At 67.5% G+C, this 42,017-nt stretch carries 35 protein-coding genes; 27 read left to right on the top strand and 8 right to left on the bottom strand.

The features are described 5' to 3' along the window. Positions 1-195 precede the first annotated feature (195 nt). The 5 genes from ROR02_RS07730 to ROR02_RS07710 form a co-directional block, all read right to left on the bottom strand. On the bottom strand, positions 196-4,272 hold the full coding sequence (locus ROR02_RS07730; protein WP_147163448.1) for a DEAD/DEAH box helicase: 4,077 nt from the start codon (positions 4,270-4,272) through the stop codon (positions 196-198). Positions 4,273-4,392: 120 nt separating this feature from the next. Next, on the bottom strand, positions 4,393-5,544 hold the full coding sequence (locus ROR02_RS07725; RefSeq protein WP_170245017.1) for a sodium ion-translocating decarboxylase subunit beta: 1,152 nt from the start codon (positions 5,542-5,544) through the stop codon (positions 4,393-4,395). A 13-nt stretch (positions 5,545-5,557) separates the two neighbouring features. Next, positions 5,558-5,953, bottom strand: coding sequence for a biotin/lipoyl-containing protein (locus ROR02_RS07720; RefSeq protein WP_147163447.1), 396 nt, complete (start codon positions 5,951-5,953; stop codon positions 5,558-5,560). An 18-nt stretch (positions 5,954-5,971) separates the two neighbouring features. Beyond that, positions 5,972-6,355 carry an OadG family transporter subunit gene (locus ROR02_RS07715; protein ID WP_218032779.1) on the bottom strand — a complete coding sequence of 128 codons (384 nt, stop codon included), beginning with the start codon at positions 6,353-6,355 and terminating at the stop codon, positions 5,972-5,974. An 87-nt stretch (positions 6,356-6,442) separates the two neighbouring features. Next, the gene (locus ROR02_RS07710; RefSeq protein WP_147163446.1) at positions 6,443-7,996 is read right to left on the bottom strand and encodes an acyl-CoA carboxylase subunit beta; all 1,554 of its coding nucleotides are present in this window, start codon (positions 7,994-7,996) and stop codon (positions 6,443-6,445) included. Positions 7,997-8,343: 347 nt separating this feature from the next. On the opposite strand from ROR02_RS07710, the gene ROR02_RS07705 reads away from it, so the two are divergent. Next, positions 8,344-9,714 carry an MATE family efflux transporter gene (locus tag ROR02_RS07705; protein WP_147163445.1) on the top strand — a complete coding sequence of 457 codons (1,371 nt, stop codon included), beginning with the start codon at positions 8,344-8,346 and terminating at the stop codon, positions 9,712-9,714. Between the two features lie 96 nt (positions 9,715-9,810). Here the strand turns inward: ROR02_RS07705 and ROR02_RS17390 are convergent, their stop codons facing one another. Beyond that, positions 9,811-10,980 (bottom strand): CHAP domain-containing protein, encoded by a 1,170-nt coding sequence (locus ROR02_RS17390; RefSeq protein ID WP_281291014.1) that lies wholly within the window; start codon positions 10,978-10,980, stop codon positions 9,811-9,813. Between the two features lie 353 nt (positions 10,981-11,333). Here ROR02_RS17390 and ROR02_RS07695 point away from each other — a divergent pair, with 353 nt between their 5' ends. From ROR02_RS07695 to ROR02_RS07670, 6 genes are all read left to right on the top strand, one after another. Beyond that, positions 11,334-11,921 (top strand): hypothetical protein, encoded by a 588-nt coding sequence (locus tag ROR02_RS07695; protein ID WP_147163444.1) that lies wholly within the window; start codon positions 11,334-11,336, stop codon positions 11,919-11,921. Between the two features lie 638 nt (positions 11,922-12,559). Then, positions 12,560-15,295, top strand: coding sequence for a glycosyltransferase family 2 protein (locus tag ROR02_RS07690; RefSeq protein WP_147163443.1), 2,736 nt, complete (start codon positions 12,560-12,562; stop codon positions 15,293-15,295). A gap of 179 nt (positions 15,296-15,474) precedes the next feature. Then, positions 15,475-16,650: an ATP phosphoribosyltransferase regulatory subunit gene (locus tag ROR02_RS07685; RefSeq protein ID WP_147163442.1), complete on the top strand. Its 1,176-nt coding sequence runs from the start codon at positions 15,475-15,477 to the stop codon at positions 16,648-16,650. 33 nt (positions 16,651-16,683) lie between these two features. Further along, positions 16,684-17,973, top strand: a complete 1,290-nt coding sequence (locus tag ROR02_RS07680) for an adenylosuccinate synthase (RefSeq protein ID WP_147163441.1) — start codon at positions 16,684-16,686, stop codon at positions 17,971-17,973. 286 nt (positions 17,974-18,259) lie between these two features. Next, entirely contained in the window at positions 18,260-20,287 is a 2,028-nt protein-coding gene (locus tag ROR02_RS07675; RefSeq protein WP_147163440.1) for a protein kinase family protein, read from the top strand. Between the two features lie 39 nt (positions 20,288-20,326). Further along, positions 20,327-20,884, top strand: a complete 558-nt coding sequence (locus tag ROR02_RS07670; protein WP_147163439.1) for a hypothetical protein — start codon at positions 20,327-20,329, stop codon at positions 20,882-20,884. Positions 20,885-20,935: 51 nt separating this feature from the next. Here the strand turns inward: ROR02_RS07670 and ROR02_RS07665 are convergent, their stop codons facing one another. Continuing rightward, a complete protein-coding gene (locus ROR02_RS07665) occupies positions 20,936-21,919 on the bottom strand; it encodes a 2-hydroxyacid dehydrogenase (RefSeq protein WP_147163438.1) in 984 nt (327 codons plus the stop codon). A 375-nt stretch (positions 21,920-22,294) separates the two neighbouring features. Between ROR02_RS07665 and ROR02_RS07660 the strand changes: the two genes are divergently transcribed. Continuing rightward, the gene (locus ROR02_RS07660; RefSeq protein WP_147163437.1) at positions 22,295-22,822 is read left to right on the top strand and encodes a hypothetical protein; all 528 of its coding nucleotides are present in this window, start codon (positions 22,295-22,297) and stop codon (positions 22,820-22,822) included. A gap of 176 nt (positions 22,823-22,998) precedes the next feature. Here ROR02_RS07660 and ROR02_RS07655 read toward each other — a convergent pair whose 3' ends face one another. Next, complete coding sequence (locus ROR02_RS07655) at positions 22,999-23,835, bottom strand: universal stress protein (protein ID WP_147163436.1); 837 nt, start codon at positions 23,833-23,835, stop codon at positions 22,999-23,001. Between the two features lie 485 nt (positions 23,836-24,320). On the opposite strand from ROR02_RS07655, the gene hemA reads away from it, so the two are divergent. From hemA to lnt, 19 genes are all read left to right on the top strand, one after another. Beyond that, entirely contained in the window at positions 24,321-25,538 is a 1,218-nt protein-coding gene (hemA, locus tag ROR02_RS07650; RefSeq protein WP_147163435.1) for a 5-aminolevulinate synthase, read from the top strand. A 420-nt stretch (positions 25,539-25,958) separates the two neighbouring features. Next, positions 25,959-26,507 (top strand): hypothetical protein, encoded by a 549-nt coding sequence (locus ROR02_RS07645; RefSeq protein ID WP_147163434.1) that lies wholly within the window; start codon positions 25,959-25,961, stop codon positions 26,505-26,507. Between the two features lie 362 nt (positions 26,508-26,869). Further along, a complete protein-coding gene (locus ROR02_RS07640; RefSeq protein ID WP_147163433.1) occupies positions 26,870-27,205 on the top strand; it encodes a HesB/IscA family protein in 336 nt (111 codons plus the stop codon). A 38-nt stretch (positions 27,206-27,243) separates the two neighbouring features. After that, positions 27,244-27,600, top strand: a complete 357-nt coding sequence (locus tag ROR02_RS07635; RefSeq protein ID WP_147163432.1) for a NifU family protein — start codon at positions 27,244-27,246, stop codon at positions 27,598-27,600. 46 nt (positions 27,601-27,646) lie between these two features. Beyond that, positions 27,647-28,825, top strand: coding sequence for a homocitrate synthase (gene nifV / locus ROR02_RS07630; protein ID WP_147163431.1), 1,179 nt, complete (start codon positions 27,647-27,649; stop codon positions 28,823-28,825). A gap of 38 nt (positions 28,826-28,863) precedes the next feature. Further along, a complete protein-coding gene (locus ROR02_RS07625) occupies positions 28,864-29,187 on the top strand; it encodes a nitrogenase-stabilizing/protective protein NifW (protein ID WP_147163430.1) in 324 nt (107 codons plus the stop codon). A gap of 332 nt (positions 29,188-29,519) precedes the next feature. Then, positions 29,520-30,371, top strand: a complete 852-nt coding sequence (locus ROR02_RS07620) for an electron transfer flavoprotein subunit beta/FixA family protein (RefSeq protein WP_147163429.1) — start codon at positions 29,520-29,522, stop codon at positions 30,369-30,371. 17 nt (positions 30,372-30,388) lie between these two features. Next, a complete protein-coding gene (locus ROR02_RS07615) occupies positions 30,389-31,489 on the top strand; it encodes an electron transfer flavoprotein subunit alpha/FixB family protein (protein WP_147163428.1) in 1,101 nt (366 codons plus the stop codon). Positions 31,490-31,525: 36 nt separating this feature from the next. Then, entirely contained in the window at positions 31,526-32,827 is a 1,302-nt protein-coding gene (locus tag ROR02_RS07610; RefSeq protein WP_147163427.1) for an FAD-dependent monooxygenase, read from the top strand. Next, on the top strand, positions 32,824-33,108 hold the full coding sequence (locus tag ROR02_RS07605) for a ferredoxin family protein (RefSeq protein WP_170245016.1): 285 nt from the start codon (positions 32,824-32,826) through the stop codon (positions 33,106-33,108). The genes ROR02_RS07610 and ROR02_RS07605 overlap by 4 nt, the downstream gene beginning before the upstream one ends. A gap of 552 nt (positions 33,109-33,660) precedes the next feature. Continuing rightward, positions 33,661-34,083, top strand: a complete 423-nt coding sequence (locus ROR02_RS07600) for a MucR family transcriptional regulator (RefSeq protein ID WP_147163425.1) — start codon at positions 33,661-33,663, stop codon at positions 34,081-34,083. Positions 34,084-34,234: 151 nt separating this feature from the next. Continuing rightward, positions 34,235-34,654: a Fur family transcriptional regulator gene (locus ROR02_RS07595; protein ID WP_147163424.1), complete on the top strand. Its 420-nt coding sequence runs from the start codon at positions 34,235-34,237 to the stop codon at positions 34,652-34,654. A gap of 65 nt (positions 34,655-34,719) precedes the next feature. Further along, positions 34,720-35,517 carry a GNAT family N-acetyltransferase gene (locus ROR02_RS07590; protein WP_147163423.1) on the top strand — a complete coding sequence of 266 codons (798 nt, stop codon included), beginning with the start codon at positions 34,720-34,722 and terminating at the stop codon, positions 35,515-35,517. 10 nt (positions 35,518-35,527) lie between these two features. Then, entirely contained in the window at positions 35,528-36,352 is an 825-nt protein-coding gene (locus ROR02_RS07585) for a lysophospholipid acyltransferase family protein (RefSeq protein WP_147163422.1), read from the top strand. Between the two features lie 62 nt (positions 36,353-36,414). Further along, positions 36,415-37,788, top strand: a complete 1,374-nt coding sequence (miaB, locus tag ROR02_RS07580; protein ID WP_147163421.1) for a tRNA (N6-isopentenyl adenosine(37)-C2)-methylthiotransferase MiaB — start codon at positions 36,415-36,417, stop codon at positions 37,786-37,788. After that, positions 37,785-38,750 (top strand): PhoH family protein, encoded by a 966-nt coding sequence (locus tag ROR02_RS07575; RefSeq protein WP_147163420.1) that lies wholly within the window; start codon positions 37,785-37,787, stop codon positions 38,748-38,750. Before miaB ends, ROR02_RS07575 begins: the two co-directional genes overlap by 4 nt. Next, on the top strand, positions 38,740-39,321 hold the full coding sequence (ybeY, locus tag ROR02_RS07570) for an rRNA maturation RNase YbeY (RefSeq protein WP_147163419.1): 582 nt from the start codon (positions 38,740-38,742) through the stop codon (positions 39,319-39,321). Before ROR02_RS07575 ends, ybeY begins: the two co-directional genes overlap by 11 nt. Continuing rightward, on the top strand, positions 39,318-40,241 hold the full coding sequence (locus ROR02_RS07565) for a hemolysin family protein (protein ID WP_147163418.1): 924 nt from the start codon (positions 39,318-39,320) through the stop codon (positions 40,239-40,241). Before ybeY ends, ROR02_RS07565 begins: the two co-directional genes overlap by 4 nt. An 82-nt stretch (positions 40,242-40,323) precedes the next feature. Then, the gene (gene lnt / locus ROR02_RS07560; protein WP_147163417.1) at positions 40,324-41,973 is read left to right on the top strand and encodes an apolipoprotein N-acyltransferase; all 1,650 of its coding nucleotides are present in this window, start codon (positions 40,324-40,326) and stop codon (positions 41,971-41,973) included. The last annotated feature ends 44 nt before the right edge of the window (positions 41,974-42,017 follow it).

Genomic DNA, 42,017 nt, shown 5'->3' with positions numbered 1-42,017 from the left:
TCATCAGTTCCAACCGTTGGTATTAGCCCTCATGAATGGAGGGGCCCGGGGAGGCTAGAGTTTGTCAGGGAAAAGTGGACACCGCTTTTCCCGAAAAGACAAACTCAAACAAAGGGATGCAGAGTCTGTCCATTTCCATCTGAAACTGACAGGCTCTGCCTCCCCGGTCTTTACCTTTTTCCAGGCCGATTGATGTTAAAGCCCGGCCTGGATCAACCCCAAAAGTTCCTCTTCCGACAAGGTGCCGGCGTGGTCGGCGTCTTCCAGCAAGGCGTCCGCGAGGTCGCGCTTGCGCTGGTGCAAGGCGAGGATGCCTTCCTCGATGCTGTTCTTGATCACCAGCCGGTAAATGGTGACGGGGCGCTGCTGCCCCAGGCGGTGGGCGCGGTCCGAGGCCTGATCCTCGACCGCCGGGTTCCACCACGGGTCCAGGTGGATCACGTAATCGGCTGCCGTCAGGTTCAGGCCCACGCCACCGGCCTTGAGGCTGATCAGGAACACGTCACCCTCTCCGGCCTGGAAGGCGGCCACCCGCCTGTCGCGCTCGCGCGAAGGGGTGGAGCCGTCCAGGCTGAGATAGGGAATGGCGGCGGCGTCGAGGGCGCTCTTGATCCGGTTCAGGTGGCCGACGAACTGGCTGAAGACCAGGGCGCGGTGCCGGCCCTCGCGCAGCTCGGCGATCAGGTCCAGGAAGGCCTCGCGCTTGGCCGAGGGCACGTCGGCCTCGGGCGCGACCAGGGCCGGATCGCAACAGGCCTGCCGCAAGCGGGTGATCTCGGCCAGGATGTGCACGCGGGTGCGCGCCTCCCCGGCCTGGTCCAGGCGTTCCAGGGCGGTGCGGCGCAGGGCCTCGTAGAAGGCGCGTTCGTCGGGCCCCGGTTCCACGACCAGCGTTTGCTCGGTGCGCGGCGGCAGTTCGGCCAGAACCGATGCCTTGGTCCGGCGCAGCAAGAAGGGCCGCACCAGGGCCCGCAAGGCCGCGCGTGCCGTGGGATCCGCCTGCGCCTGGGGCCCGGCGAAACGCTGGGTGAAGGCGCTCCGCCCGCCCAGCAGGCCCGGATTCAAGAACCGGAACAGGCTCCAGAGTTCATCCAGGCTGTTTTCGATCGGGGTGCCGGTCAGGGCAACCCGAAAGTCGGCCGTCAGCGCGAGGGCCGTTCGGGCGCGCTGGGTGTCCGGGTTCTTGATCGCCTGCGCTTCGTCGAGCACCAGCATCGCCCAGCGGATGGGGCGCAACCGCTCCTCCTCGCGCGGGAGCAGGCCATAGGAAACGATCAGCACCCGACCCGGTTCCAGGGCGTCCAGCACTTCGCCCCGGTCTTCGGCCTCGGCCAGGCGGGTGACGGCCAGCCCGGGCGCGAAACGGGCGATCTCGGCCGCCCAGTTGCCACACACCGAAACGGGGGCAACCACCAGCACGGGGCCGTGACGGGCCTTGTCCACCATCACCGCCAGGGTCTGGATGGTCTTGCCCAGGCCCATGTCGTCGGCCAGCAGGGCGCCGGCCCCCCAGCGCGCGAGCCGGGCCATCCAGGCGAAGCCGTCGCGCTGGTAGTCGCGCAGCTCGGCGGTGAAGCCGGCGGGCAGGGCGGGGGTCCAGTCGCGTGCGTTGTCCAGGCGCTCGACAAAGGCACGCCAGCCGGCATCCCCCTGCACCTGGCCGGCATCGTCGAGCAGATCGCGCACGATGGCTCCGGCCAGCGTGGGCAACCGCTCCAGATCGCCCAGCCGGTTCAGGTGGGCCAGGCGGGTGCGCAGGCTGTGTTCCAGGGCCAGGAACCGGCCTTCGCCCAGGGGGACGAACCCCCGGGGTGCGCTGCCCAGCCGGTCGAGCACGTCCTTGAGATCAAGAACCAGGCCTTCATCGACCTGCACGCTTCCCTCGACGGCGAACCAGTTGGTGCCGGAATGGATGCTCACCTGCACGGCGCGGCCCGAGACGGGGGGGAGCAGGCGGAGGGTTTCGCCCCGCGGCCATTCGAGGGCCGGCGGCTCGGGCAGGGCCTGGAGTGCGTGCAGGAGTTCCAGGGCGGAGCCCAGGTCATCAAGGATCCAGGCGGGGCCTTCCCCGTCCAGCATGGGGCAGGCGTCGCGCAAGGCCGCCGCCGCCCGGCTTTCGGCCTCCGGATCGCGGCGCACCCGCTGGCGGTTTTCCCCGCCGCCCACGACCAGGATCCGCGTGCCCACGCCGGGCGGCAAAAAGGGCCCCTCGGCGCCGGCCGGGCGCACCCCTTGCGTGATCCGCAGGCCCTCGTCCAGGGGCTCCAGGCGCAAGACGGACGCGGGCGAGCCGGGCGTGATCGGGGTGTCGTCCAGGTCCTCGGCCTCGATGCGCAAGGGGAAGGAAGGGGCTTCGAGCTGGGCGATCCTGATCAGGTGCTCGCGCCCCTCGGGGGGAACCTGCAAGCCGGTGGGGCCCAGCAGCGCGCCCAGGGCCACGCCCTGGGCGGTCAGTTCCACCACGTGCCAACGGGTTGGGCTTTCCCGATCCAGGAAGACGGCGGGGCTGTTCGCGCCGTGGGACACGGTCAGGCTGTACCCGGATTTGCAGGCCGCCAGGATCAACTCGACCCGGCCCGCCACCAACTCGACGGGATGGGTGGGGGCGTGGGCATCGAAAACCCGGGGATGGCCGATCAGGGCCGGCAAGGTGTCGTGGGGGGGAAACTCCCAGACCGGGGCGTAACTCCAGGCGTCGATCCGCTGGGAAAGAGTATCAAGGGCCTTGCGGTCGTGGCTGTCGAGATAATCAAGGCGTGGGTCCTCGCGCTGAAAGCGCTGGAGCGCCACCGGCCGCCCGGCGCTCCAGCCCCTGGCCTGGAGGACCTGTTCCACGGGCGCGATGTTGTGGTGCTCCATGTCGATCATCCACGCCAGTCGCCGGGCGCCCGGAGCGGCCGTGCTGGTCGGGGGCGCGGCGGCGGGGGCCAGCACGGCCTCCAGGTTGGCCAGGACCCGCTCCCAGGGGGCCTTGGTGGCGATCACGTCCATGAAGCGAAAGGGAAGGGCGGGGAGTGTTTTTTCCAGGAACGCCGTGTAGGGCCTGGACGCGGTGGCGTTCGGGGCCAGGGCCTCGGCCAGGATTCGCGCGGCCAGGGGGAAGCGTGTTCCCATCTCGGTGAAGCGGGCCTGAAACCCGTCTTCCCCGTGTTTCAGGTCGGCGGGATTGACGTGGGCGAGGGCCAGAGCGGTCAGGGCCACCGGCAGGGGACGCGCCTCCTTTCGCGGCGGCGGGAGGGCATGGAGCCGGTTCCGCGCCTCGGCGAGGTGATTCAAGGCGAGGTCGTGCAAGGCCCGCAGGGCCAGGGCATCGGGAGAGGGGTCCTTGTCCGGCAAGACCACCGCGAGGGCGTTCAAGGAGTCAGGGGTGGCGGCGGCCAGCAGCGCGCAGGCGTGGAGCACCCCGGCCAGTCCCGGCAAGCCTCCCTTGCGCTTGCGGGTGATCTTGCGGTGTTCCTTCAAGGCCGCGCCGAACAGGGCAACCGCCCGCGCGGGCTCTTCTCCCGCCAGCAAGGCCCGGGCGCCTTGGGGCGCGAGAACCAGGGACGGCGGGACGCCCGCGGGAACGGCCGCGAGCAGCGCGTCCAGCGCCGGCAGGTCGGCGTTGAGCAGCGCGAGGTCGGCCTGAAACGGCCAGCAGGCGGGGGCCAGGGCGGGATGGTCCCGCATCAGGGCGGCGAGACGATCGCGTTCACCCGGGTTTTGTCCCCACGCGGCCACCCGGGCGGCGCGGGCCGCGACCAGCCGGGGCCAAAAGAAGGAATCAAGGGTGGCAAGCCACGGTCCATCGACCTCCAGGTCGCCGAAGGCCTTCTCCAGATCCCAGGTTTCCGTGAGATGGCTGGCTTTGTAAAAGCTCGCCTGCCGCTCCAGGGTGTTTTCGTAGAAAGCCCGGTCATTCAGGTACACGGCCAGGCGCAGCGGCGGATTTGGTCGATCGGGCTGGAAGGGAAGGAGGGGACAGGCCTTTTCAACCAGGCTCTTGAACCGGCCGGGGCCGAGGCTGGCCAGCAGGTCACGGGTCATGACGTGGGCGAGCGTCGGGGAACAAAACCCCTTTTTCCCCAGGAGGCGCTTTTCGATCAGCGTGTTGCCCAGAGCCTGGAAGGCTTCGGCCGAAATCCCGGGCAAGGGCACGGCCCCCGCCTTGAGCACCCTTTCCATCGCCGTCCGCGGCAGCGGCCCCCCCAGCGCGGCCCGGATCCCCAGGAACAGGCGCTGGTCCGCGGGCAGGGCGGAGGGGGTAATGGAAGGGGAGGGGGAAGACAGCATGTCAGTCCTGGCATCATCAAAGGGAGGAAGACGCCAGGATTCCGTGCCAGGACGGACGGGACAATCAAAAATCAAGGGGGGGCGCCGGACGCGCCGACGTCCCCCCGGGTTCCCCGGTTTTCAGGATCCGAACCACGACAGGAAGTAGCCCGCGACCACGGCGGTGCCGATGACGCCGGCGACATTGGGGCCCATGGCGTGCATCAGAAGGTAGTTGTTGGGATCAGCGCGCTGGCCTTCCAGGTGGCTGACGCGCGCGGCCATGGGCACGGCCGACACCCCGGCCGAGCCGATCAGCGGGTTGATTTTTTCCTTCGAGACCAGGTTCATGAACTTGGCCATGAGCACGCCGGCGGCGGTGGAAAAGCCGAAGGCGATCACGCCCAACGCCAGGATTTTCAAGGTTTCCGGGGTCAGGAAACGCTCGCCGGTCATGGTGATGCCCACCGAGGTGCCCAGGAAAATGGTCACGATGTTGATGATCTCGTTTTGCGAGGCCTTGGTCAGGCGTTCGGTGACCAGGGATTCGCGCAGGAAATTGCCCAGCATCAGCATGCCGATCAGGGCCGAGGCGGCCGGCACCAGCAAGATCACCACGACCGTGACCATGAACGCGAAGATCAGCTTTTCCAGGCGCGAGACGGTCCGCAGCGACTTCATGCGGATGCGCCGTTCGGACTCGGTGGTGAGGGCGCGCATGATCGGCGGCTGGATCAGGGGCACCAGCGCCATGTAGCTGTAGGCGGCAACGGCGATCGGGCCCAGCAGATCGGGGGCCAGCTTGTTGGTGAGGAAAATCGAGGTCGGGCCGTCGGCCCCGCCGATGATGCCGATCGAGGCGGCCTCATGCGGAGAAAAGCCCAGGAAAATCGCGCCCATGAAGGTGGCGAACACGCCAAACTGGGCGGCCGCGCCCAGCACCAGGGTGCGGGGATTGGCGATGAGGGGGCCAAAGTCGGTGAGCGCGCCGACCCCCAGGAAGATCAGGGGCGGGAAGATCTCCAGTTCGACGCCCTTGGAGATGTAATAGTACAAACCGCCGCCGTGCCCATCGATGGGCTCGTTGAGCAGTCCCTCGGTGGGCAGGTTGGCAAGCAGGGCCCCGAACGCGATCGGGATCAGCAGCAACGGCTCGAACTGGCGGAAAACGGCCAGATACAGCAAAACCACCACCACAACCCACATCACCAGCATTTGCCAGGTGACGTCCGGGATGGCGGTCAGGCCCCAGATCTGGTCAAGCTTTTGCGCGATGGCGGCGGACATGTCCATGGGGCGGCCTTCCTCAGGCGAGGGTGAGAAGAATCTGTCCCTCGGTGACGGTGGCGCCCGGGGTCACGGAGATGGCGCCGACCGTTCCGCCACGCGGGGCGTTGATCGGCGTGTTCATCTTCATGGACTCCAGCACCATCAAGGTGTCGCCCTCGGTCACGGTCTGGCCCACGCTCACGGTGACGGTCACCACGGTGCCGGCCAGGGGACTGGGAATGTCGCCGTTTCCGGCGTGCACGGCGGGCGGGCTCGCGGCGGGCAGGGCCGAGGGCGTTGGATGGGAGGGCAGGGCGGTGGGCGTGGGAGCCGGCAGGCCCGGACCGGCAACGCCCGCCGAGCCAGGGGCGAGATCCTCGACGGTCACGTCATAGGCGGTGCCGTCCACGGTGATCCGCAGATGTCTGATCATGGGTTCCTCGGAAGGCTGTCAGAGAGTCCGGCCCCGGGTCGGGGGCAGCGACGTCGGCCCCCAGCCGGGGCGCAGACGGTGGGCGGAAAACTGCGTGAGCCGGCCGTGCATGCCCCAGACCGCGCCCGGATCCACCGGGGCACTGACCTGGAGAATGCGCCCGCGTCCCGCCGTGAGGTGAGCCACGGCCCCGGCGATCGCCGCCACGTGGGCCGGCGGGATTCCCGTGGGGATTCCGCCCGGGGCGGGGACCGGCGCCCGGGGGGCCGGTGCCGGCGCCGGCGGGCGGGCGGCGCGGTGGATGAAGATCTTGCCGATCAGGGCGCACATGCCCCACATCATGGCCAGGACCATCATCACCACGAAGAAGCCGGTCAAGATGAGCATTACGTCGTCAAGCATGCGTCGTGCTCCCGCAACCCCGGTTGTGGAGAACAAAAAATCCGGGAGCGCCAGGTCCGACGGGACCCGGCGCTCCGGGGGCCCTCTTTAGAGAGGAATATTGCCGTGCTTCTTGGGCGGGCGGGTTTCGCGCTTGGACAACAGGCCGCGCAAGGCGAGCGCCACGGCGGCCCGGGTCTGTCCGGGCAAGATGACGTCATCGACAAACAGCATGCCCGCCGACAGATAGGGCGAGGCGAACTCGGCCCGGTAGGCCTCGGCCAGCTCGTGGGCCCGGGCCCGGGGATCGGGGGCTTCCGTCAGTTCCTTGCGGTACAAGATGTTGACCGCGCCGTCCGCGCCCATGACCGCGATCTCGGCCGAGGGCCAGGCCAGAACCTTGTCGGCCCCCATGTCCTGGCTGCACATGGCGAGGTAGGCGCCGCCATAGGCCTTGCGCAAGATCACGGTGATCTTGGGCACGGTGGCCGAGGCGTAGGCGAACAGCATCTTGGCGCCGTGGCGGATAATGCCGCGCCGTTCCTCCATCACCCCGGGCAGGAAGCCCGGCACGTCGACCAAGGTCAGCAGCGGAATGTTGAAGGCGTTGCAAAAACGCACGAAGCGGGCTGCCTTGTCGGCCGCGTCGATGTCGATGGTGCCGGCCTTGACCAGGGGCTGGTTGGCGATCACCCCGGTGACGATGCCCCCGATCCGCCCGAAGCCGATCACCATGTTGGCGGCGAAGGCCGCCATCACTTCCAGGAAGTCGGCGTTGTCGACCAGGCGGGCAATGACCGCGCGCACGTCGAATGGCGCCTTGGGATCCTCGGGGACCAGGGCATCCAGGGCCGGATCGTCGGCCAGGTTCAAGGCGGCGCCGGGGGCGTGGGGCGGATCGCTCATGTTGTTCGAGGGCAGGAACGACAGCAGCCGGCGCACGATGGCGAGCGCTTCCTTGTCGTCCTCGGCCACGAAGTGAACATTGCCCGAGACGGCGGCGTTGACCTCGGCGCTGCCGATGTCGGCCATGGTCGTGGCCTGTCCGGTCACCGCCCGGATGACCTCGGGGCCGCAGATGAACATGCTGGCCTCGCGCCGGGTCATGATGATGAAGTCCATCAGGGCCGGCGAGTAGGCGGCGCCCCCGGCGCAGGGGCCCGCGATCACCGCGATCTGGGGCACCACGCCCGAGAGCAGCACATTGCGGTAGAAAACCTGCCCGTAGGCCGACAGCGAGCCCACGCCTTCCTGGATGCGCGCCCCGCCTGAATCGTTGATCCCGACCAGGGGCACGCCGGCTTTCACCGCGTGATCCATGATGTGGCAGATCTTGCGCGCGTGCGTGTCGCCCAGCGAGCCCCCCGCCACCGTGAAGTCCTGGCTGAAGCCGGCGACCGGCCGGTCATCGACATAGCCAACCCCGCAGACCACGGCATCGGCGGGCAGGATTTTTTTCTCCATGCCGAAGGCGCGGGTGGCATGGCGGGCGTGCAGGCCGGTTTCCTGGAAGGTCCCCGGCGCGAACAAGGTTTCCAGGCGTTCGCGCGCGCCAAGAACGCCTCGCGCGTGGCGCGCCTCCATCTTGTCGGCGCCCCCCCCTTGCAAGGCGGCCTCGCGGCGCTTCGTCAGTTCGTCAACCAGGGTTTTCGACAGTGCCATGGATCCAATCGCCTTCCCTGAGACTGCCGCGCCAGCGCACGACCGGGGCGCGGGTGGGGTTCGTGGGCCTGGGCCTCATGCCTTCCGCCCGCGTTGGAGCGGGGCCACAAGCCTGCGCGAAGGGTGACGGAGGCAGGCCAGGTTGGCAAGGAAAAATGGGAGGTTAGGGGGTTTGTTTGGATTAAAGTAAGGAGAGTGTTTCGAGTCGCATCGTTCCTGCCGGCCGGCGGGAACGCCAGGCGCCCGGGAAAGGAGAGGGGCTCCCCTGGCAAAAGGCGTGGGCCTGGGCGACGGCTCGGCCCATACTGCGCCCTCCTTGGCCAAGCGCCGCCCCACAAGGAGCCACGATGCCCGAAGCGCCCGTTTTCACCCTGCGCGCCCGCCTGACCGAAGGCCCGGTGGGGCAAACCTTGATCGGCCAGACCTGGCCCATGCTGGGGGGGCTTCTGGCCATGGTTCTGCTGGCCCTGGCCGATGCCTTTTTCGTGGGGCGACTGGGCACGCGGGAACTGGCGGCCATGAGCTTCACCTTTCCCGTGACCATGGTCGTGACCTCGGTGGCGGTGGGTCTGGGGGCGGGGGCGTCCAGCGTGGTCGCGCGCACGGTGGGGGGCGGGGAAAGCGCCCGGGTGCGCCGGCTGTGCACCGATGCCCTGCTGCTGGCGCTGGTGCTGGTGGGGCTCCTGATCGCGGTCGGGGTGGCGACCATCGATCCCTTGTTCTCGGCCCTGGGGGCGGGGCCCGATCTGCTGCCCTTGATCCGGCGCTACATGGAGATCTGGTACATCGCCATGGTGTTCCTGATCGTGCCCATGGTCGGCAATGGCCTGTTGCGGGCGATTGGCAGCGCGCGCACGGCCGGGGGGATCATGGTCCTGGCGGCGGTGATCAACGTGGTCCTGGATCCCTTGCTGATTTTTGGCCTGGGGGGCTTTCCCCGCCTGGAGATCGAAGGCGCGGCCTATGCCACCTTGATCAGCCGCTTCATGTCCCTGCTGGCCGCGCTGGGCATGCTGGGGGGGTATCACCGCATGCTGACCTGGCGCCCGCCCTCGCTTCGGGAACTGTGGATCAGTTGGCGGGCCATGCTGTGGATCGGCGTGCCGGCGGCCGCGACCCAGGCCATCGTGCCCCTGGCGCAAGGGCTGCTCACCCGCCTGATGGCCGGTCACGGGCCCGAGGCGGTGGCCGCCTGGGGGGTGTCGATCCGCATCGAGGCCCTGGCGGTGCTGGTGTTCATGGCCCTGGCCACGGCGATTGCCCCCTTCGCCGGTCAGAACGGGGCGGCGGGGCGCTACGACCGGGTGCACCGCGCCCTGGTGCTGGGGCGGCGGTTTTCGCTTGTGTGGGGCGTGGGCGCCTGGGCCGGCCTGGCGCTGGCCGGGGCCACGCTCGCGGGCGTGTTCAACGACCATCCGGCCGTGATTGACCAGGTGAGCGGGTATTTCCGGATCGTGCCCCTGGGCTATGGCTTCCTGGGATTGGCCACCGTGGTGGCTTCCACCTTCAACGGCCTGGGATTGCCGATGGCGGCGACCGCGCTGTCCTTGGCGCGGGTGTTCGGGCTGATCGTGCCCCTGGCCTGGATGGGCGACGGGCTGGCCGGGGTCGAGGGCGTGTTCGCGGGCGTGGCGCTCGCCAACGTGGGCGCGGGCCTGCTGGCCTGGCCCTGGGCCCGGCGCCAGTGCCAGGTCCAGCGCCGGCGCAAACGCGCATAAGGTAAGGCGCTGGGACGCGATGCACCGTCGCGTCCCACGAAAAACGCCTTCCCCGGGGGGAAGGCGCTGGAAAAAGTCGGAGCGGGGCGGGCCGGATCAGCCGTCGCGCGAGCCGTTCACGCGGTCGGGATAGACGAACCCATACGTAGGATAGGCCGTCGAGCCCAGATCGTTGATGGGGGTGTACCACACGCGGGTCATCGACCAGTCATTGCGGGGCGAGACATCGCGCACGATCACGCCCACGTCGATCTTGCCCTTGTAGCCGCCCGAGCCCCAGTTGGCATGATCCACGCGGATGGTGCGCCGGTCGAGGATGGCGCGCACCAGGGCCACGTGGCCCCGGTCGAGATCGCGCGAGCGCTTGAACACCAGGACCGAGCCCGGGCGCGGGGCGGATCCCCGGTGATACTGTCCGGCGGCATTGTCCCACCAGCGCCAGCCGTCGCCGGTCAGGTGGACGGCGGAAGCATGTTGGACGAAGGGGACGCAGCTCCAGTACGAGCGGCGCGACAGCAGGGGGTCGTAGGCCGGGGCCACCGCGATGGCGGGCGTGTACGCCGGCCGGGTGGACAGGCCCATGGGGAAGGCGGGCTTGGATCCGTCGGGCGGGCGCGGCGCGTCAAACGGGCGCGCGGTCATCGCGGCGACGAAGGCCGGCTTGGGGTGGGGCGTGGGCAGGGGCGCGCCGGTGGTGGTCAGGCGTGCCGACAGGGCCACCGGGGTGGCCGCTCCGGCCTTGCTGGCGGGCTTGACCGGCGGAACGATGACGGTCCCCATGGCCACCAGGGGGCCGGACGCCAGCGCCCGAATGGCGCCGGTCGGCTTGCTGGTGGGAATCGGCACGCCGGCGGCGACGTGGGCCACGGGAGGCGTGGGGGCTGGCGCCCGTCCGGCCACGGCGCCCGGTCGCGGGGCATGCCCTGAAATGAGTGCCGCCGCCTTTGGGGGGGCGGCGGGGGCGGTTTTGGCGGGGTGGGCGCTGATCGCCCCGGCGTGGGCCTCGGCCGATCGGGTGCCGGGCTTGGTGGCCGGACGGGGGGCGGAGGTGGACGCGTGGGTCAACGCTCCCGGCGCGGGCGCGTTGGCTTTCACTCCCGGAGCGGGGGGCACGGGGGTTTTTTGGTGCGGAGCGGCGTTCTTGCCGGCGACGGGCCCGGAGGCATGACGGTCGGGGGTGGCGGCCCCGGCCGGGGACACCGTGGTGCTCATCACCAGGGTGCCCATCAGGACAGCGGCGAGATTTCGTTGGAAATCCTGGAGCATGGAGCCTCTTTCAAATCTGTCACTCGCACGTCGGCCCGCAGGCCACCGTTGCCGCAAACGTGCCATGTCATCGGGGGGGGAGCAACCGTAAAATCCCATGCTTTGAATGGTGCTTTGAAAACGCATCGTTTTTTGATAAGATTGGTGGATCCGGGAAGGGGGCCCGCGTCTGGTTGGCGCGGGCCTCTTTAATCGGCGGGCTTCGTGGACCGGAACCGGCAGATTCGCTCGCCAGGCCCTTGGCGCCGGTCCCCTTGTCCGGGTGTTTCCGCCGTTCTCGCGGGGGGATCCCGGCGCGGACGTTTTTGATTTTCTTGTGAATTTCCACTCCGTTCAGCAAGGTCCGTTCGCAGATGCTCCCCATTAGCCGTTCTGTTCTCCGTCCTCTTCTGCCGGGTGCCGCGCTGATGGCGCTGGTGCTCGCCGGGAGCGGGCTTCCGACCCCGGCCGTGGCCGAGGAAGGCAAGGCGCCGGCCGCCTCGGCCCCCGCCCAGCCGGCTCCGGCCCAGGCGACTCCGGCTTCGCAGCCGCCGGCCGCCAGCGCGCCTGCATCGGCCTCGACCGACTCGGCGCCCGCCACCAAGGCCCGCCCGCCGCTGCCGCCGCGTTCCAAGGCGCGTCCGGCCGACAAGGCGCTGAGCGCGGAATGCGTGTGGACCGGCGAGCGGGTCGTTTCCCTGCTCGCGCGCGACGACGCCGACATGGCGGAACGATTCGTTGCCTTCTACGACCGCTTCGGCTGTCCCATGTACCGCCTGGGCGAGGCGTTCTCGTGCGTGGCGCGCTCGCCCGTGGCCCAGACCACCGCCCGCGCCGCCGAGGGGGCTTCCCTGGCCGACGTCGCGGCGGCTTGCTGGGTTGATCCGGCGCAGGAGTTCCCGGCCCCGGCCGCCGAGGCCCCGCCCGCCGAGGGATCGGCACCCGCTCCGCAGCCCCAGTAACGGGTCCGCCCGCCTTTTCCCCGGTCCGTTCCGGCCGGGGAGGGGCGGCGCCTTGACGGCTCCGGAACGCCCGGGCCCGCCGGTTTTCACGGCCCTGGCGCCCTGTTCCCGCCGGGAAACGAAGGGGTGGAGGTGGTTTGAGTCGCGCGTCCGTCGGCGTCGCGCCGTTCCTGCCGTTCGTTCTTCCCGAACGACAGGTCGGGGGCAGGGAGCGAGTCGCCCCTTCGGGGACGGACCGGCAGGCCCCTGGCGTCTTCTCCCGACCGCCCGGGAAGGCTTGGCCGGGACGCTCTGGAATGCCGGCGTTTTCCGGAAGGACCCTGTTTTCCGGAATGACCCTATCGCAGGGCCATGGCGGCGGGTCGCGATGACCCGGCGGTGCTGCCCCCGCGCGGGCCCGATCCCCCCCCTAGGGGAGCCGGCAGCGGCTTCGGCATGGGGGAATCGCTCGGACTCAGTATCGCATGCCGGGCTGCTTTATTTAAGTATTTTTCCAAAAAAGAATGGGGAACCGTTCAAGGTCCGCCGGGGTGGGACTGGCGCACGAGCGGGAATTGGCGTTTTGTTAAGTCTGTTTCGATAGACGACGAACGATGATCGCGCCGGCCGGACCGGCGTGCTGGGGAGCCGTAACGGCCATGACGCGTTTTTACAAACCCACTCTCAAGGTCCTCCTGGCGGTCCTGCTGGCCTCGGCGCTCCACGCCTCGGGCTGGCTCGCGGTGCGCCAGGCGGTGACCCCGGCCGACGTGGTCGGCCTTGTGCGCTCGGTGTCGTACACGCCGTATCGCAACGACCCCAAGACCGAAAGCGACGACGACGCCACGGTCGAGCGCATGCACGACGACCTGGCCTTGCTATCAAGCGTCTCGCGCCAGATCCGCACCTATTCCGCCATCGGCAAGGCCGAGGCCCTGTTGCCCGAGGTCGCCGCGAGCGAGGGCTTGCAGGTGACCGTGGGGGCCTGGGTTTCGGCCGACCAGGACCTGAACGTGCGCGAAATGGATGCCGCCGTCGAGGCGGTGAAGGCGTCGCGGGCGGTCAAGGCGGTGATCGTTGGCAACGAAAGCATTCTGCGCAACGAATTCACGGTCGACGAGCTGATCGGCCACATTCGCGACATCAAGCGGCGCACCCGGGGCATGGTGGATGTTTCCACCGGTGAAACCTGGGACATCTGGCTGGCCCATCCCGAGCTGGCCAGCGCCGTGGATTTCATCGCCGCCCACATCCTGCCCTACTGGGAGGGGATCCCGGCCGATTACGCGGTGGAATACGCCTTCAAGCGCTACGACGAACTCCGCGCGGCCTTCCCGGGCAAGCGGGTGGTGATCGCCGAATTCGGGTGGCCGTCGCGCGGCTACAACGACCGCGCCGCCGAGCCCGACCCGGTGACCCAGGCCAAGGTGCTGCGCGACTTCATCAACGAGGCCGAGCGCCTGGGCGTGTCCTACAACATCGTGGAAGCCTTTGATCAGCCCTGGAAAACCAACGAAGGCTCGGTGGGGCCGTACTGGGGGCTGTTCAAGGCCGATCGCACGCCGAAATTCCCGCTCCAGGGCCTGGTCGAGGAGAACTACCGCCCGGCGGCGATCGCGGCCCTGATCGCGGGCGCTTTGTTGTCGCTCCTGGGCCTGCGCCGGGGACGGGCCCGCTTTCGCGAGGCCTTCATCTTCTCGCTGGTGGCCAACGCCATGGGTGTTGCCGCCGGCCTGGCCCTGGTTTTCCCGCTCGATACCTACCTGAACCTGGGCGCGGCCTTTGGCTGGGCCACCGGCCTGATCTTGATGCTGATCCTGGCCGTGGTGGTGCTGACCAAGGTGGCCGAGATGGCCGAGGTGGCCCTGGGCCACCGTCCCATGCGCCTGTTGAATCCGCTGGCCGACGGCGGGGTGGGCGGCGAGGGCGGCCATCATCCGCGCCAGGGCAGCCGGCCCCTGATGGCAACCCAGGGGCCCCTGGTCAGCGACGCCATCCCCGAGCGCCTGGCCAGCCAGGATTATCCCAAGGTTTCGGTGCACATCCCGGCCTATCGGGAAGAGCCCGACATGCTGATCGAAACCCTGAACGGGATCGCGGCCCTTGATTACCCGAATTTCGAAGTCCTGGTGATCATCAACAACACGCCCGAGCCTTACTACTGGGAAACGGTCAAGGCGCGCTGCGAGGAACTGGGACCCCACTTCAAGTTCGTGTTCCTGCCCAAGGTCGCGGGCTTCAAGGCCGGCGCCTTGAACCAGGCGCTGCCCTTCATGGCCGAGGACGCCGAAATCATTGCCCTGATCGACGCGGACTACCTGGTCGATCCGGAATGGCTCAAGGACCTGGTGCCGACCTTCGCCGATCCCAAGGTGGCCATCGTCCAGGCCCCCCAGGACCACCGCGACGGTGACGAAAGCGCCTTCAAGGCCTTCTTGAACGACGAGTACGCCGGGTTCTTCGATATCGGCATGGTCCAGCGCAACGAGGACAACGCCATCATCACCCACGGGACCATGCTCCTGATCCGGCGCTCGGCGTTCGAGGCGGTGGGCGGCTGGGCCACGGACACCATCGTCGAGGATACCGAACTGGGCCTGCGCCTGCTGGAAGCCGGCTACAGCGCCCATTACACCAACCGCCGCTATGGCTGGGGCGTGCTGCCCGACGACTTCAAGGCCTACAAGACCCAGCGCAACCGCTGGGCCTATGGCGCGGTGCAGATCATTCGCAAGCACTGGCGCGCCATGCTGCCCGGCGCTCCCGGCCTGACCCCGGCCCAGAAGATGCGCTTCGTGACCGGCTGGGCGGTGTGGCTGTCGGATGCCCTGGGCGTGGCGGTGGCGATTTTCAGCCTGCTGTGGGTCCCCGTGATCTTGTTCATCGGCGCCCACCTGCCGATCACCGCCTTGATGGCGCCGGCGATCGCCGCCGTGGTCATCCACGTGGCGCACGCGGTGCTTTTGTACCGGCTGCGGGTGAAGATCTCGCCGGTGCGTTCCCTGCGCGCCGCGATCGCGGCCATGAGCTTGCAGTTCACCGTGGCCAGTGCCGTGCTCAAGGCCCTGATCGGCGACAACCTGCCCTTCCAGCGCACCGACAAGGGGGGCGCGGCCAAGCGTCAGGCCAAGGGGCGCTGGATCAACCGTTCCGAAACCCTGCTCGGGCTGGCGCTGGTGATTTCGTCGCTGGTGCTGTGGTTCACCAACTACAACCAGGTCGATGAAGTCTTCGTGTACGCCATCGCGCTGGCGGTCATGAGCCTGCCCTACCTGGCCGCCCCGTTCATGGGCTGGCTGGAACGCTCGGCGCGGCGGCGCGCCGAGAAGGCGGCCAAGGAAAGCGATCCCCCGGGGCCCGGGGGCGACGCGACTCCCGCCCGGGAATCCCCGTGATCCCCAGGCCGCGCCGGCTGGTTTCCCTCCGGCGCGGCCTGGGCGGTTCCCCACGGCCGGGCCGGACGGGTTTGTGTTTGCGCCGGCCCTTGGTTCCGCGCTAAGGAAGGTCATCCGCTCGCCGCCAGGGCCCCCGTCGTGCGCCCTTGCCCTTATTCCCTCCCCCCAACAGTCGTGCCATGACCGCTTCTTTTCCGACCGCCGCCCAAGCCCTGCTTCCTAATGGCCTGCGCGATCTCCTGCCCCCGGACGCGGAGCAAGAAGCGTTTGTCGCGTCGCGCCTGGTGGCCACCTTCGTGGCCAATGGCTACCATCGCGTCAAACCCCCGCTGATCGAGTTCGAGGAAAGCCTTCTCTCGGGCGCGGGGCGCACCGCCGCCGCCCAGACCTTTCGGGTGATGGATCCCATTACCCAGCGCATGATGGGCCTGCGGTCCGACATGACCACGCAGGTGGCGCGCATCGCCGCCAGCCGGCTTGCGCGCGCCCCCCGGCCCCTGCGCCTGGCCTACAGCGGGTCGGTGTTGCGGGTGCGCGGCTCGCAGCTGCGTCCCGAGCGCCAGTTCACCCAGGCCGGCCTGGAGCTGATCGGCGCCGCCGGGGAAGACGCGGTGGCCGAGGTCCTGCTTCTGGCGGTCGAGGCCCTGGAACAAGCCGGGGTTGAACGGGTGTGCATCGACCTCACCTGTCCGCCGCTGGTCCCCGCCTTGTGCGCGGCCCTGGGACTCGACGAGGCGCGTGCGCAAGCCGTGCGCGATGTGCTGGAACAAAAGGACCTGGTGGCGGTCGGTGACCTGGTGGGGGCCGAGGCGGCCGCCGTGCTGCGCGCCTTGCTGGAAACGGTGGGCCCGGCCGAGCGCGGCGTGGAAGCCCTGGTCGCCCTGGACCTGCCCGAACCGGCGGTGGCGATGCGCGATTCGCTGGTGGCGCTGGCCCGGCGGGTGGCCGGGGCCGTGCCCCATCACGATCTGACCCTTGACCCCCTGGAACATCACGGGTTCGAATACCACACCGGCACGGCTTTTTGCCTGTTCGGGCGTGGCGCCCGGGGCGAGCTGGGGCGCGGGGGCGCCTATGAAACGGGACCCGACGGCGCGGTGGAGCCCAGCGCCGGGGCCACGTTGTACCTGGACGCGGTTCTGGACGTGGCGACGTGCCCGCCTCCCCGTCGCCTGGTGCTGATTTCCCCGACCCTGCCGGCGGCGCGTCGGCGCGCCTTGCAGGCCGAGGGCTGGGCAACCGTGCCGGCCCTGGGGGCGGCGGTGGATCAGGCGGAAGCCTTGCGTTTGGGTTGCTCCCATATCCTGGACGAGAACGGCCAGCCCCGGGCGCTGGCCCCGGCCGACCAGGGGTGAGCGGACCTTTTTCACGATACAGGATCGGATGCGATGACAAATGTGGCCGTGATCGGCTCCCAGTGGGGGGACGAGGGCAAGGGCAAGGTGGTGGACTGGCTTTCGGAGCGCGCCGACGTGGTCGTGCGCTTCCAGGGCGGTCATAACGCGGGCCACACCCTGGTGATCGATGGCGTTACCTACAAGCTCAGCTTGCTGCCCTCGGGCGTGGTGCGGGGCAAGCCGTCGATCATCGGCAACGGGGTGGTGATCGATCCCTGGGCCCTGTTCGACGAGATCGAGCGCATCAAGGCCCTGGGCGTGACCATCACCCCCGAGGTGTTGCGCATCGCCGAGAATGCCGTGCTGATCTTGCCCTTGCACGGCAACCTGGACCGCGCGCGCGAGGCGGCGGCCGGAGACGCGCGCATCGGCACCACCGGGCGCGGCATTGGCCCGGCCTACGAGGACAAGGTGGCGCGGCGCGCGATCCGCGTGTGCGACCTGGCCGATCCCGATATCCTGCGTTTCAAGGTCGATCGCCTGCTGACCCACCACAACGCGCTGCTGCGTGGCCTGGGCGAACCCGAGCTGGAGGCGGAAAGCCTGATGACGGCGCTTCTGGAGATGGCGCCGCGTCTGTTGCCCTTTGCCTCGCCGGTGTGGCGCGATCTGGACGCCGCGCGGCGCGCCGGGCGCAAGATTCTGTTCGAAGGCGCGCAAGGCGCCCTGCTCGATGTCGATCACGGCACCTATCCCTTTGTCACGTCGTCGAACACGGTGGCCGCCAGTGCCGCGAGCGGCTCGGGCGTGGGGCCGTGCGCGGTGGGCTACGTGCTGGGCATCACCAAGGCCTACACCACCCGCGTGGGCGCGGGACCGTTCCCCACCGAACTGCACGACGACATCGGTCGCCGGCTGGGCGAGCGCGGCCACGAGTTTGGCACCGTGACCGGGCGCCCGCGGCGCTGCGGCTGGTTCGACGCCGTGCTGGTGCGCCAGACCGTGCAGGTGTGCGGGATCCGGGGCATCGCCCTGACCAAGCTCGACGTTCTGGACGGCCTGGAAACCTTGAAGGTGTGCGTGGGCTACCGGCTGAACGGCACCACCATTGACTACCTGCCCGCGTCGATGAAGGCGCAGCAGGCGGTGGAGCCGATCTACGAAACCCTGGAAGGCTGGCAGGAAAGCACCCATGGGGCGCGTTCGTGGGCCGATCTGCCGGCCACGGCGGTGAAGTATATCCGCCGGGTCGAGGAACTGATCGGCGCGCCGGTGGCGCTGCTGTCGACCAGCCCGGAACGCGAGGACACCATCCTGGTTCAAGATCCTTTCCTGGGCTGACCCGCGCGAACAAGGTAAAAAGGGGTGGTCCTTTCGGGGAAGGGACCACGACGGAACACCCGCCACGGGCGCCGTGATCCAGGGGGGACCCGGCGTCTGGAGCCCGCCCGCTTCGGATGGAAGCGGACAGACTCCGCATCGCTTTGTTTGAGTTTGTCTTTTCGGGAAAAGTGCGCTCCACTTTTCCCGGACGAACTCCAGGAGGGGGGACCCGCGCGGGGGGAATGGTTTTTCCTTCGCGCGGTCCGTGCCCCCGCCCGCGCATGAACCCACCCGGGGGAAGACAATGGCCCAGGATTCCAAGGCAGCGTCCGGCACGAAGTCAGGTCCGGTGCTGTTGCGCGATCGCTACGAAATCGATCCCACCAAGCCGTTGCCCTCCCTGGACATGCCCAACGCGCACGCCTTTGCGTGCATCGACCGGCGCAATGCCCAGCGTCCCGTTTATGCGTTGATGTGCGACGGTCCCCTGCCGCCGCGCGTCACCTTGATGCGAACCTTGCGCGGGGTGAGCGCCACGGGGCTTTTGCAACTGGCCGAGTGGGGCGCGGTGGACTGGCCCCTGGTCGACGGGCGTTGCCTGGCCGTGATCTACGACCGGCCGCTGGGCGGGCGCGTGATGCGCGAAATGGACGATGTGTTCCAGCCCGTGCCCGATCAGCATTTCGTCAAGCTGGTGCTCAAGCCCCTGGTCGCGGCCCTGGGCGAGCTGCGCATTCACTCGGTGGTGCACCGGGCCATCCGGCCCACCAATCTGTACTGGCTGGACCGCGAGCAGACGCGAATCGCCCTGGGCGACTGCGTGACCGCGCCGCCCGCCTATTTCCAGCCCGCCTTGTGCGAACCCATTGAAAGCGGCATGGCCAACCCGGAAGGCCGGGGGGCCGGGTATTATCCGGCCGACATGTATGCCCTGGGGGCCACGCTGGTGGTGCTGTCGGTGGGGCACAACCCCCTCGCCGATATTTCCGACGCCGACGTGGTGACCAACAAGATTTCCAACGGCTCCTATGCCACCGTGGTCGGCGAGGAGCGGGTGCCCCTGGGCGTGATCGAGCTGGCGCGCGGGCTGCTGGTGGACGATCCCAGCCAGCGCTGGACCCTGGAGGCCATCGACCTGTGGCTGAACGGCCGGCGGACCATGCCCTTGCAGACCAAGCAGGACAAACGTTCGCAGCGGCCGTTTTCCTTCCGGGGCGACGAGTATTTCACCCGTCGCACCCTGGCCCACGCCCTGGCGCGGGACTGGGAACAAGGCGCCGTGCCGATCATGGAAGGCAAGGTGGAAACCTGGCTGCGGCGCGGCCTGGAGATGGGGGAAATCGCCGAAAGCGTTTCCAACGTGGTGCGGGCGTCGAATGCCTCGGCCAAGGACACGGGGCCGGTGCGCGACCTGGCGATCGCGGCGGTGCTGACCTTGATGGATCCGGTGGCCCCCGTGCGCTGCAACACCATCCGCATGCACATGGAGGCCCTGGGCACGGCGATGGCGTGCGTGGTGGCGATGCACGGGGACGTGCGCCCCTACGTTGAACTGATCATGCGCGACTTCGCCAAGACCTGGATCGCCGCCCAGGAGGATTTCTCGCTGGATTACGGCCGGTTCGACGGCGAATTTCGGGATTTGCGCAGTTATCTGGTGCAAACGGCCAAGGGCGGCGGGGTCGAGCGCTGCTTGTACGAACTGAACGAAAGCCTTGCCTGTCGCAGCCCGCTGGTGCGCAACCAGTGCGTCTTGGAAATCCGCGACCTGCTGCCGGCCCTGGAACGGGCGGCGGCGACGGCCGACCGCAAGCAATGGCCGGCGGATCGCCATGTGACGGCCTTCATCGCCTCGCGTTACCCCCGCGATACCATGGCGCAGATCCATGCCTTGAATGACCTGGATCCGCGCAAGGCGGCGCTGGGCCTGCTGAGCCTGTTCGCGGTCTTGCAATGGAAGCTGGGGCCCGAATCCGTGCCGGCCCTGGCGGAATGGCTGGGCAGCCTGATGACCCCGGTGATCGAAAGCTATCACAGCCGTGAGCGGCGCCGCCGCCTGGAAAAGGACTTGCCCAAGGTGGTGCGCAAGGGCAATCTTCCCGAACTTTATCACCTGTTGGACGATGCCGAGGAGCGCCAGGAGGATTTCGACGGCTTTTCGGTGGCCCGTCAGAAATACGCGCAGGCCGCGCAGCAGGTGGCTGCCCTGGAAAGCGGAAATTACCGCGTAAGCGAGAAATCGGAAAAACTGGGGCAGCAGACGGCCGCCTCGGTGGCGGTGGCCATCGCCTTATTGAGCACGGCTTTTGTGACCGTGATTCATCTGATGTGACGCGCAGGCCGGCGGGTGTCGCCGCAGCGAGGGATGGACATGCAAGAAACGGCGCCGGACGGCAAGGGCATGGGCATGGGGGTCAAGATCGGGATGCTCCTGGCCCTGGGGCCCCTGGTGTTGGTTTCCATTCCCACGGTGGTGTTGCTGGGGGTGGCGATGCTGCCCACGGGCGTGGCCTTCATCGTTGACCGGTCGCTGGCGCGCATGGGCTGGCTGTGCGTGGGGGGAATCAACCTGGCGGGCACGATTCCGTTCCTGGCCCAGTTGTGGACCGAAGGCCACACGGTTCCCCATGCGGTGAGCCTGATCACCGATGTGTTCACGATCATGGTGATCTACGGCGCGGCGGCGCTTGGGTGGCTTTTGTACATGTCGGTGCCTCAGATCCTGGGGGGATTCATGGCCATGACCGCCAGCCGGCGGATCGTGGCCCTGAAGGCGGAGCAAGAAAAGCTGGTCGAGGATTGGGGCGCCGAGGTCAAGGAAGGGGCCGAGCAGGCGGTGGCCGAGTTCATGCGCCGGGGCCGGGTGACCGATTTCGAAAAGCCGCCCGGCGAAGCCGAGGTCGCCTCGCGGCATCCCCCGGCCGGCTGACGCCGCGCGCCCCGGCCGGCTGACGCCGCGCGTTTTGTCTCGCCTCCCGTCTCAGGCCCCGGGCAGAACGCGGTCGGGCGGGCGGTGGCCATCGATGAAGGCCTTGATATTGATCAGGACCTTTTCGCCCATGTCCACCCGGGCCTCGACCGTGGCCGATCCCATGTGAGGCAGCAGCACCACGTTGTCCATTTTCAGCAGCCGGGGATTGATGGCGGGTTCGTGCTCGAACACATCGAGGCCGGCCCCCGCCAGTTCACCTTGGGAGAGCATGCGCACCAGGGCGTTTTCGTCGATCACCTCGCCGCGCGCGGTGTTGACGACATAGGCGTGGGGGCGCAGCAAGGCGAGGCGGCGCGCGGAAAGCAGGTGGAACGTGGCGGGGGTGTGCGGGCAGTGGACCGACACCACATCCATGCGCGCCAGCATCTGGTCCAGGCTTTCCCAGTAGGTGGCTTCCAGGGCGCTTTCGGTGGCGGCGTGCAAGCGGCGCCGGTTGTGGTAATGGATGGCCATGCCAAAGCCCCGGGCACGCCGCGCCACCGCCTGCCCGATCCGCCCCATGCCAACAATGCCCAGGCGCTTGCCGGAAATGCGGTGGCCGAGCATGAACGTGGGCGTCCAGCCGGTCCAGTTGCCTTCGCGCGCCAGGCGTTCGCCTTCCACCAGGCGGCGCGGTACCGCCAGGATCAGGGCCATGGCCATGTCGGCGGTGTCCTCGGTGAGCACGTCGGGGGTGTTGGTGACGGTCAGGCCGCGCTGGTGGGCGCTGGCAACGTCGATGTGATCGACACCGACGCCGAAATTGGCGATCAGGCGCAAGGACGGCCCCGCGTGGGACAGCACCGTGCTATCGAGGCGATCGGTCAGGGTGGGGACCAGGACGTCGGCCTCGGCCATGGCCTGGCACAACTCCTCGCGGGTAAAGGGGTGGTCATCCAGGTTAAGGCGCACGTCGAACAGTTCCATCATGCGCGTTTCGACGGGGTCGGGCAGTTTGCGCGTCACGATGACCAACGGCTTGGCCTGCGGCATGGCTCGGACTCCTTCAGCGGCGGGATGGCCCCGGCCGGCACGGCGTGGACTTCCTGGGTAGCAAGACGGCAAAAAGTTGTCCAGTCCGCTCGGTGGCGAAGGGTCGGGGAGGGATTCCCTAGCTCCCTGATCCGGGGGGATATTTTGGGGGTAAGGACCATGGTTGCCCCCGTGGGGGACGAGGCGGGTGTCACGGGCTTCGGGCGGTGTCCGGGAGCGTGGGGGCGAGCCTCTTGACTTTTGTCTATAGTCAATTGGAAGATCATTCGATCGTGGCAAGGGGAGTCGTCCTTCTTGCCTTCGTGGAGGCGCCAGGGTCCCCGTCCGAAAACGGGGGGGCCGTGCTCGCGGGAGAAAAAGAAAATGCGGAACAGGATGGGACTGCCGGCTCTGGTTGGCATTGTTTTGTTTTTCACCCTGGGGGTGGCCCAGGCCACGCCGGTGACCGAGGCCGAGGTTCTGGCGGCCGAAAAGGCCTGGGGCGACGGCATCGTGGCCATTGGCAAGGCCGCCACGCAGAGCCACGGCGCGGCGGTGCGCGCGGCCCAGCATCACCTTGATACCCTGTACGGGTATGGTCTGGGGCCGGTTCTCTTCAAGCCGACCAAGGCCGCCGCCGACCAGTTCCGCGAGACCAGCGAACAGGCGCTGTCGTACTTCGTGGGGGGCATCGTGCCCGAGGATCATGGCTTTGCCCTGAACCCGTGGACGCACGTGCGTTTTGAAAATCACGGCATGCTGCTGGGCGACAACTACGCCGTGGCCATGGGCAACTACTACTTCACCCCGCCGAGTGGGCCCGAGGTCAAGGTGGAATACACCTTTGGCTATATGCGCGACGCGCAGGGGCATCTGCGCATCGACGTGCATCACAGCTCGCTGCCCTATCAGCCGGCGCACTGACGGGCGGTTCTTTCTTCAAGGGGCGGCCCCACCGTGCGGGGGCCGCCCCTCCTTTTTGGATCATCAGGGCGGAACCAAGAAATCAGGGCACCGTGCCCGGATCCGGCCTGACGAACTCAAGCAAAGGGATCCGGAGTCTGTCCGCTTCAACGTGAAACGGACGGACTCCCTGGACTCTAATGACTCATCAGGACGGGGATGGTCATGTGGCGCAGGATGTGGCGGGTGGCGCCGCCCAGGACCAGTTCGCGCAGGCGCGAGCGGCCATAGGCCCCCATGACCATCAGGTCGGCCCCCAGGTCGGTGGCCCGGGACAGCAGCATGGCGCCCACTTCCATGTCCTCGGCATGCAGGCTGTGGGCCTCGCTGTTGATGCCATGGCGGGCCAGATGCAAGCTGATGTCGGCGCCCGGGATGTCGCCGTGGCCCAGGCGGCCGCCGCGCGGGTTGATGACCACCACGACCACGCGCTGGGCGCGGCGCAGCAGGGGAAGGGCGTCATTGATGGCGCGGCTCGCCTCGCGGCTGCCATTCCAGGCGACCAGGACGGTGTGGCCCAGGGTGGGGAAGGTGCCGGCGTAGGGCACCACCAGGACCGGGCGGCCCGCGTCGAGGACCAGATGCTCGGTCAGGCCGTGCTCGCCGTCCATGGCGTCGTCGTCGGGGTCGTCCTGGCCGACAACCAGGCAGTCCGTGTAGCGGGCATGCAAGCAGAAGGCTTCCAGCACGTCGCCTTCGGCCTCGCGCCATTCATGGCTGAGGGCATGGCGGGCGGCGACGGCTTCAAAGGCGGCGCGCTCGGCGCGGGCGGTTTCCTCGGCCAGGCGGCGCTGGGCCTCGGCGACCTCGGGGCCCAGCTGGGTCAGGATGAAGCGGGGCACGTGGGGCACGATCCGCAGGCCCAGGCCGGTCAGGTGAGCCCCATGGTCGGCGGCCAGACGGGCGGCAAGGTCCAGACGGGCCGGACAATGGCCAGATTTGTCGATATGAACCAGGATGTCCTTGAAGCTCATGGAAGCTCTCCCTGGGAGCACGGGGGGGCGAAAAGGGGGGCCGGCGGCCGGGCCATGCCCCAATCCTAGAGCGTCGGGGGGCGAAGTCAAATCGCCAAGTGTTTCCGTCGGGAAAAGACCCGGGACTCGGGAGATTCCACAGGGTTCCCCAGGGGAATATTGCGTCAAAACGGGGCCCAAAGTGTCGGAAAAAAGACGAGCGCGGCCGGTGATCCGGGCTGGACAACGGCAGCGGCCGCCTTATCCTCCCTTCCCGCGACACAGGGGAAAGAAATGGTGCCGCGTGGAGGGTGGTTCCGGATGTGCCAGGAGTTGGGCCCGGGACGCACGGTCCGAACGGGGGGCACGGTGTCCCCGTTGCCTTGGACTGCCTCCTCGCCCGCGGAGCCCCCAAGGCCCCGACCGCAAGGAGGAGCACCCGGTGGCGTAGCGTCGCCAGTGGGCTGGCGCCGTCCAGGAATAATGAGATCAGGAGAAATCCGGCAATGGATTATGAAGGCTATTTCGCCGACAGGCTGTCCGGTCTGAAGAACGAGGGACGCTATCGCGTCTTCGCCGATCTCGAACGTCAGGTGGGCGAGTTCCCCAAGGCACTGAACCATCGAGACGGCAAGGCCCACGACGTCACGATCTGGTGTTCCAATGACTATCTGGGCATGGGAACCCATCAGGTTGTTCTGGACGCCATGGCGGAAGCCGTGCGCAGCAATGGGGCCGGCGCGGGTGGAACGCGCAACATCAGCGGCACCAATCATTACCATGTCCTGCTGGAGGACGAGCTGGCCTCCTGGTGCCAGAAAGACGCCGCGCTGTTGTTCACCAGCGGCTACGTCGCCAACATGACCACCCTCATGACCCTGGGCGCCCAGATTCCCGAACTGGTGATTTTCTCGGATTCCGATAATCACAACTCGATGATCGAGGGGATCCGTCACTCGCGGGCGGCCAAGGAAATTTTCCGTCACAACGACATTGCTCACCTTGAGTCGCTCCTGGCGAAGTACCCCAAGGAGCACCCCAAGATGATCGCCTTCGAGTCCGTTTACTCGATGGAAGGCGATATCGCGCCGATCAAGGAAATCTGTGATCTGGCCGAAAAATACAACGCGATGACCTACCTGGACGAAGTACACGCCGTCGGCATGTACGGGTTGACCGGGTCGGGCGTGGCCGAGCGCGACGGGCAGCTCGACCGCATCACCATTTATCAGGCGACCATGGGCAAGGCGATCGGCGTGGTTGGCGGTTTCATCGCCGGTTCGTCGAGCGTGGTGGACTTCGTGCGCAGCTTTGGCGCCGGGTTCATCTTCACCACCTCGCTGCCGCCGGCCGTGGCCGCGGCCGCCCTGGCCAGCGTGCGCTTCCTCAAGGAGCACAACGAGCTGCGCGTGCGCCATCAAGAGCGCGCCCAGACCGTGATCCGCCGCCTGCGCGAAGTCGGTCTGCCGGTGATGAACACGGTCAGCCACATCGTGCCCCTGATGGTGGGCGACGCCGCCCGCTGCAAGATGGCGAGCGATCTGCTGCTGCAGCGTCACAACATCTATGTGCAGCCGATCAACTATCCGACCGTGCCCAAGGGGACCGAGCGCCTGCGCATCACGGCGACCCCGCTGCACACCGACGCCCACATCGATCACCTGGTGCATGCCCTGATCGACGTGTGGCAGTACCTGGGCATCGAGCGTCAGGCGGCGGCCTGAGGCCTCCCCTCGCGCCCCGAGTCGGGGGAGGGAGCGCCCGCGAGCGCCCTTTCCCCCGGTCCTGGCCTTCGATATCCTGTTCGTTGTCGTTTTTCACCCCCCTCCCAACCGGAGGGGGTTTTTTCTTGGCGATCGGGAGGGGGGGCAAGCATGGCGAAAAAAAGGCGGAAAAAATAGGCGAATCTCGACTTTAGTCTGGTTGAAAAAGCACTCCCCCCTTCCTATTCTTGAGTAAGATAGTAAGCCATGGGAGGGTCCGGTTTCTTTTTCGGAAAGAGTGATCCACCCGGAGGTGACATCCGTATCGTTGAAGGTTTCGCGTCGAAATCACCGATTACGCGCAATTCCGGGGCCGGGGGCTTTCCCTTAGCCACATTATGAGATAGACTGACATTCCTGATTATTGAGGAGGGTGCTGCCATGTTCGCTGACAACACGCTGACTCCGCGCGAAGCGGTGCGCCTGTGCGCCCTGGGAACCATTGCCCGGGGGCCACGCCGCTACAGTGACCTGGCAGCTTCGGTGCGTCATTTCGTGACCCGGATCACCGGGCCGTCCCTTGACCTGCTGGGCAGCTCGATGGAGCTGTTGCGGTTCGAGGGGCTGGTTGAGCCGCTGAGCGGCGAGGGCATGGAAGACGATGCCGTGCTTGCCATCACGGAGGGCGGTCGCGCCGAGTTCCTGCGCCTGATGACCGCCAACCTGCGGGCGTCGTCGGATCTGTCGCGCCTGGTCACGGCGTTGAAGTTCCGGTTCATGGATCTGCTGCCGCCGGAAAGCCAGGCGATGCAAGCCGAGCTTTTGCTGGAAACGGCGGAAACCGAGCTGGTGCGCCTGCGCGACCTGCGAGGCGCCAGCAGCGCCGAGGGCGCCTTGATGCTGGAGTGGCTGGACCAGGAAATCAACGAGGCCGAACGGCGGCAGGCGTGGCTTGAAGCCCTGGCCGACCGGGCGGCCGCCACCGTCTGATCCCTTGATCCGGGACCGGCGCCGGCGCTGATCTTCTTTTTCCCATCCCTTTCCAGGGGGCCGGTTCGCCGGCCCCTTGTTTTTTCCCAGGGGCCGGCTTGCCGGCCCTCATCTTTTTCAGGGGCCGGCTTGCCGGCCCCTTTTTCGTGCCCCGGGCCAGCCAGCGGGAGGGGGCGGACGGCGGCGGGGCTGTCGTCTTTGCGACAATGGCGGGGTGTTTTCCAGGTTCCTCACGGGGATTGTTGTCGGGAATCCGCCAGGGTTTTCCGTCAACATCTTGGAAAATAACGCTTGTGGATAACTGGCACGTCCCTTGCAAGGTTGGGGCTGTGTTGGTGTTGTCCACCGCCAGGGAGGTTCCGATGAGAATGACGTTGACCGAGCGGGCGGCCGAGGTTGTGCGCGACGTCGTGGGTCGGTCCCTGGAGGCTCCCACGGGGCTGCGGGTGCGGGTTTCGCTGGGCGGATGCGCGGGCGTTGTCTACCGCCTGGGGCTGGAACGGGCCCCGGCCGAGGGCGACCACGTGATCGACCTGGGCACGGCCAAGGTTTTCGTCGACGCGGAAAGCCAGCCCCTGATCGACGGCACCACCATTGATTTCATCGAGGACGAGGGCGCCCCCGGGTTTGTGTTCGACAATCCCAACGCGGTGGGTCGCTGCTCGTGCGGGCGCGGCGCCGGCGAGGCGACCTGTTGAGCCCTTGTGATCCCCTGGCCGAGAAGGACCTTCCCCCCATGAGTCCGATCGCTTCCGCTTCCCTGAACGCGCCCGTGCCCGGCTCCGCCGCCTTTGTCGAGCGCATCACCACCCTGGTCGACACGGTGATCCGTCCGCGCCTGCAACGCGACAACGGCGACATCGAGATCGACCGCATTGAGGAAAACCGGATTTACGTCACCCTGACCGGGGCCTGCGTGGGCTGTCAGCTGTCCACCATTACCCTGTCGGGGATCCAGCAGCGCCTGATGGAGGGCGTTGGCCGGCCGGTACGCGTGGTGCCCACCCACGTCGTCGATGCCCACGCCGGTCCGCGCGTGCCCGCCCGGGTGCCGTTGAGCGGCGTGGGCGCGACCCCGGCCACGCCGGCCTGAGGCGGTTCGACAATCCCTGGTGAATCCGGTTGCGGGAGTCCCGATCATGGAATGGCAATCCGTCGTGATTAATGACACCACCTTGCGCGATGGGGAGCAGACCGCCGGCGTGGTGTTCACGGCTTCGGAAAAGCTGGCCATCGCCCGCGCCCTGGAGGACTCCGGGGTTCCCGAGATGGAAGTGGGAATTCCGGCCATGGGGCCGGAAGAGCAGGATTCGATCCGCGCCGTGGTCGCCCAGGCCGAACGCGCCCGGCCAATCGCCTGGTGCCGCATGACCCTGCCCGACATCGAGGCGGCGGCGGCCTGCGGGGTTGACATGATCAACCTGTCGGTGCCGGTGTCCGATCAGCAGATCACCAACAAAATCGGGCGCTCGCGGGTGTGGGTGCTGGCGCATATCGCCACCATGGTGCGCTCGGCCCGCGAAAAAGGGTTGCAGGTGGCGCTGGGCGGCGAGGACGCCAGCCGCGCCGACCCGGCCTTCCTGGAGCGCGTGCTGGAGGCGGCCGAGGAAGCCGGCGCCCGCCGCTTCCGCTTCGCCGATACCCTGGGGATCATGGATCCGTTCTCGACCCAGCAGATTTTCAAGCGTCTGCGCGCCGCGTCGTCGCTGGAGCTGGAAATCCACGCCCACGATGACCTGGGGCTGGCCACCGCCAACTCGCTGGGCGCCCTGCTGGGGGGCGCCACCCACATATCAACCACGGTCAACGGCCTGGGCGAGCGGGCCGGCAACGCGCCCCTGGAAGAAATCGTCATGGCCTGCCGGCATCTTTACCAGCGCGAAACCGGGGTGGACCCCAAGGCCCTGGCCGTGGTGTCGCGTCTGGTCGCCGATGCCTCGGGCCGTCCGGTGCCGGTCAACAAGCCCATCGTGGGCGACGCGATCTTCACCCACGAATCCGGTATCCATGTGAGCGGCCTCCTGCGCGATCCGCGCAACTACGAAGCCCTGTCGCCCGCCGAGCTGGGACGCGGGCACCGCCTGGTCCTGGGCAAGCATTCGGGCCTGGCCAGCGTGCTGCATGCCTGCCACGAACTGGGGATGGCCCCGGGCGAGGCCCAGGCCCGCGCCATGCTGGCCCGGGTGCGCCGTCACGCCACCGCAACCAAGCAGGCGCCGACCCCCGCCGACCTGCGCCGTTTCTTCGACGAAACCCTGTCCATCGCCGAGGCGGTGGAAGCCTTCGATCACAGCCGGCCCTTGCAGGCGGTCAGTTGAACCCGCCGATCGCGTTGTCCCTTGCCTGGAGTCCCCCCATGAGCGATCTTCTGTCCCGCCTGCGCCACGCCGCCAGTGCCGAGGAGTTCTTCACCCTGCTGGAGGTGCCCTACGACCCCCACGTGCTGGCGGTCAACCGGCTGCATGTGCTCAAGCGCTACCAGATGCATCTGAAGGCGGCTCCGGCCCCCGAGGACGAGGCCGCCTTGATCGACTGGCACCGGACTTGCTTGGCCAAGGCGCACGCGGATTTTGAAGTCGGAGATGCGCGCACGTATAAGGTATTCCGTGTGTTTCAGCAGACCCCGGGTCGCGGTTTTGTCGGGCTCGACAATATTGCGTCCGTCGGCGCCGACGGGTAAGAAACGGGATCGCGTCGCACGGGATGAGGTAATTTTCTTTCCAGCGCTGAAAACACCTTTTGTCGGGTTCCCAAGCGGGAATCGACGGGATCGGGGCGTTTCAGGGCGAAGACAGGCTTTGTTTCATCGCTTGGAAAGTGGTATGACGTAATAGTAATGATGCGGCGCACAAATACCCCTGATCCGTTTCAGGCTTTCCTTTTTCGGGGCGGGCCAGGCCGGCGGGTTGGGGGCGACGCCTTGGACACCGGCAGGGGCGGCCCTGCCTTTGAAGTTGGCAGGCCCATCCGGCGGGGCCCGCACGGAAGACACGCGACAAGAGGATTAGACGCATGCACATAGTCGTCTGCATCAAGCAGGTGCCCGACAGCGCGCAGATCCGGGTGCATCCGGTGACCAACACCATCATGCGCCAAGGTGTGCCCACCATCATCAACCCCTATGATCTCTTCGCCCTGGAAGAGGCCTTGCGCTTGCGCGACAAGCTGGGGGGAAAGGTGACGGTTCTGACCATGGGACCGCCCATGGCCGATGAAAGCCTGCGCAAGGCCCTGGGCTTTGGCGCCGACGCCGCCGTGCTGCTGACCGACCGTTTCTTCGCGGGTTCGGACACGCTGGCCACCTCGTTCGCGCTGTCGACCGCGATTGCCAAGCTGCACGCGCAAGAGCCGGTGAGCGTGGTCTTCACGGGCAAGCAGACCATCGACGGCGACACCGCCCAGGTGGGTCCCGGCATTGCCCAGCGCCTGGGCCTGAACCAGCTCACCTATGTGTCGGCGATCCGGTCGGTTGACGCGGAAAACCGCTCCATCGTGGTCGAGCGTCGGGCCGAGGGCGGCGTGCAGGTGCTGAAAACCGGCCTGCCGTGCCTGATCACCATGCTGGAAGGCACCAACACCATCCGCCGTGGGTCGATGGACGACATGTTCCGCGCCGCGCGCGCGTCGTTGACGGTTTGGAACGCCAAGGACGCCGGGGTCGAGGACATGGCCATGTGCGGCCTCAAGGGCTCGCCGACCGTGGTGAAGAAGGTGTTCGCCCCGCAGCCGCGCAAGGAAAAGGCGGTGCAGGTTGCGACCGAGGGCAAGTCTCCGGCCGAAATCGCCCAGGCGACTCTTGAAACCCTGTTTGCGGCCAACCCGAAGCTGGAGGGTGACCTCCTCAAGCTGTCCGCGGCGTCCTGAGGAGGAAGGATTACACCATGAGCAACCCGAAGACCCCCGCCGCCGCTCCCGCCGGTGGCCGTGGCGCGGCCAAGAAGGAACTGCCGGAGCGTTTCCAGTCCTATAAGAACGTCTGGGTGTTCATCGAGATGGAGCGGGGCAAGGTCCACTCCGTTTCCTGGGAACTGCTGGGCGAAGGCCGCAAGCTGGCCGACAAGCTGGGCGTGGAACTGGCGGCGGTGATCATGGGCCCGCCGGGCGAGGGCATCACCCATGCCATCAACGATTCCTGGGCCTATGGCGCCGACCTGGCCTATGTCATCGCCGACCCGCTGCTGACCGATTATCGCAACCAGACCTTCACCAAGGGCCTGAACGATCTGGTCAACACCCACCAGCCCGAAATCCTGCTGCTGGGCGCCTCCACCTTGGGGCGTGACCTGGCCGGCTCGCTGGCCACCACCTTGAAGACCGGTCTGACCGCCGACTGCACCGAACTGGCGATCGACGACGACCGTTGCCTGGCGGCCACCCGTCCGACCTTCGGCGGCACCTTGCTGTGCACCATTTACACCTTGAACTTCCGCCCGCAGATGGCGACCGTGCGCCCGCGCGTCATGGCCATGCCCGAGCGCACGGAAGGCCGTTCCGGCCGGGTGATCGAGTTCCCGCTGAACATGGCGGAAGAAAACATCATCACCAAGGTGCTGGACTTCCTGCCCGACGTCACCTCGGACAAGGTCAACCTGGCCTATGCCGACGTGGTGGTGGCCGGGGGCCTGGGCCTGGGCAGCCCCGCCAACTTCAAGCTGGTGACCGACCTGGCCGAGGTGCTGGGCGCCGATTACGGCGGCTCGCGTCCGACCATCCAGAAGGGCTGGCTGCCCGCCGACCGTCAGATCGGCCAGACCGGCAAGACCATTCGTCCCAAGCTGTACATCGCCGCCGGCATTTCGGGGGCCATTCAGCACCGGGTGGGCGTGGAAGGCGCGGACATGATCCTGGCGATCAACGCCGACCCCAATGCCACCATTTTTGAGTTTGCCCACTATGGCATCGTCGGCGACGCGCTCCAGATCCTGCCCGCGCTGACCGCCGCGTTCCGCGAGCGCCTGGGCAAGCTGCGGATGGCGAGCTAACCGACGACGGCGACTGCTGAAAGGACACGAAGTACCATGGCCGAACATTTCGACGCGATCGTCGTTGGCGCGGGTATGGCCGGCAACGCCGCCACCTATACCTTGGCCAAGGCCGGTCTGAACGTATTGCAGATCGAACGGGGCGAGTACCCGGGCTCGAAGAACGTGCAAGGCGCGATCTTGTACGCCAACGCGGTGGAAGCGCTGATCCCCGATTTCCGCGAGGATGCTCCCCTGGAGCGCCACGTGATCGAGCAGCGCATGTGGATCCTGGATGACCGCTCCTACGTGGGCACCCACTTCCGCAGCGAGAACTTCAACGAAGAGAAGCCCAACCGCTACACCATCATCCGGGCCCAGTTCGACAAGTGGTTGAACAAGCAGGCCAAGGACGCCGGTGCCATGGTCATCTGCGAGACCACGGTGCTGGAGCTGCTCAAGGACGAGACCGGCAAGGTCATCGGCGTGCGCTGCGACCGCGACAACGGCGAGGTTTACGCCGACGTGGTGGTGCTGTGCGATGGCGTCAACGCGCTGGTCGGGCAGCGTTCGGGCATCCGCCAGGAAGTGGCGCCCGAGCATGCGGCGCTCGCGGTCAAGGAAATGCACTTCCTGCCGCGTGAAGTGATCAACGAACGCTTTAATATTGCCGACAACGAAGGCGTCGTCATCGAAATCCTGGGGACCGTGACCTCTGGCATGCTGGGGACCGGTTTCTTGTATACCAATGGCGAGAGCATCGCCCTGGGTATCGGCTGCATCGTCAGCGATTTTGTTGAAAAGAAGATCAACCCAGCCCATCTTCTAGAGAAGCTGAAGGCCCATCCGTCGATCGCGCCCCTGATCCGGGGATCCGAGGTCAAGGAATACGCCGCTCACCTGATTCCCGAAGGCGGCTTCAAGGGCGTCCCCGAACTGTCGGGCGACGGCTGGGTGATTTGTGGCGATGCCGCCCACTTCGTCAATGCGGCCCACCGCGAGGGGTCCAATCTGGCCCTGACCTCGGGCCGTATTGCCGCCGAGAACATTGTCGCCCTGAAGAAGGCCGGCAAGCCGATGTCGGCGGAAAACCTGAAGCTCTACAACCAGGCGCTGGAAGAGAGCTTCGTTTTGAAGGACCTGAAGAAGTACAAGGACCTTCCCGACACCTTGTGGCGGAACAAGCAGTTTGTCACCACCTACCCCGAGTTGCTGGCCCAGGCGGCCGAGCGCTTCTTGCGGGTTGATGGCGTCGACAAGCTGACCAAGGAAAAGGAAATCGCGCGAAGCTTCCGCAAGGCCCGGGGTGTCCTGGGTCTGGTGGGCGACGCGGTCAAGGTTGCGAGGGCCTGGCGATGACCATGAAGATCGAAGAAAAGCTGTATCAGAACCGGTATCGTGTTTTTGAAGGCGAGCCGCACGTGTGCATCGACCCCACCAAGGCCGATGTCGAGGCGCTCAAGGCCATGGTGAACATCTGCCCGGCCGGCTGCTACGTGGAGACCGAGGACGGCAAGGTGGAAGTCGTGCCCGACGGGTGCATGGAATGCGGGACCTGCCGCATCGTGTGCCAGGACACCGGCGCCCTGCAATGGGGTTACCCGCGCGGGGGCTATGGCGTCTTGTTCAAGTTTGGCTGACGAAAGGGCCGGTGACGGGCCGCGTCGCGTGACGCGTTCCTGAACACCGGTGCCGGACTCTCTTTTCAGGGCTCCGCCGTTCCTTCTTGGGACGGCGGAGCCGTTTTTTTGGGGGAAAGAGGCGAGGAAGGCGGGCTTCGGGGACTCGGTCGGGGGCTTGGGGCGAGGCCCGGGAAACGGGACGCGCTTTCCCGATAAGTCCAGCGCAAAAACAAAGAGTTAGGGCATCGTGCCGGGATCCGCTCCGACACACGATGCTCCAAGGGGCGCCGGAGGGGCGCGAAGGCGCAGACCCGCGGTTTTATCCGGGGATCGCGTTAGAACATCTCCGATCTTTTCAGCGTCAAAGGCAAGGAGGGGCGCCACAAAGGCCCTGGGGTGGACGTCACCACCGATCTCTATTGTAAGGGTTGGTGTCCTGCCGGGCGGGTTCATTGCCGCCTTGCGGCGGTTGATTGGCATATTTTCTCGGGTGATGCTCGTTCTTGCTTCCGTTTCGATCGGGGCTGAAGTATGGTTCGGTCAGTGTCGAATAGTTGGAAAGGTCGGTTAATGACGTCCCCCCTTAGTGAAAAAGAAATCATCGAGCTCACATCGCGGATCGTGGCCTCTCACGTTGGCAATAACTCGGTGCCTGTCTCTGACCTTCCCGATCTGATCGGTAACGTCCATCGGGCATTGGCGAGTCTTGCCGGTCCGCCTCCCGAGGTCGAGGAAAAGCCGCAACCCGCCGTGCCGATCAAGAAATCGGTTACGTCGGATTACATCATCTGTCTTGAGGATGGCAAAAAACTCAAGATGCTGAAGCGCCACCTGAAGACCGCGTACAACATGACTCCGGAGGAGTACCGGGAAAAATGGGGCCTGGCCCCGGATTATCCCATGGTTGCCCCGAACTATGCCACGCACCGCAGCTCGCTGGCCAAGAAGATCGGCCTCGGAACCCGGTCGCGTCGCGGCGAGGTCGCGGAATAACGAGAGAAAATCACGCGGCCATGAACAATCAGGCCGCGCCACGAGGTGCCGGAGTTGGAAAAAGGCATCGCGGATCGATGCCGCGATGCCTTTTCAAGGGCGCGCCCCCCCACTAGTATGGGGCCTTCGCCGGAGCCGAAGGACGGGCCGCATGATGTCGAGCATTGAGAAGCGCTGCCTTGAGAAGGGCATGAAGATGACCGAACAGCGTCGGGTCATCGCCCGTGTGCTTTCGGAAGCAGCCGACCATCCCGACGTCGAGGAGGTCTATCGCCGGGCGACCGAGACCGATCCCCGGATCTCGATTGCCACGGTTTACCGTACCGTGCGCCTGTTCGAGGAAGCAGGCATCCTGGAGCGTCATGATTTCCGCGACGGCCGGGCCCGGTACGAAGAGGTGTCGGAGGAGCACCACGATCACCTCATCGACATCAATACCGGAGAGGTCGTCGAATTCCACAGCGACGAAATCGAGCAGATCCAGCGCGAAATCGCCCGCAAGCGCGGCTATCGCCTGATCGGTCACCGGTTGGAACTGTATGGCGTCCCGCTGGACGATCCGCCCAAGTAGGCGCGCGCGCGCCATGCCCGGCGCGAAGGCAATCAAACCGGCGGGATTTTTGGGTGGGATACGGGATGGGTGTTCTGGGTGATTTGCGGGCGGGCGCGTTGGAAGTGACGCTGGCCCAGGCGGAGGCGGACGTACAGGCCGCCCTTTCCTTGCGCTACCGCGTGTTCTACGAGGAGATGGGCGCGCGCCCCACGCCCGCGATGGCGGCGCGGCGACAGGATTTCGATGCCTTCGACGAATACGTCGATCATCTGCTGGTCATCGACCACGCCCTGGGCCAGGGCCCCGAACGCGTGGTGGGCTGCTACCGGCTGATGCGTCGCGAGCAGGCCGCGCGCATGGGACGGTTCTACAGCGCCGACGAATACGACCTGGCTCCGCTGCTGGCGGTCGAGGGCAACGTCATGGAGCTGGGCCGCTCGTGCGTCGACGCGAGCCATCGCAACCGCTCCACCATGCAACTTCTGTGGCGGGGCATCGCGGCCTACGTGCACCGGTATGACATCGCCTTGATGTTTGGCTGCGCCAGCCTGCACGGCACCAACCCCGCCGACCTCGCGCCGCAGCTTTCCTATTTGTATCACCATCACCTGGCGCCGGAAGCCTTGCGCCCGCGCGCCTTGCCCGAACGGTTCAGCCCCATGAACCTGCTGCCGGCCGAGGAAATCGACGCCCGGCGGGTCATGACCCGTCTGCCGCCCCTGATCAAGGGCTACTTGCGGCTGGGCGGTTTCTTTGGCGATGGCGCCGTGGTGGATCACCAGTTCAACACCACGGATGTCTGTGTCATTGTTAAATCCGACCTGATCAGCGACAAGTACAACAAGCACTACGATCTCACGGCTCGTGATCTCGATCTCTAGGGACTGGCACATGTACTCTTATGTCTCTGCCGTTGTCCGTTTGATCCTGTTCGTATTGTGGACCCTGATCATGATCGCGCCCTATGCGGTCTTGATGGCGGCCCGATGGCGCTATCGCGAGGTCGGCGCTTTTTTCTGGCGGGTGGTCGCGCGCATTGTCCGTTTGCGTCCCCGCGTCCACGGCGCCCTGGCCGGGGCGCGGCCGCTTTTGGTGGTGTCCAACCATGTCTCGTATCTCGACATCGTGGTCCTGGGCAGCGTCATCCCCGGGGTGTTCGTCGCCAAGGCCGAGGTCGGCGACTGGCCGGGGTTCGGGTTCATCACCCGCCTGGCCCGCACCATTCTGATCAACCGCCGCCGCTCGGCCACCGGCGAGGCCTTGAAGGAAATCCGCGAGCGCCTGGCCGAGGGCGAGCCGCTGATCTTGTTCCCCGAGGGCACCAGCGACGACGGCAACCGGGTGTATCCCTTCAAGAGCGCCCTGTTTTCGGTGGTCGAGCAGCCGGTGACCCTGAACGGGGCCAGCGCGGCCACGCCGGTCACCGTGCAGCCGGTTTCGATCGCCTATACCCTGGTGGACGGCCTGCCGGTCGGGCGCGCCTGGCGGCCCTTCTTCGCGTGGTATGGCGCCATGGACATGGCACCCCATCTCTTCCAGATGCTGGCCTTTGGCACCGGCACCGTGGACGTGATCTTTCACGAACCGGTGCGCTTCGATGCCTTTCCCTCGCGCAAGGCGCTATCGGCCCACTGCCACGCGACGGTCAAGGCCGGCGTGGCCCAGGCGCTCAGCGGGCGCCTGGCCCCATCCCAGCCGGCCGCCGCCACCCCTTGACTTGGGGGCGGCCGATGATAGCCTGACAAAACGGACCCGGGAGCGGCGACAACCGCACGACAGTGGCGAACAGAAAACTTTTCATCAAATCCTACGGCTGCCAGATGAACGTCTACGATGCCGGTCGCATGACCGACGTCCTGACGCCGCTTGGCTATGCGACGACCTCCCGGCCCGACGAGGCCGATCTGGTCATCTTGAACACCTGCCATATCCGCGAAAAGGCGGCCGAGAAGGTCTTTTCCGACCTGGGCCGCCTGCGCGCGGTCAAGGCCGCGCGCGCCGAACAGGGCCTTGATCAGATGATCGTGGTCGCCGGCTGCGTGGCCCAGGCCGAGGGCGAGGCCCTGATGGCCCGCGCGCCCGTGGTCGACGTGGTCGTGGGCTCCCAGGCCTATCACCGCCTGCCCGAGCTGATCGCGCGCGTGCACCGCGAGGCGGGGCGTGCCATCGACACCTCGTTTCCGGCCGATCCCAAGTTTGATTTCCTGCCCCAGCCCTCGGTGCAGGGGCCCACGGCTTTCCTGGCCGTGCAGGAAGGGTGCGACAAGTTTTGCGCCTACTGCGTGGTGCCCTACACCCGGGGCCCCGAGGCCTCGCGTCCGGTGGCGGCGATCCTCGACGAGGCCCGCCATCTCGCCCAGGGCGGCGTGCGCGAAATCACCGTGCTGGGCCAGAACGTCAACGCCTACCATGGCGAGGGACCGGACGGCCGGCCCTGGACCCTGGGGCGCCTGCTGGAGGCCCTGGCCGCCGTGCCCGGGATCGCGCGGCTGCGCTACACCACCAGCCACCCCCGCGACATGGGCGACGATCTGGTGATCGCGCACCGCGACAATCCGGCCTTGATGCCCTTCGTGCACCTGCCCGTGCAATCGGGATCCGACCGGGTGCTGGCGGCCATGAACCGGGGCCATGACCGGGCCACGTATCTGCGCCTGATCGACCGGTTGCGCGCCGCGCGCGCCGATCTGTCGTTTTCGTCCGACTTCATCGTGGGCCATCCCGGCGAGACCGAGGCCGATCTGGAGGCCACCTTGTCGCTGATCGACGCCGTGGGCTTCGTGCACTCGTATGCGTTCAAGTACAGCCCGCGCCCGGGCACGCCCTCGGCCGCCCATCCGGGCCAGCTTTCGCCCGAGGTCAAGTCGGAGCGCCTGGCCCGGGTCCAGGAACGGTTGGGCGTTCACCAGCGCGCCGCCCTCGACCTGGCGGTGGGAACAACAATGAGCGTGCTTCTGGATCGCCCCGGACGCCATCCCGGCCAGCTGATCGGCCGCGGGCCGGCCATGCAGCCGGTGCACCTGGGCACGCCCGGCCTTGCGATCGGCGATCTGGTCGAGGCGCGCATCGTCGCGGCCGGCCCCCTGAGCCTGGCCGGCGAACCGGTGGAGCCGGAACGGGATGCGTCCCCCCCGGCGTGGCGGGTCGCGTGAGCGCGCCGGTTTCGACCCAGGTGTCCCGGGCCTTCGCCGACAACGGCGCCTTGCAGGCGGTTTCCGGGGTGGGCAACGAAAACCTCGACCGGCTGGAGCAGGTCCTGGGGGTGGTGGTGGGCACGCGCGGCAATCAGGTGACGGTCAGCGGCCCCAATGACCGGGTGCAAACCGCGTGGACCGCCCTTGAATCCCTGTATGGCCGGGCCGGCACCGGCGCGGTGCTGGAACCCGCCGACGTGGATGCCGCCGTGCGCCTCGCGGGCGAGGAAAGCCTGCCGGTGCGCACGGTGCGCACGCGCAAGCTGGAGATCCGGCCGCGCTCGGCAACCCAGGCCACCTACATCGAGGCGATGACGGGGCACGAGCTGGTGTTCGGGCTGGGCCCGGCGGGCACGGGCAAGACCTTCCTGGCGGTGGCCATGGCGGTGTCCTTGTTCCTTCAGCGCCGGGTGGAGCGGATCATTCTGTCGCGGCCGGCGGTCGAGGCCGGCGAGCGCATCGGCTTTTTGCCGGGCGACATGCGCGACAAGATCGACCCGTATTTGCGGCCGATGTATGATGCCCTGTACGCGATGCTGCCCGGCGACGAGGTGGCGAAACGCCTGGAGGCGGGGGAATTCGAAATCGCGCCCCTGGCCTTCATGCGCGGGCGCACCCTGGCGCGGGCCTTTGTCATCCTGGACGAGGCCCAGAACACCACGCCCACCCAGATGAAGATGTTCCTGACCCGGTTGGGCGAGCAGTCCCGCATGGTGATTACCGGCGACCTGACCCAGGTGGACCTGCCCCTGGGGGCCCGCTCGGGGTTGCGCGACGCCCTGGAGGTCCTGGCCCACGAGGCGGACATTCCCAAGGTCGTCTTTACCGACAAGGACGTGGTGCGCCACGACCTGGTGACGCGGATTGTCCGCGCCTATGACCGCCGCGATGGTTCCCTGGAGACACGTCATGCCCGCTGAGTCCCCCGCCCTAGACCCCTCCGAGGGCCCGAGTCCGGAGGATCCCTATCCGTTAACCATGGCCCTGGAGGTCGAGGACGAGGCATGGTTCGCCCTGGTCCCCGACCTGGGCCCCTGGGTCGAGAAGGCCGCGCGCGCGGCCGTGGAGGGCGGCGATCCCGCCGGCCTCGACATCGCGCCGGGAACGATGCTCGATATCAGCCTTGTCCTGGCCGACGATGCCCGGGTCCGGGCGCTCAATGCCACCTACCGGGGCAAGGACGCGCCCACCAACGTGCTGTCGTTCGCGGCCCTGGACGAGGCCGACGCCCCGCCGCCGCCGCCGGGCGCCCCCTTGCTCCTGGGCGACGTGATCCTCGCGCGCGAAACCGTGGTGCGCGAGGCCGGGGAGGGCGATCTTGCCGTGGCCGACCACGTTTTCCATCTGGTGGTGCATGGGGTGTTGCACCTGCTGGGCTACACCCACGACACCGACGAGGAGGCGCGGGAGATGGAAGGGCTTGAGACGGCCATCCTGGAGGCGCACGGCTTGCGCGATCCGTATGCCGCCGCCGGGGAGGACCGGTCATGAGCCCGTCGACCGCCGAGGAAACGTCGTCTTCGGGGCATTCGGGCCGGGGCTTCGAGTCCGCCGAGCGTTCGGACTCGAAGGGGGGGCTGAGCAGCTTCCTGCGCGGGGTGTTTCGTCCGCGTGGCGTGGAAGGCAGCCCGCGCGAGGTCCTTGAAACCATGGTCGAGGCCCGCGAGGAAGCCGGCCGGCCGATCGGCGACAACGAACGGGTGCTGCTGGCCAATATCCTCAGCCTCGACGAGGTCACGGTGGAGGACATCATGGTGCCCCGCGCCGACATCATCGGCGTGGACGCCGCCACGCCGATGGACGCGGTGATTGCCCTGTTCGCCGAAAGCGGTCATTCCCGGCTGCCGGTGTTTCGCGACACCCTGGATACGGTGCTGGGCATGGTGCACATCAAGGACCTGGTCCGTCCGTCCGAGGCGATGCCCACCCGCCTGGAGGAAGTCGCCCGCGAAATCCTGTACGCCTCGCCCAGCGCGCGGGTCCTGGATCTGATGCGCGACATGCGCCAGCGGCGCATTCACATGGCGCTGGTGGTCGATGAATACGGGGGCATCGATGGCCTGGTCACGATCGAGGACCTGATTGAACAGATCGTGGGCGACATCGAGGACGAGTACGACGAGGACGAGGCCCCGGCCCTGATCGAGCTCGACGACGGCACGGTCGAGGTTGACGCGCGCATGGACCTGGACGATTTCGAGGCCCAATGCGGCCGGATCTTCACCGACGAGGAGCACGAGGAAATCGACACCCTGGGCGGTTTGGTCTTCCGTCTGGCCGGACGGGTGCCCACCCGGGGCGAGCTGATCGCCCGCGAGGGCGGCCCGGTGTTCGAGGTCATCGACGCCGATCCCCGGCGCATTCGCCGGCTGCGCCTGCACGAGTTGCCTTCGGTCGCCGAGACGGAGTAGGCGCCGGCGCCAAAGCGTGGCCCCGTTTGCCGTGCGTATCCCCTTGTGCCGTTGTCTTGCGCCTGTTTCGACTGGATTTTCCATGATCGCCATCGCTTCGCGTGTGCGTGCCCTGGGCGGTGTCCGGGCGGCCCTGTTCGCCGTGGTCCTGGGCCTTCTCGCGGTGAGTGCCCTGCCGCCCTTGCATGTGCTGCCCGCCGCGATGGTGGCCGTGCCGCTTCTGGTGTGGCGGCTGGACGCCACCCGCTCCATCCGGGGCGCGCTTGCCCTGGGCTGGCTGTTCGGTCTTGGCCACTTCGCCGGGATGATCTACTGGATCGCCTACGCGTTTTTGGTCGATGCCGGGCATTACGGGTGGATGATCCCCTTCGCCATCGCCGGGATGGCGGCGGTGCTGGCCGTGTTTCCGGCCGTGGCGCTGGGGCTGGCGCGGGTGTTCTGGCGCCCGGGACCGGGGCGGATCCTGGTCCTGGCCGGCGCGTGGGCGTTGAGCGAGGGCCTGCGCGGTTGGGTGCTGACCGGCTTTCCGTGGGCCCCGATCGGCATGGTGTGGATGCCCTTCGACGCCATGATCCAGGCAACGGCGGCGGTGGGGATCACCGGCCTGGGGCTGCTCACCATGCTGATGCTGGGGCTGCCGGCCCTGATGGGCGACGAGGGCCCGGCCCGGCGGCGCTGGGGCGCCCTGGGCGCGGCGGCGCTGGTGCTGGCCGTGGTCGCGGGCGGGGGCGCGTGGCGTCTCGCGGCCCACGGGGGCGGCGGACACTGGGCCGCCGACGGGCGGTGGATCGCGGCCCGCGACGGGGTGGACGCCGGCACCGACCAAGGCGGCGATGCCGGACTGCTGCGGGTGCGGCTGGTGCAGCCGGCGATTCCGCAGGCCCTGAAATGGGGGCCGGGCCGTCTGGCGGCGAATTTCTCGCATCACCTGGACCTGTCCACCCGCCCGGGGCTGGAGGGGCGCGACGTGGTGATCTGGGGGGAAACGGCGGTGCCGTACCCGATCAACCTGGCCCCCGAGGTGCGCGCGGCGCTGCGCGCGGCGGTGCCGCCCGGGGGCGTGCTGATCACGGGCTCGGTGCGGCGCGCGCCACCAGGCGAGCCCACGCAGATCTGGAACAGCCTGTTCGTGGTCGATGACGAGGGCTCGGTGCGCGGGGTGTACGACAAGGCCCATCTGGTGCCCTTCGGCGAATACCTGCCGCTGGCCGAATGGCTGCCGTTCAAGAAGCTCACGCCCGGTGCCACCGATTTCTCGGCCGGGCCGGGCCTGCGGACCCTGGCGCCCGGACCGGTGCCGCCCTTCGCGCCCCTGATCTGCTACGAGGTGATCTTTCCGGGGCGCGTGGTCGCGGCGGGTGATCCGGCTCCCCAATGGATGGTCAACCTGACCAACGATGGCTGGTACGGGCATTCGGCCGGACCCTACCAGCATTTCCAGATCGCGCGGCTGCGCGCCATCGAGGAAGGAATGGCCCTGGTCCGGGTGGCGGGCACCGGGGTGAGCGGGATCGTTTCGCCCCTGGGTCGGGTTTCGCCCGTGCTCGGGCTGGACGAAGAGGGAATCCTGGACCTTTCGGTGCCGCCGCCCCTGCCGGCCCGGCCACTGTATGCCCGCGCCGGCGAGGCCTTGCCGCTGGGTCTGGCGGGGCTGGCGCTGGTGGTGGGTGCCATGGTGGGCATGGGCCTGACCGGGCGTTCACGGCCCTCAACCCCCACGGCAATCGGGTGAACCGGTTGCCCCGGAGTTTTTTCGATGCCCTCAAGCGCCGGGCG

Source organism: Pararhodospirillum oryzae, assembly GCF_007992075.1.
GTDB lineage: Bacteria > Pseudomonadota > Alphaproteobacteria > Rhodospirillales > Rhodospirillaceae > Pararhodospirillum > Pararhodospirillum oryzae.
The sequence above is the reverse complement of the archived record's forward strand: the minus strand, read 5'-3'. Positions and strand labels throughout refer to the sequence as shown.

Coding starts and splice junctions, on each gene's coding strand:
- ROR02_RS07615 (WP_147163428.1), top strand. CDS start 30,389: ATGAGCAACCCGAAGACCCCCGCCGCCGCTCCCGCCGGTGGCCGTGGC.
- ROR02_RS07710 (WP_147163446.1), bottom strand. CDS start 7,996: ATGGCACTGTCGAAAACCCTGGTTGACGAACTGACGAAGCGCCGCGAG.
- ROR02_RS07695 (WP_147163444.1), top strand. CDS start 11,334: ATGCTCCCCATTAGCCGTTCTGTTCTCCGTCCTCTTCTGCCGGGTGCC.
- ROR02_RS07640 (WP_147163433.1), top strand. CDS start 26,870: ATGAGAATGACGTTGACCGAGCGGGCGGCCGAGGTTGTGCGCGACGTC.
- ROR02_RS07610 (WP_147163427.1), top strand. CDS start 31,526: ATGGCCGAACATTTCGACGCGATCGTCGTTGGCGCGGGTATGGCCGGC.
- ROR02_RS07655 (WP_147163436.1), bottom strand. CDS start 23,835: ATGAGCTTCAAGGACATCCTGGTTCATATCGACAAATCTGGCCATTGT.
- ROR02_RS07670 (WP_147163439.1), top strand. CDS start 20,327: ATGCAAGAAACGGCGCCGGACGGCAAGGGCATGGGCATGGGGGTCAAG.
- ROR02_RS07690 (WP_147163443.1), top strand. CDS start 12,560: ATGACGCGTTTTTACAAACCCACTCTCAAGGTCCTCCTGGCGGTCCTG.
- ROR02_RS07660 (WP_147163437.1), top strand. CDS start 22,295: ATGGGACTGCCGGCTCTGGTTGGCATTGTTTTGTTTTTCACCCTGGGG.
- lnt (WP_147163417.1), top strand. CDS start 40,324: ATGATCGCCATCGCTTCGCGTGTGCGTGCCCTGGGCGGTGTCCGGGCG.
- ROR02_RS07585 (WP_147163422.1), top strand. CDS start 35,528: ATGTACTCTTATGTCTCTGCCGTTGTCCGTTTGATCCTGTTCGTATTG.
- ROR02_RS07725 (WP_170245017.1), bottom strand. CDS start 5,544: ATGGACATGTCCGCCGCCATCGCGCAAAAGCTTGACCAGATCTGGGGC.
- ROR02_RS07705 (WP_147163445.1), top strand. CDS start 8,344: ATGCCCGAAGCGCCCGTTTTCACCCTGCGCGCCCGCCTGACCGAAGGC.
- ROR02_RS07680 (WP_147163441.1), top strand. CDS start 16,684: ATGACAAATGTGGCCGTGATCGGCTCCCAGTGGGGGGACGAGGGCAAG.
- ROR02_RS07720 (WP_147163447.1), bottom strand. CDS start 5,953: ATGATCAGACATCTGCGGATCACCGTGGACGGCACCGCCTATGACGTG.
- ROR02_RS17390 (WP_281291014.1), bottom strand. CDS start 10,980: ATGCTCCAGGATTTCCAACGAAATCTCGCCGCTGTCCTGATGGGCACC.
- ROR02_RS07730 (WP_147163448.1), bottom strand. CDS start 4,272: ATGCTGTCTTCCCCCTCCCCTTCCATTACCCCCTCCGCCCTGCCCGCG.
- ROR02_RS07675 (WP_147163440.1), top strand. CDS start 18,260: ATGGCCCAGGATTCCAAGGCAGCGTCCGGCACGAAGTCAGGTCCGGTG.
- ROR02_RS07645 (WP_147163434.1), top strand. CDS start 25,959: ATGTTCGCTGACAACACGCTGACTCCGCGCGAAGCGGTGCGCCTGTGC.
- ROR02_RS07625 (WP_147163430.1), top strand. CDS start 28,864: ATGAGCGATCTTCTGTCCCGCCTGCGCCACGCCGCCAGTGCCGAGGAG.
- ROR02_RS07715 (WP_218032779.1), bottom strand. CDS start 6,355: ATGCTTGACGACGTAATGCTCATCTTGACCGGCTTCTTCGTGGTGATG.
- ROR02_RS07595 (WP_147163424.1), top strand. CDS start 34,235: ATGATGTCGAGCATTGAGAAGCGCTGCCTTGAGAAGGGCATGAAGATG.
- ROR02_RS07600 (WP_147163425.1), top strand. CDS start 33,661: ATGACGTCCCCCCTTAGTGAAAAAGAAATCATCGAGCTCACATCGCGG.
- ROR02_RS07635 (WP_147163432.1), top strand. CDS start 27,244: ATGAGTCCGATCGCTTCCGCTTCCCTGAACGCGCCCGTGCCCGGCTCC.
- hemA (WP_147163435.1), top strand. CDS start 24,321: ATGGATTATGAAGGCTATTTCGCCGACAGGCTGTCCGGTCTGAAGAAC.
- nifV (WP_147163431.1), top strand. CDS start 27,647: ATGGAATGGCAATCCGTCGTGATTAATGACACCACCTTGCGCGATGGG.
- ROR02_RS07605 (WP_170245016.1), top strand. CDS start 32,824: ATGACCATGAAGATCGAAGAAAAGCTGTATCAGAACCGGTATCGTGTT.
- ROR02_RS07685 (WP_147163442.1), top strand. CDS start 15,475: ATGACCGCTTCTTTTCCGACCGCCGCCCAAGCCCTGCTTCCTAATGGC.
- ROR02_RS07665 (WP_147163438.1), bottom strand. CDS start 21,919: ATGCCGCAGGCCAAGCCGTTGGTCATCGTGACGCGCAAACTGCCCGAC.
- ROR02_RS07590 (WP_147163423.1), top strand. CDS start 34,720: ATGGGTGTTCTGGGTGATTTGCGGGCGGGCGCGTTGGAAGTGACGCTG.
- ROR02_RS07620 (WP_147163429.1), top strand. CDS start 29,520: ATGCACATAGTCGTCTGCATCAAGCAGGTGCCCGACAGCGCGCAGATC.
- ybeY (WP_147163419.1), top strand. CDS start 38,740: ATGCCCGCTGAGTCCCCCGCCCTAGACCCCTCCGAGGGCCCGAGTCCG.
- ROR02_RS07565 (WP_147163418.1), top strand. CDS start 39,318: ATGAGCCCGTCGACCGCCGAGGAAACGTCGTCTTCGGGGCATTCGGGC.